Annotated in this window: 40 protein-coding genes (2 of these 40 only partly in view); 37 read left to right on the plus strand and 3 right to left on the minus strand. The window is 72.8% G+C overall.

What is annotated here, in order from left to right; genetic code table 11:
* The 20 genes from ABT354_RS04240 to ABT354_RS04335 all read left to right on the plus strand — a co-directional run.
* On the plus strand, positions 1-1,491 hold the 3' portion of the coding sequence (locus tag ABT354_RS04240) for a valine--tRNA ligase (protein ID WP_351488745.1). The gene continues 1,131 nt to the left of window position 1, outside the view; the window shows 1,491 of its 2,622 coding nt (coding positions 1,132-2,622); its start codon lies beyond the left edge, outside the window; it ends in the stop codon at positions 1,489-1,491.
* Positions 1,492-1,637: 146 nt separating this feature from the next.
* Positions 1,638-2,849, plus strand: a complete 1,212-nt coding sequence (locus tag ABT354_RS04245; protein ID WP_351488747.1) for a sensor histidine kinase — start codon at positions 1,638-1,640, stop codon at positions 2,847-2,849.
* A gap of 59 nt (positions 2,850-2,908) precedes the next feature.
* Positions 2,909-4,417, plus strand: coding sequence for a bifunctional tetrahydrofolate synthase/dihydrofolate synthase (gene folC, locus ABT354_RS04250; RefSeq protein ID WP_351488749.1), 1,509 nt, complete (start codon positions 2,909-2,911; stop codon positions 4,415-4,417).
* Between the two features lie 8 nt (positions 4,418-4,425).
* A complete protein-coding gene (locus tag ABT354_RS04255; RefSeq protein ID WP_351488752.1) occupies positions 4,426-4,782 on the plus strand; it encodes a DUF4233 domain-containing protein in 357 nt (118 codons plus the stop codon).
* 179 nt (positions 4,783-4,961) lie between these two features.
* Entirely contained in the window at positions 4,962-5,375 is a 414-nt protein-coding gene (gene ndk / locus ABT354_RS04260; protein ID WP_351488755.1) for a nucleoside-diphosphate kinase, read from the plus strand.
* Positions 5,376-5,627: 252 nt separating this feature from the next.
* Positions 5,628-6,647 carry a rod shape-determining protein gene (locus ABT354_RS04265; RefSeq protein ID WP_351489184.1) on the plus strand — a complete coding sequence of 340 codons (1,020 nt, stop codon included), beginning with the start codon at positions 5,628-5,630 and terminating at the stop codon, positions 6,645-6,647.
* A gap of 220 nt (positions 6,648-6,867) precedes the next feature.
* Entirely contained in the window at positions 6,868-7,989 is a 1,122-nt protein-coding gene (mreC, locus tag ABT354_RS04270) for a rod shape-determining protein MreC (RefSeq protein ID WP_351488757.1), read from the plus strand.
* 13 nt (positions 7,990-8,002) lie between these two features.
* Positions 8,003-8,662 carry a rod shape-determining protein MreD gene (gene mreD, locus ABT354_RS04275; protein ID WP_351488760.1) on the plus strand — a complete coding sequence of 220 codons (660 nt, stop codon included), beginning with the start codon at positions 8,003-8,005 and terminating at the stop codon, positions 8,660-8,662.
* Positions 8,659-10,902: a penicillin-binding protein 2 gene (gene mrdA / locus ABT354_RS04280; protein WP_351488763.1), complete on the plus strand. Its 2,244-nt coding sequence runs from the start codon at positions 8,659-8,661 to the stop codon at positions 10,900-10,902. Before mreD ends, mrdA begins: the two co-directional genes overlap by 4 nt.
* A 3-nt stretch (positions 10,903-10,905) precedes the next feature.
* Positions 10,906-12,108: a rod shape-determining protein RodA gene (rodA, locus tag ABT354_RS04285; protein WP_351488765.1), complete on the plus strand. Its 1,203-nt coding sequence runs from the start codon at positions 10,906-10,908 to the stop codon at positions 12,106-12,108.
* Between the two features lie 393 nt (positions 12,109-12,501).
* On the plus strand, positions 12,502-15,936 hold the full coding sequence (locus tag ABT354_RS04290; RefSeq protein WP_351488767.1) for a S8 family peptidase: 3,435 nt from the start codon (positions 12,502-12,504) through the stop codon (positions 15,934-15,936).
* A gap of 168 nt (positions 15,937-16,104) precedes the next feature.
* Positions 16,105-17,724 (plus strand): CYTH and CHAD domain-containing protein, encoded by a 1,620-nt coding sequence (locus ABT354_RS04295; RefSeq protein WP_351488770.1) that lies wholly within the window; start codon positions 16,105-16,107, stop codon positions 17,722-17,724.
* A gap of 159 nt (positions 17,725-17,883) precedes the next feature.
* The gene (locus ABT354_RS04300) at positions 17,884-19,836 is read left to right on the plus strand and encodes a TIGR03960 family B12-binding radical SAM protein (RefSeq protein ID WP_351488772.1); all 1,953 of its coding nucleotides are present in this window, start codon (positions 17,884-17,886) and stop codon (positions 19,834-19,836) included.
* A gap of 293 nt (positions 19,837-20,129) precedes the next feature.
* Positions 20,130-20,885 (plus strand): TIGR03936 family radical SAM-associated protein, encoded by a 756-nt coding sequence (locus tag ABT354_RS04305; protein ID WP_351488774.1) that lies wholly within the window; start codon positions 20,130-20,132, stop codon positions 20,883-20,885.
* A gap of 280 nt (positions 20,886-21,165) precedes the next feature.
* Entirely contained in the window at positions 21,166-25,320 is a 4,155-nt protein-coding gene (locus tag ABT354_RS04310) for an Rne/Rng family ribonuclease (protein WP_351488777.1), read from the plus strand.
* Between the two features lie 600 nt (positions 25,321-25,920).
* Positions 25,921-27,042 (plus strand): DegT/DnrJ/EryC1/StrS family aminotransferase, encoded by a 1,122-nt coding sequence (locus ABT354_RS04315; protein WP_351488780.1) that lies wholly within the window; start codon positions 25,921-25,923, stop codon positions 27,040-27,042.
* A gap of 35 nt (positions 27,043-27,077) precedes the next feature.
* Positions 27,078-28,103: a Gfo/Idh/MocA family protein gene (locus tag ABT354_RS04320; RefSeq protein WP_351488782.1), complete on the plus strand. Its 1,026-nt coding sequence runs from the start codon at positions 27,078-27,080 to the stop codon at positions 28,101-28,103.
* A 20-nt stretch (positions 28,104-28,123) separates the two neighbouring features.
* Entirely contained in the window at positions 28,124-29,953 is a 1,830-nt protein-coding gene (locus tag ABT354_RS04325) for a glycosyltransferase family 2 protein (protein ID WP_351488785.1), read from the plus strand.
* A gap of 3 nt (positions 29,954-29,956) precedes the next feature.
* A complete protein-coding gene (locus ABT354_RS04330; RefSeq protein ID WP_351488787.1) occupies positions 29,957-31,246 on the plus strand; it encodes a nucleotide sugar dehydrogenase in 1,290 nt (429 codons plus the stop codon).
* Between the two features lie 69 nt (positions 31,247-31,315).
* Positions 31,316-33,967, plus strand: coding sequence for a glycosyltransferase (locus ABT354_RS04335; RefSeq protein WP_351488790.1), 2,652 nt, complete (start codon positions 31,316-31,318; stop codon positions 33,965-33,967).
* 19 nt (positions 33,968-33,986) lie between these two features.
* Here ABT354_RS04335 and wecB read toward each other — a convergent pair whose 3' ends face one another.
* Entirely contained in the window at positions 33,987-35,075 is a 1,089-nt protein-coding gene (gene wecB, locus ABT354_RS04340) for a non-hydrolyzing UDP-N-acetylglucosamine 2-epimerase (protein ID WP_351488792.1), read from the minus strand.
* Positions 35,076-35,398: 323 nt separating this feature from the next.
* On the opposite strand from wecB, the gene ABT354_RS04345 reads away from it, so the two are divergent.
* Positions 35,399-36,925, plus strand: a complete 1,527-nt coding sequence (locus ABT354_RS04345) for a glycosyltransferase family 4 protein (protein ID WP_351488795.1) — start codon at positions 35,399-35,401, stop codon at positions 36,923-36,925.
* 85 nt (positions 36,926-37,010) lie between these two features.
* On the opposite strand, the gene ABT354_RS04350 is transcribed toward ABT354_RS04345, so the two are convergent.
* Positions 37,011-37,610: an acyltransferase gene (locus ABT354_RS04350; protein ID WP_351488797.1), complete on the minus strand. Its 600-nt coding sequence runs from the start codon at positions 37,608-37,610 to the stop codon at positions 37,011-37,013.
* A gap of 301 nt (positions 37,611-37,911) precedes the next feature.
* Here ABT354_RS04350 and rplU point away from each other — a divergent pair, with 301 nt between their 5' ends.
* The 11 genes from rplU (at position 37,912) to ABT354_RS04405 (ending at position 52,479) form a co-directional block, all read left to right on the plus strand.
* Entirely contained in the window at positions 37,912-38,232 is a 321-nt protein-coding gene (gene rplU / locus ABT354_RS04355; RefSeq protein WP_003957558.1) for a 50S ribosomal protein L21, read from the plus strand.
* A 14-nt stretch (positions 38,233-38,246) separates the two neighbouring features.
* Positions 38,247-38,504, plus strand: coding sequence for a 50S ribosomal protein L27 (rpmA, locus tag ABT354_RS04360; RefSeq protein ID WP_351488800.1), 258 nt, complete (start codon positions 38,247-38,249; stop codon positions 38,502-38,504).
* 250 nt (positions 38,505-38,754) lie between these two features.
* Positions 38,755-40,194 (plus strand): GTPase ObgE, encoded by a 1,440-nt coding sequence (obgE, locus tag ABT354_RS04365; RefSeq protein WP_351488803.1) that lies wholly within the window; start codon positions 38,755-38,757, stop codon positions 40,192-40,194.
* A gap of 169 nt (positions 40,195-40,363) precedes the next feature.
* The gene (locus tag ABT354_RS04370) at positions 40,364-42,511 is read left to right on the plus strand and encodes a glycosyltransferase family 4 protein (protein ID WP_351488805.1); all 2,148 of its coding nucleotides are present in this window, start codon (positions 40,364-40,366) and stop codon (positions 42,509-42,511) included.
* A 267-nt stretch (positions 42,512-42,778) separates the two neighbouring features.
* Positions 42,779-44,281 carry an SDR family NAD(P)-dependent oxidoreductase gene (locus ABT354_RS04375; protein ID WP_351488808.1) on the plus strand — a complete coding sequence of 501 codons (1,503 nt, stop codon included), beginning with the start codon at positions 42,779-42,781 and terminating at the stop codon, positions 44,279-44,281.
* Positions 44,282-44,485: 204 nt separating this feature from the next.
* Positions 44,486-46,618, plus strand: a complete 2,133-nt coding sequence (locus ABT354_RS04380) for a CDP-glycerol glycerophosphotransferase family protein (protein ID WP_351488811.1) — start codon at positions 44,486-44,488, stop codon at positions 46,616-46,618.
* Positions 46,619-46,870: 252 nt separating this feature from the next.
* On the plus strand, positions 46,871-47,998 hold the full coding sequence (proB, locus tag ABT354_RS04385; RefSeq protein ID WP_351488814.1) for a glutamate 5-kinase: 1,128 nt from the start codon (positions 46,871-46,873) through the stop codon (positions 47,996-47,998).
* A gap of 451 nt (positions 47,999-48,449) precedes the next feature.
* Positions 48,450-48,947 (plus strand): DUF8830 family protein, encoded by a 498-nt coding sequence (locus tag ABT354_RS04390; RefSeq protein ID WP_502983329.1) that lies wholly within the window; start codon positions 48,450-48,452, stop codon positions 48,945-48,947.
* 192 nt (positions 48,948-49,139) lie between these two features.
* On the plus strand, positions 49,140-50,432 hold the full coding sequence (locus tag ABT354_RS04395; protein WP_351488817.1) for a glutamate-5-semialdehyde dehydrogenase: 1,293 nt from the start codon (positions 49,140-49,142) through the stop codon (positions 50,430-50,432).
* 66 nt (positions 50,433-50,498) lie between these two features.
* Positions 50,499-51,071, plus strand: a complete 573-nt coding sequence (locus tag ABT354_RS04400) for an SCO2584 family spore wall biosynthesis protein (RefSeq protein ID WP_351488820.1) — start codon at positions 50,499-50,501, stop codon at positions 51,069-51,071.
* A gap of 70 nt (positions 51,072-51,141) precedes the next feature.
* Positions 51,142-52,479: an SCO2583 family membrane protein gene (locus tag ABT354_RS04405; protein WP_351488822.1), complete on the plus strand. Its 1,338-nt coding sequence runs from the start codon at positions 51,142-51,144 to the stop codon at positions 52,477-52,479.
* Here ABT354_RS04405 and ABT354_RS04410 read toward each other — a convergent pair.
* Entirely contained in the window at positions 52,476-53,588 is a 1,113-nt protein-coding gene (locus tag ABT354_RS04410) for a M48 family metallopeptidase (RefSeq protein WP_351488825.1), read from the minus strand. The two genes, ABT354_RS04405 and ABT354_RS04410, sit on opposite strands and share 4 nt — an antisense overlap.
* A 451-nt stretch (positions 53,589-54,039) precedes the next feature.
* Here ABT354_RS04410 and ABT354_RS04415 point away from each other — a divergent pair, with 451 nt between their 5' ends.
* The 5 genes from ABT354_RS04415 to ABT354_RS04435 all read left to right on the plus strand — a co-directional run.
* Entirely contained in the window at positions 54,040-54,198 is a 159-nt protein-coding gene (locus ABT354_RS04415; protein ID WP_351488828.1) for a hypothetical protein, read from the plus strand.
* Between the two features lie 41 nt (positions 54,199-54,239).
* The gene (nadD, locus tag ABT354_RS04420) at positions 54,240-54,863 is read left to right on the plus strand and encodes a nicotinate-nucleotide adenylyltransferase (protein WP_351488830.1); all 624 of its coding nucleotides are present in this window, start codon (positions 54,240-54,242) and stop codon (positions 54,861-54,863) included.
* 19 nt (positions 54,864-54,882) lie between these two features.
* Positions 54,883-56,610 carry an LCP family protein gene (locus tag ABT354_RS04425; protein WP_351488833.1) on the plus strand — a complete coding sequence of 576 codons (1,728 nt, stop codon included), beginning with the start codon at positions 54,883-54,885 and terminating at the stop codon, positions 56,608-56,610.
* A 231-nt stretch (positions 56,611-56,841) separates the two neighbouring features.
* Positions 56,842-57,276: a ribosome silencing factor gene (rsfS, locus tag ABT354_RS04430; RefSeq protein WP_351488836.1), complete on the plus strand. Its 435-nt coding sequence runs from the start codon at positions 56,842-56,844 to the stop codon at positions 57,274-57,276.
* Positions 57,273-57,671, plus strand: partial view of a histidine phosphatase family protein gene (locus tag ABT354_RS04435; protein WP_351489189.1) — the 5' portion only. Its footprint extends 258 nt past the window's final position; the window shows 399 of its 657 coding nt (coding positions 1-399); the start codon lies at positions 57,273-57,275; the stop codon falls past the right edge of the window. The genes rsfS and ABT354_RS04435 overlap by 4 nt, the downstream gene beginning before the upstream one ends.

A 57,671-nucleotide genomic window follows, 5' to 3' on the forward strand; every position in this document is an offset into this window, starting at 1 on the left:
AAGGCCGCCGGTGACGCCGTCCGCGACGGCGATGTCGCCATCCACCCCGCCGACCTGTCGAAGCGCTACTTCGACTGGGTCGACAACATGCACGACTGGTGCATCTCGCGCCAGCTGTGGTGGGGCCACCGCATCCCCGTCTGGTACGGGCCGAACGGCGAGGTCGTCTGTGTCGGCCCCGACGAGCAGCCCCCCGCCGGCGAGGGCTGGACCCAGGACGAGGACGTCCTCGACACCTGGTTCTCCTCCGGGCTGTGGCCGTTCTCCACCCTCGGCTGGCCCGAGCAGACCCCGGACCTCAAGAAGTTCTACGCCACCGACGTCCTCGTCACCGGCCACGACATCATCTTCTTCTGGGTCGCCCGGATGATGATGTTCGGCCTCTACGCGATGGACGGCGAGGCGCCCTTCCACACCGTCGCCCTCACCGGTCTCGTCCGCGACGAGAACGGCAAGAAGATGTCCAAGTCCAACCCGAACTCGGTGGACCCCCTGGACTGGATGGACGCCTACGGCTCCGACGCCGTCCGCTTCACCCTGGCGCGCGGCGCCAACCCGGGCGCGGACGTGCCGATCGGCGAGGACTGGGTCCAGGCCTCCCGTAACTTCGCCAACAAGATCTGGAACGCCACCCGCTTCGCGCTGATGAACGGCGCCACCGTCGAGGGCGAGCTGCCCCCGGCCGAGGAGATGTCGGCGGCCGACCGCTGGATCCTCTCCCGGCTGAACAAGACCGTGGCCGAGGTCGACGCGTACTACGACGACTACCAGTTCGCCAAGGTCTCCGACGCCCTCTACCACTTCGCCTGGGACGAGGTCTTCGACTGGTACGTCGAGCTGTCGAAGACCACCTACTTCGAGGGCGGCGAGCGGGCCAAGGTCTCCGCCCGGGTCCTCGGCGAGGTCCTGGACGTGACCCTGCGGCTGCTCCACCCGGTGGTCCCCTTCGTCACCGAGACCCTGTGGACCACCCTCACCGGGCGCGAGACGCTGGTCATCGCCGAGTGGCCGGCCGACAGCGGCTTCCGCGACGAGGCCGCCGAGCGCGAGATCGAGCTGGTCCAGCGGGTCGTCACCGAGGTCCGCCGGTTCCGCAGCGACCAGGGCCTCCAGCCGGGCCAGAAGGTCCCCGCCCGGCTCGGCCTGGACGGCACCGCGCTCGCCCCGCACGAGCCCGCCATCCGCCAGCTGCTCCGCCTCCAGCCCGAGGGCGAGGGCTTCAGCGCCACCGCGACCCTGCCGGTCGCCGGGGCCACCGTCGCCCTCGACCTCTCCGGCACCATCGATGTCGACGCCGAGCGCAAGCGCCTGGCGAAGGACCTCGCGGCGGCGGAGAAGGAGCGCCAGCAGGCCGAGGCCAAGCTGGGCAACGAGGCCTTCCTCGCCAAGGCCCCCGAGCCGGTGGTCGTCAAGATCCGTACCCGGCTGGACCGGGCGCGGGAGGACATCGACCGGATCACCGCGCAGCTCTCCCGCCTCCCCGGGGCGTGACCGCTGCCCGCAGCACCCCTCCGAGGCCCCGGCGCACCCGCCGGGGCCTCGGCCCTTTCCCCTGCCCCCGCCCCCGCGCCGCGCGGCCCCCCGGCGAAGGCGCACCCCCGGCACAGCGGTGGCGCACCGCCCTGGATGATGGGGGCATGCAGGTCACGACCGCGTCGTACGGGTGGCGCCGCCTCGTCGCGGTGAGCCGCAGATACGCGCACCGCCGGACCACCTCGCCCCGCGCGGTCGATCTGATCACCGCGATCGGCGCGCTCTCCCTGATGGTGCTCGACGTACCGGGCCTCGCCGCCGGTGACAACCGTCTGACCGGCGTCACCGCCACCCTGGTACTCACCGCGGGCGCCGCCTCGCTGCTGATCCGGCGGCGCGCCCCCTGGGTGCCGTACGCCGTCGCCCTGCTGCTCCTGGCCTGGCTGCACGAACTGACCCTGATCCAGTTCGCCCTCTACTCGCTCGGCCGGTTCCGGGGCCGGTGGGCCGGGGTGCTCTCCACCGCCGGCTATGTCGTCGTCGCGGTCGTCCTCTTCAGCCTCCCGGGCTGGCCCGAGCAGCACGCCGACTCCTTCAGCGGCTTCCTCAGCCTGGTCGTCCCGATCGGGGTGCTCGCCTCCGGGGTCGGGGTCGCCGCCAACCGGCAGGACCTCGTCCGGGAGCTGGAGGCGCGCCGGGCCGAGACCGCCGCCCTCCAGGCCGTCCGGGACGAGCGCATCTCGGTCGCCCGCGATGTCCACGACCTGGTGGGCCGGGAGCTGACCGTGCTCGCCGTCCGGGCCGAGGTGCTGTCGGTACGGGCCCGGGGCACCCCGCAGGAGAAGGACTTCGAGGAGCTGGCGGACACCGCCCGGCGGGCCCATCTGATGCTCAACGACACCATCGTGCACCGCGCCGACGAGCGCACCGCGACCCCCGGCCTGGAGGGCCTGCCCGCCCTCGCCGAGGAGAGCGGCCGGATGGGCAGCCCGGTCACCCTGCGGGTCGGCGCGGACGCCACCCGGCTCTCCCCGCTCCGTCAGACGGCGGTCTACCGGGTGGTCCAGGAGTGTCTGACCAACGCCGCCAAGCACGCCCCCGGTGAGCCGGTGACCGTCGCCATCGGTCTGGAGGGCTCCCGGCTGCGGATCGTCGCCCGTAACGCCCTGCCCCGGTCCGCGCCGCCGACCGAGCCGGTCTCCAGCGGCACCGGCACCTTCTCCATGCGGGAGCGGGTCCGTTCGCTGGGCGGCACCCTGACCGCCCGCGCCGAGGGCGGGGTGTACGAGGTGGTGGCACTGCTCCCGGCGGGGTGGCTGCGCCCGGAACCCGGCCGCTGGTGGATGGGGGAGGGCACCGCATCGCGGGCCCCGTGACCCCTCCCCGGGTGAGCCCTGGCGCGGCGGGCGGGTGCCCGGACCCTAGACTGGACCCCGTGAGTGAGCATCCCGCGGAGCCCGACCCGTTCGACCCGTTCGACGACATCGTCGAGACGGAGACCGACCGTGACCCCGACCTGGCGGTGATCGAGGCCGGGAGCCGCACCCTGCGGGCCCGTACCGGCGCGGCCGGCGCCGACACGATCCCCGCCCGACCCGCCGACCCCGAGGTCGACCGGGAGCTGCGCGAGGTCGAGACCGAGCTGGCCGACCGCTGGGGCGAGACCAAGCTGGACCCCTCGATCGCCCGGATCGCCGCCCTGGTGGATGTGCTCGGCGAGCCCCAGCGCGCCTATCCCTCCATCCACATCACCGGCACCAACGGCAAGACCTCCACCGCCCGGATGATCGAGGCACTGCTCTCCGCCTTCGATCTGCGCACCGGCCGCTACACCTCGCCGCATGTCCAGTCGATCACCGAGCGGATCAGCCTGGACGGCGCCCCGATCGACCCCGAGCGGTTCATCGCCGCCTACCGGGACATCAAGCCGTATGTGGAGATGGTGGACGCCTCCCACGACTACCGGCTCTCCTTCTTCGAGGTGCTGACCGGCATGGCGTACGCGGCCTTCGCCGACGCGCCGGTGGATGTCGCGGTGGTCGAGGTCGGCATGGGCGGCACCTGGGACGCCACCAATGTCATCGACGCCTCGGTGGCGGTGATCACCCCCATCGATCTGGACCACACCGACCGGCTCGGCACCACCCCCGCCGAGATCGCGACGGAGAAGTCCGGCGTCATCAAGGAGGGCGCGACCGTCATCCTGGCGCAGCAGCCGGTGGACGCCGCCCAGGTGATGCTGAAGAAGGCCGTCGAGACCGATGCCACCGTCGCCCGGGAGGGCATGGAGTTCGGCATCGTCTCGCGGGAGGTCGCCGTCGGCGGCCAGCTGCTGACCCTGCGCGGGCTCGGCGGCGAGTACGGGAATGTCTTCCTTCCGCTGTACGGGGCGCACCAGGCGCACAACGCGGCCGTGGCGCTCGCGGCGGTCGAGGCGTTCTTCGGGGTCGGCGCGCAGCACGCCCGGACGCTGGATGTGGACACGGTCCGTACCGCCTTCGCCTCGGTGTCGTCGCCGGGCCGGCTGGAGATCGTGCGGCGCAGCCCCACCGTGCTGCTGGACGCCGCGCACAATCCGGCGGGCGCGCGGGCCACGGCCGACGCGGTCTCCGAGGCGTTCGACTTCTCCCGGCTGATCGGGGTCGTCGGCGCCAGTGACGACAAGGATGTACGGGGGCTGCTGGAGGCCTTCGAGCCGATCTTCGCGGAGATCGTGGTGACCCGGAACTCCACCCCCCGGGCGATGGACCCGGACGCGCTGGCCGCCGTCGCCGTGGAGGTCTTCGGCGAGGACCGGGTGGTGGTCGAGCCCCGCCTGGACGAGGCGCTGGAGGCGGCCATCACCCTCGCGGAGGAGGAGGCCGAGTACGCGGGCGCCGGGGTGCTGGTGACCGGTTCGGTGATCACGGTCGGCGAGGCCCGGCTGCTGCTGGGGAAGGGCTGAGGGACGGTATGCGTACGCTCTGCGCGTCCACGCTGATCGGTGAGTTCTTTGTGATCGGCTTCGCGGGTCTGGTCGCGATGAAGGACCCGGATCTCTCCATGGCCACGGTCTGGACGGTCTGCGGGGTCGCGATGGTCCTGTCGGTGCTGCTCTGCGGGATGATCTCCCGGCCGGGCGGGATCCAGCTGGGCTGGGTGCTCCAGATCGGTCTGGTGCTGAGCGGGTTCGTGGTGCCGGTGATGTTCTTCCTGGGGGCCTGCTTCGCCGGGCTCTGGTGGGCGTCGGTGCACTTCGGCGGCACGATGGACCGGAACAAGGCGCGCTGGGCCGAGGAGCGGGCGGCGCAGGAGCAGTCCCCGGCGTGACCTCCGGGGTCGCGGGAGCGGTCCCCGGCGTGACCTCCGGCCCACGCGCCCCGGCCCGGCACCCGTTCGGCCGGGGGCCGGACCGGCGGTCACGGCCCGTCAGGCCCGGGTGTCCGGGCCCCGGACCGCCCCTGTAACCTCGGCTCACCGCATCCATGTGTCTGCAAGGAGCCGCCACCATGCCCCAGCGCACCCTCGTCCTGCTCAAGCCCGACGCCGTACGCCGCGGGCTGATCGGCGAGATCATCGGCCGGATCGAGGCCAAGGCGGGCTGGCGCCTCGCCGCGCTGGAGCTGCGGACCCTGGACCAGGAGACCCTGGAGCAGCACTACGGTGAGCACAAGGGCCGGGACTTCTACGAGCCGCTGGTCGCCTTCATGTCCTCCGGCCCGGTGGTCGCGCTGGTCGTCGAGGGGGAGCGGGTCATCGAGGGCGTACGGCAGCTGGCCGGTCCCACCGACCCCATCAAGGCGGTCCCCGGGTCCATCCGTGGCGATTTCGGCACCATCGTCCGGGAGAACCTGATCCACGCGTCGGACTCCGAGGAGTCCGCCATTCGGGAACTGAAGATTTTCTTTCCGGGACTCTCCTGACCGGTCATCAGCCAAACAGCGCTCATGACCTGGGGCGACCGAAGGAATTCGGTCGCCCTTCGGTATATGCGAACGCAATGAGGGAACGGTTCGGGGCAACACTTCGTCACCTATACAGAGGCGGACCACCGCGCCGTGTCCCAAGAACCGGCATTACGATGGAAGCCTCACGCCACAGCACCCACCGCGCCATCCTGAAAAGCTGTCAACGCTCGATTCGGGAAGGCCAGACGCATCCTCATGGGGAACAACATGTCGTTCATCGGCCGTGATATGGCTGTCGACCTCGGGACCGCCAACACGCTGGTGTACGTCAGGGGCAAGGGAATCGTTCTCAACGAGCCGTCCGTCGTCGCCATCAACACCAACACCGGCGGGATTCTCGCCGTCGGTGCCGAGGCGAAGAAGATGATCGGCCGGACCCCCGGCAACATCGTGGCCGTACGCCCGCTGAAGGACGGCGTCATCGCCGACTTCGAGATCACCGAGCGCATGCTGCGCTACTTCATCCTCAAGATCCACAAGCGGCGGTATCTCGCCCGCCCGCGTGTGGTCGTCTGCGTGCCCTCGGGCATCACGGGAGTGGAGCGCCGCGCCGTGATCGAGGCCTCGACCCAGGCCGGCGCCCGCCAGGTGCACATCATCGAGGAGCCCATGGCCGCGGCCATCGGCTCGGGTCTGCCGGTCCACGAGGCCACCGGCAATATGGTGGTCGACATCGGTGGCGGCACCACCGAGGTGGCCGTCATCTCGCTCGGCGGAATCGTCACCGCGCAGTCCATCCGGGTCGCCGGCGACGAGCTGGACAACGCCATCATCCAGCACATCAAGAAGGAGTACTCGCTGCTCCTCGGCGAGCGCACCGCCGAACAAATCAAGATCACTATCGGTTCCGCCTATGACCTCGACCAGGACGAGCACACCGAGATCCGCGGCCGTGACCTGGTCTCCGGGCTGCCCAAGACCGTGGTCATCTCCGCCGCCGAGGTCCGCAAGGCGATCGAGGAGCCGGTCAACTCGATCGTCGACGCCGTCAAGACCACCCTCGACAAGTGCCCGCCGGAGCTGTCCGGCGATGTGATGGACCGGGGCATCGTCCTCACCGGCGGCGGCGCCCTGCTGCGCGGTCTGGACGAGCGGCTGCGGCGCGAGACCGGGATGCCCATCCATATCGCCGAGGACCCGCTGGACTCGGTGGCGCTGGGCTCCGGCAAGTGCGTGGAGGAGTTCGAGGCGCTCCAGCAGGTGCTGGACGCCCAGCCGCGCCGCTGACCCGACCCGGCCGTCCGGCGGCGCCGGCCTTCCCGGCGCCGCCGCACCCCGGCCGCGACAACTGCATCAGGACACGAACGCCAGGAAGGGCGGGGGCGCGACCGCCCCCCGGGCTCCCCGGCCCCAGGGGCACCCCCTGTACGGATGCCTGCCGACCCCTGCGGAAGATCGTTGATATACAGACTTCTCCATTCCTACGAGGAAGGCACGGCCGCCGCACGTGAGGGACACACGAGAGAGCCGTCTGCTCCTGGTGCTGCTGATCGCCATCGCGTTCGCGCTGATCACGGTGGACATCCGCGGGGGTGAGGACTCACCGCTCGACGGCGCCCGGCAGGCCGCCGCCACCGTCTTCGGCCCCGTACAGAACGGTGTCGCCACCGCGGTCGACCCCGTCGGCAACGCCATCTCCGCCGTACGCGACTCCGACGAGCGCCATGACCGCATCAGCGTGCTGGAGCGGGAGAACGCCGAACTCAAGGCGAGGCTCGGCAGCGACGACCGCAACCGCAGCCGCGCCCGCGAGCTGGACTCCATCCTCCGTACCGCCGGATCCGGCCAGTACGGCATCAAGGGCGCCCAGGTCATCGCCATAGGAGCGGCCCAGGGCTTCTCCTGGACCGTCACCATCGACATCGGATCGCGCGACGGCATCCGGCGGGACATGACCGTACTCAACGGCGACGGTCTGGTCGGCCGGGTCACCACCGTCGGCCCCCACACCTCGACCGTCCTGCTGGCGATCGACCCCGACTTCGCCGTCGGCACCCGGCTGGAGAAATCCGATGAGCTGGGCTTCGCCAACGGCCAGGGCGACCGGCCCCTCTCGGTCCAGCTGCTCAACGGCAAGCACAAGGTGAAGAAGGGCGACCGGGTGGTCACCTTCGGCTCCCACGGGGACAAGCCCTTCGTCCCCGGGGTCCCGATCGGCGAGGTCGTCCGCGTCGACCCCTCCGGCGGCGATCTGACCCGCACCATCTATGTCGAGCCGTACGCCGGCTTCAGCAAGCTGGACATCGTCGGTGTGGTGGTCCAGGCGCCGCGCACCGACCCCCGGGACACCGTGCTGCCGCCCAAGCCGCGCAAGCCCGCGCCCATCCCGACGGTCACCGTCACGGTCGACCCCGGCGCCACCGCCCAGGACGGCGCCACCGACGGGACCGGGACCGACCCGCAGGGCGGCAGGAGCCCGCTGGCCCCCGCCGCGACCGGCGGCCCGGCCGACCCGGACGCCGACCCGGACACCGCCCGGGACCCCGCGGGCTCCCCGGCGCCCGCGCTCACCCCCGAGCCCGCCGGCAGCGCGCCTCCCACCGCCCCCGGCGACGACCCGAACACCTAGGGACTGATCCGCCATGCGCCTCAACCGGATGCTCCTCACCGCGACCCTGGTCGTGGTCGCACTCGTCGTCCAGGTCTCCGTCCTCGCCCGCCTCCAGCTCCCCGGCGCCGTCCCCGATCTGGTGCTCCTCACCGTCGTCGCGCTCGCCCTGGTCTACGGCCATGTCTCCGGCGCCGTCACCGGCTTCGCGGCGGGACTCCTCAGCGACCTCGCGCCCCCCGCCGACCACGCGGTGGGCCGCTACGCCCTGGTCCTCTGTGTCATCGGCTATCTCGTCGGACTCGCCCGCCCCCAGGACGGCCGGATGAAGTCCGCCACCGTGCCGATGCTGGTGGTGGTCGCCGCCGCCATCGGCTCCACGCTGCTCTACGCGGGCGTCGGCGCGCTCGTCGGGGACACCGCCCCCGGCGGCATCGGCGGGCTGCTCTTCACCGCCGCCGTCTACGATCTGCTGCTCGCGCCGTTCACCGTGCCCTTCCTCATGGCACTGGCCCGGCGCGCCGACCACGACCCGCTCGCCGAGGACCGCAGCGCGAGCGGTGATGTCTCCTCCGGCTGGCTGGCCTCCGGCACGGGCCTGCGCATCGGCAGCCAGCGCGGGGGCATGCGGATGAAGGCCGCCCGCAGCCGGGTGGCCCGCGCCGGACGGCTCAGGGGGGCCAAGCGACTGTGAGCAATATCCCGGAGACCGGGCGGACCCCACGGGTCCAGATCCGGCTCGTCGTCATCCAGGTGCTGGTCTTCTCCCTGCTGCTCACCCTGGGCGGCCGGCTCTGGTACCTCCAGATCCGCAATGGCCAGGACTACTCCGACCAGGCGAAGAACAACGGCGTCCAGCGGGTCGTCCAGCCCGCCGTGCGCGGCGCCATCCTCGACTCCCGGGGGGTGGCCCTCGCCGACAACGAGACCCGGCTGGTGGTCTCCGCCTCCCGGACCGAGCTGATGAAGATGCCCGACGACGGCAAGGCGGTCCTCGGCCGCCTCGCCGAGGTCCTCGGCCTCACCGCCAAGGAGGTCCAGGACAAGGTCCGGCTCTGTGACTCCAAGACCCCCAAGCCCTGCTGGAACGGTTCGCCGTACCAGCCGATCCCGGTCACCGACGACGCCACCACCCAGCAGGCGCTCCAGATCCGGGAGCGGGCCGAGGACTTCCCCGGCATCACCGCCGAACCCACCGCCGTACGCCGCTACAACGCCCCCGGCAAGGCCAGGACCGCCCAGGTCCTCGGCTATCTCTCGCCCGTCACCGACGAGGAGATCGAGAAGGCCAAGGACTCCGACTCGCCCTTCCTCCGCTCCGACCAGGTCGGCCGCTCCGGCCTGGAGCGCACCTACGACAAGGCGCTGCGCGGCAAGGCCGGGGTGACCCGGTACGAGGTGGACAACCTCGGCCGGGTGATCGGCGAGGCCGACCGCGACCGGGCCCGGCCCGGGGCCAATCTGGTCACCTCCATCGACGCCCGGGTGCAGGCCGTCGCCGAGTACGAGCTGAACGGCGCGATGAAGGCCGCCCGCAAGGAGCTGGACAAGAACAACACCGGCGTCAACTACAAGGCCGACGCCGGGGCCGTGGTCGTGATGGAGAACAACACCGGCCGGATCATCTCCATGGCCTCCCTGCCCACCTATGACCCCAATGCCTGGGTCGGCGGGATCTCCGCCAAGGACTACGAGCGCCTCACCGACAAGAAGTCCAACTATCCGCTGATCAACCGGGCCATCCAGAGCGGCGCCGCCCCCGGCTCCATCTTCAAGGTGGTCTCCTCCACCGCCGCCGTCAACGCGGGCTACCCCTTCAACGGCACCTACCCCTGCCCCTCCTCGCTCTCCTTCGGCGGCCGGGAGTTCAAGAACTTCGAGTCGCGCGGCTACGGCAGCATCAGCCTCGGCCGCGCCCTGGAGGTCTCCTGCGACACCGTCTACTACGGACTCGCCCACCGGGAGTGGATCAAGGACGGCGGCATCACGCCCAAGAAGAAGCCCAAGGACTGGTTCTACCGGACCGCCCACCAGTTCGGCCTCGGCGACACCACCGGGATCGACCTGCCCAATGAGATCCCCGGCCGCATCCCCGACCGCGAGTGGAAGCAGAGCTACTGGGAGCAGCTGAAGGACACCTGGTGCAAGGAGGGCAAGAAGGGCGGCACCTATGTGGAGCAGATCTCGTACGAGAACTGTCTGGAGGGCAACCGCATAAGGGCAGGTGACGCCGTCAACTACTCGATCGGCCAGGGCGACATCCTCGTCACCCCGATCCAGATGGCGACCGTCTACGCCGCCATCGCCAACGGCGGCACCCTCTACGACCCCACCGTCGGCAAGGCGATCGTCAGCGCCGACGGCAAGCGGATCGAGCGGATCAAGCCCACCTCCCACGGCAAGCTGCCCATGGACGCCCGTACCGCGAAGCAGATGAACGCCGCCCTCGCCGGGGTGGCCACCGTGGGCTCCGCCGCCTGGCGGTTCGGCGGCTGGCCGCACGACCGCATCCCGATACACGCCAAGACCGGCACCGCCGAGGTCTACGGCAAGCAGACGACCTCGTGGTTCGCCTCGTACACCCGGGACTACACGATCGTGATGACGATCTCCCAGGGCGGCACCGGCTCCGGCGCCTCCGGACCGGCCGTGCGCAATATCTACGAGGCGATGTACGGGCTGGACGAGCAGGGCGGCCAGGACCTCAAGCGGGCGCTGCTGCCCGCGCCCCAGAAGGCCCTGCCGAAGATCCAGGCCGATGGCTCCATCGACGCGCCCGAGGTCAGGCCGTACCAGCCGCCCAAGCCGCTGGACCCCAACGCGCCGCCGCCCGCGGCGACCACCCGGCCCCCGGCCGCCACGACCACGCCCGGCACCGGTCAGCGGCCCGGCACCAACCAGCTGGCGGGACCGCCGCCCGCGGAGAGGGACTGAGCCATGGCCTCCACCAGTGGTTTCTCCGTCTCCGGCTATGGCCCCCAGCGCGGCGGCGTCTGGTCCCGGCTCTCCGCCCGGGACTCCGTCGTCCGCCGTCTCGACTGGCCGCTGCTGCTCAGCTGCCTCGCCCTCTCCGGCATCGGCGCCCTGCTGGTCTGGTCGGCGACCCGGGGCCGTACCGACCTGACCCAGGGCGACCCGTACTACTTCCTCTTCCGCCATCTGCTCAACACCGGGATCGGTGTCGCGCTGATGGTCGCCACCGTCTGGCTCGGCCACCGCACCCTGCGCGGCGCGGTCCCGGTGCTCTACGGCATCTCGATCCTGCTGATCCTGCTGGTGCTCACCCCGCTCGGGGCGACCATCAACGGCGCCCACGCCTGGATCGTGATCGGCGGCGGCTTCTCCATCCAGCCCTCCGAGTTCGTCAAGATCACCATCATTCTGGTGATGGCGATGCTGCTGGCGGCCCGGGTGGACGCGGGCGATCTGGCGCACCCGGGGCATCTGACGGTCGCCAAGTCCCTGGTCCTCGCCGCGCTGCCGATGGCGATCGTGATGATGATGCCGGACCTCGGCTCCGTCATGGTCATGGTCGTCATCGTGCTCGGGGTGCTGATGGCCTCCGGGGCGCCCAACCGCTGGATCCTCGGTCTGATCGGCGGCGGTGTCGTGGGCGCGGTCCTGGTCGCCGTGCTGGGACTGCTGGACGAGTACCAGATCAACCGCTTCGCCGCCTTCGCCAACCCGGCGCTCGACCCCACCGGCGCGGGGTACAACACCAACCAGGCCAGGATCGCCATCGGCTCCGGCGGGCTGCTGGGCACCGGACTCTTCAAGGGCTCCCAGACCACCGGACAGTTCGTGCCCGAGCAGCAGACGGACTTCGTCTTCACCGTCGCCGGCGAGGAGCTGGGCTTTGTCGGCGGGGCGGTCATCCTGGTGCTGCTCGGGGTGGTCCTGTGGCGCGCCTGCCGGATCGCCCGGGAGACCACCGAGCTGTACGGGACGATCGTGGCCGCCGGGATCATCGCCTGGTTCGCCTTCCAGTCCTTCGAGAACATCGGGATGACGCTGGGCATCATGCCGGTGGCGGGGCTGCCGCTGCCCTTCGTCTCCTACGGGGGGTCGTCGATGTTCGCCGTCTGGGTGGCGATCGGGCTGCTCCAGTCGATCAGGGTGCAGCGGCCGATCAGCGCCTGAGCGCGGGGCGGTCCGCGCGCGGCCGGGCCGTCCGGGCCCGCGCGGGGCCGTGCGGGTCCGCTTCCGTGCCGTGCGGGTCCGTGCGGGTCCCGCTTCCGGGCCGCGACGGCGGGGGCGGTTTCCGGCCGGGACCGGAGGGGCCGGGCCGGGGGAGTCCCCGGCCCGGCCCCCTGCCGTTTTCCCGGCCCGCGCCCTGACACACGGTCATCGCCGCAGCTCCCGGCGGTGCGCGCGGGACCCTTCGCCGACGCTCGCTTCGGGCCATTCGGCGGGCCGATCCCCGTACCGGTCAACCACACCCCCCGCCCCGCGCCGTCCACTCGACAGGGGCGGTACGCGGGGGCCGCCCCGGAACGCCTCCCAGCCCCCCGCCGAGCAGGGAGCAGGGGAAAGGTGTTCGTCAGAAGACGTCAGAACCTCGGCGCGGCCACGCTCACCGCGACCGTCGCGGCGGCGGCGCTCGTCGCCGGGCTCACCACGGCACCGTCCGCCACCGCCGCACCACCCGCCGGCGCGGGATCCCCGAGTGCGGCCTCCTCCGCCGGGGCCGGCCGAGGGGCGGTGCTCCACTGGACCACCCTGATCACCGGCGACCGCGTCGGGGTCGACCGGCGCGGCCGGATCACCGCCGTCGACCCCGCACCGGGCCGCGAGCGGATCCCCATCGAGATCTCCACCGAACGCGGCCGGTCCCACGCCGTGCCGTTCGACGCCGGACCGCTGATCGCCCGGGGCGTCCTCGACCGGCGCCTCTTCGATGTCACCGGTCTCACCACCCCGGCCGCCCGCCGCTCCGCCCGCCCGGGCCTCAAACTGATCGTCGCCTACGAGGGCGCCCCCGGGCACGCCGCCGACCGGGTCCGCTCGGCGGTACGCGGCACCGGCGCGGTGACCGTACGGCGCACCCTGCCCCGGCTCGGCGCCGACGCCGTCACCGTGCCCCGGCGGGACGCCACCGCCGTCTGGGACGCGCTCACCCGTACCGGCGGCGCCCGGGGCACCACCGCCACCCCCGGGGTGCGCCACATCTGGCTGGACGCCGTGCGCACCGCCCGCCTCGACCGGAGCGGCGCCCGGATCGGCGCGCCCGCCGCCTGGAGTGCCGGGCTCGACGGCACCGGGGTCACCATCGCCGTCCTGGACACCGGTGTCGACGCCCGGCACCCGGACCTCGCCGGACGGGTCGCCGCGGCACGGAACTTCACCGACGCCCCCGGCACCGAGGACCGCTACGGCCATGGCACCCATGTCGCCTCCATCGCGGCGGGTACGGGGGTCAGGTCCGGCCGCCACCGGGGCATCGCCCCCGGCGCCCGGCTGCTCAACGCCAAGGTGCTGGACGACAGCGGCGGCGGCGAGGACTCCGGGATCATCGCGGGCATGGAATGGGCCGTCGCCCAGGGCGCCGATGTCATCAATATGAGCCTCGGCGGCCAGGACACCCCCGAGGTCGATCCGCTGGAGGCGTCGGTCAACGCGCTGACCGAGCGCACGGGTGTGCTGTTCGCCGTCTCGGCGGGGAACGGGGGACCGGACGCCGGCACGGTCGGATCGCCCGGCAGCGCCGACGCCGCCCTCACCGTGGGCGCCGTGGACGACGACGACCGGCTCGCCGACTTCTCCAGTACCGGCCCCCGGATCGGCGACGAGGCCGTCAAACCGGATGTCACCGCCCCCGGTGTCGACACCACCGCCGCCTCGGCCCCCGGCAGCCTGCTCGCCCGGGAGGTCGGTGAGGGCCCCGCCGGATATCTCTCCCTCTCCGGGACCTCGATGGCCGCCCCGCACGCGGCGGGCGCCGCCGCCCTGCTCAAGCAGAAACACCCCGGCTGGCGCGCCGACCGGCTCAAGGCCGTCCTCACCGGCTCCGCGCGGGACGGCGGCCACACCGCCTTCCAGCAGGGCACCGGCCGGATCGCCGTGGACCGGGCCATCGGGCAGCGGGTGGTCGCCGACCGGACCGCGGTCGACTTCGGCCGCCAGCTCTGGCCGCACACCGACGACCGGCCGCTCACCCGGGAGATCACCTACCGCAACCTGGGCGACCGGGACCTCGTCCTGGACCTCACGGTCACCGCCACCGGACCCGGGGGCGCACCCGCCCCGGCGGGCTTCTTCACCCTCGGCGCCGACCGGGTCACCGTCCCCGCGGGCGGTACCGCCGCCGTCGCCCTGACCGTCGACACCCGGCTCGGCGGCACCGACGACGGCCACTACACCGCCGCCGTCACCGCCTCGGGCGGCGGCCAGAGCGTACGGACCGCGGCGGCGGTCCACCGCGAGGTCGAGTCGTACGACCTCACCCTCGCCTACACCGGCCGCGACGGACGGCCCGGCCATGCCGCCCGTACCGTCCTCACCCCGCTCGACGGCGACGCGGAGTCGCTGCGGCTGTACGAGCAGAGCGGCACCACCCGGGTCCGCCTGCCCAAGGGCGGGTATGTGCTGCACAGCCTGCTCACCGCCGACCCCACCGCGCCCGGACGGGGCATCGACCGGCTGGTACGGCCCACCCTGGCGCTCGACCGGGACACCACCGTGGCGATGGACGCCCGTACCGCACGCCCCGTCGTCGTGACCGTCCCGGACCCGGCGGCGGAGTCGGCCATGGCGTTCGGCGAGTTCATCGTCGAGCGGAACGGCGTGGGCTTCGGCTTCGGCATGGTCCTCCCGTCCTTCGAGGGCTTCGGCACCGCGCACCTCGGGCCCGCCTTCACCGACGGCACCCTCAGCGAGAGCTGGGGGACGCGATGGCTCACCGGCCGCTCCGGCGAGTGGCACACCGCCCACGCCGCCCGGGTCCGCACACTCTCCACCGGCTGGCGCAAGGCGTACCGCCCGGCGGACTTCGCCACCGTCACCCTCGGCGCCGGGTCCTCCGCGCCGCGCCGGGCGGGCGACGCCGGAGCCATCAGCGACATCCTGGGCATCGGGATGTTGGCCGAGCTGCCCGCGCTGCCGGCCACCCGGGTGCTGCGGCTCGGTACCAGCGGTACGAGCGCTACCGGCGGCACCGGCGGCACCGGCGGCACCGGTCGCTCGGGGGAGGGCCCGGGGCGTCCCAATCCCTGGCAGTTGATCATGATGCAGTACGACCGCGCCGACGAGGAACTCACCACCGAGGCCGGCTATCACACCCAGGACCGTGACTACCGCCCCGGCCGGAGCTACCGCGAGACCCTCAACACCGGGGTCCACGCCCCCCTGCTCGACCAGGACAGCGGCGTCTACCGCCAGGGCGACCAGCTGTACGGCTCCCTGTGGCTCTTCGCCGACGGCCGGGGCAACCCGGGTGACTCCCTCTACGCCCTGGTCCGTACCACCCTGCACCGGGGCGCCACCAAGGTCGGGGAGAACCGCGAGCCGCTCAGCGGCGGGGAGAGCTTCACCCTGCCCGCCCAGGACGCCCGCTACACCCTCGCCACCACCGTGAAACGCCACCCCACCGTCGCCAGGACCGCCAGCCGGATGGATGCCTCCTGGACCTTCCGCTCCCGCCGCCCGGCCGACGGCGAAGAGGCCCGGCTGCCCGTCTCCACCGTCCGTTTCCACCCGGCTCTCGCCCTCGACAGCACCGCCCCGGCCGGCCGCCGGCAGACCGTCCCGTTCACCGTGCACGGCCCGGCGAAGGGCGCCGGGCTGAAGTCGCTGACCGTCTCCGTCTCCTACGACAACGGGCGCACCTGGCGGCGGACCCCCGTCGTCCGGGACGCGATCACCGTACGGAACCCCGCCCGGGGCCAGGGGATCGCGCTGCGCGCACTGGTCACCGACCGCCAGGGCAACACGGGCTCGCTCACCGTCCACCACGCCTGGCGCGGCCGCTAGTGCCATGAGCGTGCGGGTACGGGGCCCCTTGCACCCGGCCCCGTACCCTCCCCGACGACCATGGCGAGACCCCGGCCCGGCGGTATCCGGCCCCGGGACCGGGCGTTATCCGGTCCCGGGGCCCGCCCGGGGCTGCCCCGATCGCTCCGCGCGGTCTAGATTCGCCTCATGGCGGAGACGAAGCGCGAGATCGAGCGGAAATACGAAGCCACCCCCGATGTCCAGCTGCCGGACCTCACCCGGGTGACCGGGGTCGCGGCCGTCGAGGAGCGCGGCACCGACGAGCTGGACGCGGTCTACTACGACACCCCGGATCTGCGGCTCGCCGCCGCCTCCATCACCCTCCGGCGCAGAACCGGCGGCGACGACGCCGGCTGGCACCTCAAACTCCCGGTCGCCCCCGGGGTGCGCGACGAGATCCGCGCCCCGCTCTCCGAGAGCCTGCCGCGCCCGCTGACCGCGCTGGTCCGGGCGCGCACCCGGGGCGCCGAGCTGACCCCGATCGTCCGGCTGCTCTCCACCCGGGAGGTCCGGCATCTGCGGGACGCCGACGGCACCCTCCTCGCCGAGCTGAGCCGGGACGCGGTCCGCGCCGAACGCCTGCTCGCCGCCGGAAGCCCCGGGAGCTCCGACGGCTCCGAGCACCCCGGGAGCTCCGACGGCTCCGAGCACCCCGGGAGCCCCGGAAGCCCCGGAAGCCCCGAGGACAGCGTGGCCCGTACCGCCGCCTGGGACGAGATCGAGGCCGAACTCGGCGACGACGCCGACCCCCGGATCCTCGACCGCGTCGGGAAGAAGCTGCTCAAGGCCGGAGCCGTCGAGGCCGACTTCCCCTCCAAACTGGCCCGCGCCCTCGCGGAGACCGGACTCACCGTCCCGTACCCCGCCGCCCCCGCCCCACCGCGGACCGCGGGCGACTATGTCCTGGCCTATCTGCGGGAACAGGCCGACGCCCTGCTCGCCCTCGACCCCGGCGTCCGCCGCGACCTCCCCGACGCCGTCCACCAGACCCGGGTCGCCACCCGCCGGCTGCGCAGCGCCTTCCGCACCTACCGCCGCCTCCTCGACCGCTCCGTCACCGACCCCGTCGGCGAGGAGCTGAAGTGGCTCGCCGCCGAGCTGGGGGTCGCCCGCGACCAGGAGGTGCTGTACGAGCGGCTGCGCGGGCGGATCGACGCGGTCCCCCGCACCCTGCTGCTCGGCCCGGTCCGCGGCCGGCTGCGCATCTGGGCCGGCTCCCGGCGCGCCGGTGCCCGCCGCCGGGCCCTGAACACCCTGGACAGCACCCGCTACCGGGCCCTCCTCGACCGCCTCGACGCCCTCCTCGCCGACCCGCCGCTGCTCAAGGCGGCCTCCCGGGAGCCCGCCGACGAGCTGCCCCGGGCGCTGCTCAAGGAGTACGACCGGCTCGCCGCCCGGGTCGGCCAGGCCCTGGAGATGACCCCCGGACCGGAGCGCGATCTGGTGCTGCACGACGCCCGCAAGGCCGCCAAGCGGGCCCGGTACGCGGGCGAGGCGGCCACCCCGGCCCTCGGCGGCGTCGCCAAGCGCTTCGGCAAGCGCATGAAGAGCGTCCAGACCCTCCTCGGCGACCACCAGGACAGCGTGGTCGCCCGGGACGCCCTGCGGAATCTGGCGATCCAGGCCCATGCGGCGGGCGAGTCCGCCTTCACCTGGGGGCTGCTCTTCGGCCAGGAACAGCGCTCGGCGGCCGACCGCGAGCGGGAGCTTCCGGAGGTCTGGGCCGCCGCCTCCCCGGACGAGGTACGGGCGCTGCGCTCCGGCTGACCCTCCCCGGGCCCGCCGGCCGGTGACGGTACGGGGCCCTCGCGGGCCCGGTGAAGGGATCGGTACGGGCCGTCGCGGGCCCGGTGATCGGTGCGGGGGCGGCTCCCCAGGGCATTACGCTAGAGAGTCGCCCCCCTGCCCGCCCACGAAAGTCCAGAGATGTCTGCTGCTGAGTCTGCCGCTGAGACTGCCGCTTCGGTGTTTCCCCAGCTCGAAGCATTGCTCCCGCATGTCCAGAAGCCCATCCAGTATGTCGGCGGTGAGCTGAACTCCACCGTCAAGCCCTGGGCGGAGTGCGATGTCCGGTGGGCGCTGATGTACCCGGACGCCTATGAGGTCGGACTGCCCAACCAGGGCGTCATGATCCTTTACGAGGTGCTGAACGAGCAGGAGGGCGTCCTCGCCGAGCGCACCTACAGCGTGTGGCCGGACCTTGAGGAGCTGATGCGCACCCAGGGTGTCCCGCAGTTCACGGTCGACTCCCACCGGCCCGTCGGCGCCTTCGATGTGTTCGGGCTGAGCTTCTCCACCGAGCTGGGCTACACCAATATGCTCACCGCGCTCGATCTGGCGGGGATCCCGCTGGAGGCGCGGGACCGCACGGTGGACCACCCGATCGTGCTCGCGGGCGGCCACGCGGCCTTCAACCCGGAGCCGATCGCGGAGTTCATCGACTGCGCCGTCATCGGCGACGGCGAGCAGGCCGTCCTCGACATCACCCGGATCGTCCGGGAGTGGAAGGCCGAGGGCCGCCCCGGCGGTCGCGAGGAGGTCCTCTTCCGGCTGGCGCGGACCGGCGGGGTCTATGTCCCCCGCTTCTACGACGTGGAGTATCTGCCGGACGGCCGGATCGGCCGGGTCGTGCCCAACCGCTCCGGTGTCCCGTGGCGGATCTCCAAGCACACCGTCATGGACCTGGACGAGTGGCCCTACCCCAAGCAGCCGCTGGTCCCGCTCGCGGAGACCGTCCATGAGCGGATGTCCGTCGAGATCTTCCGCGGCTGCACCCGCGGCTGCCGTTTCTGCCAGGCCGGCATGATCACGCGCCCCGTGCGGGAGCGAAGCATCACCGGCATCGGCGAGATGGTCGAGAAGGGTCTCAAGGCCACCGGCTTCGAGGAGGTCGGTCTGCTCTCGCTCTCCAGCGCCGACCACTCCGAGATCGGCGACATCGCCAAGGGCCTCGCGGACCGCTACACCGAGGACAAGATCGGCCTCTCCCTCCCCTCCACCCGGGTGGACGCCTTCAATGTCGACCTCGCCAACGAGCTGACCCGTAACGGCCGCCGCTCCGGTCTCACCTTCGCCCCCGAGGGCGGCTCCGAGCGGCTGCGCAAGGTCATCAACAAGATGGTGTCGGAGGAGGACCTGATCCGCACCGTCGCCACCGCCTACGGCAACGGCTGGCGGCAGGTGAAGCTCTACTTCATGTGCGGTCTGCCGACCGAGACCGACGAGGACGTGCTCCAGATCGGCGACATGGCGGTCAATGTGATCGCCAAGGGCCGCGAGGTCTCCGGCTCCCAGGACATCCGCTGCACCGTCTCCATCGGCGGCTTCGTCCCCAAGCCGCACACCCCCTTCCAGTGGGCCCCCCAGCTGAGCGCCGAGGAGACCGACGCCCGTCTGACCAAGCTCCGGGACAAGATCCGCGGCGACAAGAAGTACGGCCGCTCCATCGGCTTCCGCTACCACGACGGCAAGCCGGGCATCGTGGAGGGCCTGCTCTCCCGCGGCGACCGCCGCATCGGCTCCGTCATCCGCGCCGTCTACGAGGACGGCGGCCGGTTCGACGGCTGGCGCGAGCACTTCTCGTACGACCGCTGGATGGCCTGCGCCGAGAAGACCCTCCCCGAGTACGGTGTGGACGTCGCCTGGTACACCACCCGGGAGCGCACCTACGAGGAGGTCCTGCCCTGGGACCACCTGGACTCCGGTCTCGACAAGGACTGGCTCTGGGAGGACTGGCAGGACGCCCTCGACGAGACCGAGGTCGAGGACTGCCGCTGGACGCCGTGCTTCGACTGCGGGGTCTGCCCGCAGCTCGGCCTGGACATCCAGATCGGTCCGACCGGCAAGAAGCTGCTGCCGCTGTCGGTCGTCAAGAAGTAGCCTCCGGAGCGCCTCACCGGGCCCGGCACATGGGATCTTCCCCCTGTGCCGGGCCCTTTCCGTTGATCCCGGGGAACCGGACGGGGCCGCTGCGCGTACTCTGGGTGGTACACAACGACTGTCCCCGGCGCGACGGCCGGGCCCGAGAATCCCTCCCGAACCAGGGGGTGAGAGCCGGGCAGGCCCGCGCGGGGCACCCGCATTCCGAGGGCGGCGCTCCCCGCGCCGTCCCGCACCGAGGAGAAGAACCACTGGGCAAGCGACAGCCCGAAGGCCCGCCGCCCGCACCCGCGGTGCAGCGCATCCGCCTGCGCTACACCAAGCGTGGCCGCCTCCGGTTCACCAGCCACCGTGACTTCCAGCGCGCTTTCGAGCGGGCGCTGAGGCGTGCCGAGGTGCCCATGGCGTACTCGGCGGGCTTCACCCCGCATCCGAAGGTGTCGTACGCCAATGCCGCACCCACCGGCACGGGCAGCGAGGCCGAGTATCTGGAGATCGCTCTGGTCGAGCACCGTGACCCCGCGGTGCTGCGGAGTCTGCTCGACGAGTCGCTGCCGACCGGTCTCGACATCACCGACGCCGTCGAGGCCCGGACCTCCGGGCTCGCCGACCGGCTCACCGCCTCCGAGTGGGAGCTTCGGCTCGACGGAGTGGCCGAGGAGACGGCGGCGGACGCCGTGGCGGCGTTCCTCGCGGCGGACTCGGTCGAGGTCCAGCGGAGGACCAAGAACGGAATGCGGAGCTTCGACGCACGCGGTGCGGTGGAGAGCCTGGAGCTGGTCGGTCAGCGGCCTGATAGGTCCGCGGACGGCCCCTGTGCGATACTGCGGCTGGTTGTTCGGCACGTGACACCTGCCGTGCGACCCGACGACGTCCTGTCCGGTCTCCGCGCTGTGGCCGACCTGGCGCCGCCGGTCCCCGCAGCGGTGACCAGGCTGGCGCAGGGGCTCTTCGACGAGGAGACCGGCACGGTGACCGATCCGCTCGCGCTCGACCGCGAGGCAGTTCCGGCCGCATCATCCATGGCCGCCGGTACCGCCTCCCCCTAGCCACGGCAGGGGGCCCGCGCGGGCGGGAATGATCCGGTCCCGCCGCGCCTCAGGCAGTCGTTGCCGCGCGGCCCTGGTACTCGGGAGCCACCTGGGTCGGGTCGCGCACAACCACAGGAGACTTTCGCCAGGCCGTACGCACTTCGTGTACGGAACCGGCGAGCCAGACACAGCAGCTCCCGTGCGGCGCCCGCGCCCCGGGCGGCGCGCCGCGCTTTGACGCGGCCCGCCGACCGGAACGAGGCACGGCGCCCGGGAGCGTGACGGGAGAACCGCCCGCATGCACGAGCAGAACGAACCCGGTACCACCGGGGACGACAACAACAACACGGTCGCCGACAGCAGCCCGAGCGACACCCTGCCGCCGCGCCGCCGCCGGCGGGCCGCCTCGCGTCCCGCCGGGCCGCCCGGTGGATCCGCCGAGGCGGCTCAGGCCGCCGCGCCGGCCGAGGTCGCGGAGGCTCCGGCGGAGGCCGCTCCGGCGCGTCCGCGTCGCCGGGCGACCCGCAAGGTGAGCGCCCCCACGGCGGCTGCCGAGGTCGAGGTGGTCGAGGAGACTCCCGAGGCCGCTGAGGCTCCGGTGGAGGCGCCCGCGCCGCGTGCCCGTCGTCGGGCGACGCGTGCGTCGACGGCGGCTCCCGTGGCCGAGGTCGCGGAGGCCGCTGAGGTCGCCGATGCCCCGGTGGAGGCCGCTCCGGCGCGTCCCCGTCGCCGGGCCACCCGCAAGGTGAGCGCCCCCACGGCGGCTGCCGAGGTCGAGGTGGTCGAGGAGACCCCCGAGGCCGCTGAGGTCCCGGTGGAGGCGCCCGCGCCGCGTGCCCGTCGTCGGGCGACGCGTGCGTCGACGGCGGCTCCCGTGGCAGAGCCCGAGGTGGCCGCTGAGGTCGCCGAGGTCGTTGAGGCCCCGGTGGAGGCCGCTCCCGCCCGTACCCGCCGCCGGGCCACCCGCCCCGCCACCGCCCCGGCCGCACCGGCCGAGGTCACGGAGGCCGAGGTCGAGGTGGTCGAGGAGACTCCCGAGGTCGCCGATGCTCCGGTGGAGGCCGCTCCGGCGCGTCCGCGTCGCCGGGCCACCCGCAAGGTGAGCGCGCCCGCCGCCGCTGAGGCCGCCGAGGTCACCGAGGCCCCCGCCCCCGTGGTGGAGAAGGCCGCTTCCGTCGAGGCCGCTCCGGTCGCCGACGAGGCTCCCGCGCCCCGCAAGCGCCGCCGGGCCACCCGCTCGGTCACCACCCCCGCCGCTGAGGCCGCTCCGGTCGTCGCCGAGGCCCCCGCCCCCGTGGTGGAGAAGGCCGCTTCGGTCGAGGCCGCTCCGGCCGCCGATGAGGCTTCCGGGCCCCGCCGCCGCCGTCGTGCCACGCGTTCCGTGAGCACCCCCGCCGCCGGCCCCGCCGCCCCGGCCGAGGCCGTGGAGGCTCCCGAGGCCCCCGTGGAGACCGCTGAGGTCGCCGAGGCCCCGGTGGAGGCGCCCGCGCCGCGCGGCCGCCGCCGGGCCACCCGTGCGACGAGCACCCCGGCCCCCGAGGCCGCGCCCGCCGCGACCCCCGAGGCCGCCCCGGCCGCCGAGCCCGCCCCCCGGGGCCGTGCCCGCCGCCGTGTGGCGTCGCCCGAGTTCACCGCCCGTGGCGCCGACGCCTCCAAGGCCGCCCCCCGGGCCGCCCGCCCGGCCGTGGCCGTCTTCCAGGCCCCGGTCTTCACCGAGCCCATGTTCCAGACCCCGGAGACGGCCGCCGCGGCAGCCGCCGCCGCGGCCGCCGCGGATGTCGAGGAAGAGGAGCTCGATCTGGAGCCGGAGCCGGAGCGCGAGCTGCCGGCCGAGCCCACCGAGCGCCGCCGCCGTCGCCGCCGGGGCGAGAGCGCCGAGGCCGCCCCCGCCCCCGTGGTGGAGGAGCCCGCCGAGCCCGAGGAGGAGCCGGAGGCCCCGGCCGACGGCACGGACGCCGACGACCACGAGCAGGACGAGTTCGAGGACCGTCCCTCCCGTCGCCGTCGCCGGGGCGGCCGTCGCCGCCGCCGGGGCGATTCCGCCGACGCCGGTGAGGACACCGAGGTCTCCGACGAGGCCCTGGAGACGGCCGACCGGGCCGCCGACGAGCGCGCCCTCGACGAGGCGGACGAGGCCGACGACGCGGACGAGTCCGCCGACGACACCGCGGCGGGCAGCTCCAGCAGCCGTCGCCGCCGTCGTCGTCGCCGTCGCAGCGGTGAGCCGCTGGTCGAGGAGACCACCGCCACCGGCGACCCCGAGCGCACGGTCGTCAAGGTCCGTGAGCCGCGCCCCGCCCGCGCCCCCCGGGGCGAGGAGTCCGAGGACGGTGTGCAGTCCATCAAGGGCTCCACCCGTCTGGAGGCGAAGAAGCAGCGCCGGCGCGAGGGCCGTGAGCAGGGCCGCCGCCGGGTGCCGATCATCACCGAGGCCGAGTTCCTCGCCCGCCGGGAGGCCGTCGAGCGGGTCATGGTCGTCCGCCAGAGCGGCGAGCGCACCCAGATCGGTGTCCTGGAAGACGATGTGCTGGTCGAGCACTACGTCAACAAGGAGCAGGCCACCTCGTACGTCGGCAATGTCTACCTGGGCAAGGTGCAGAACGTCCTGCCGTCCATGGAGGCGGCGTTCGTCGACATCGGCAAGGGCCGCAACGCCGTGCTCTACGCCGGTGAGGTCAACTTCGAGGCGCTGGGCATGTCCGGCGGCCCCCGCCGGATCGAGGTCGCGCTCAAGTCCGGCCAGTCCGTGCTCGTCCAGGTCACCAAGGACCCGATCGGTCACAAGGGCGCCCGGCTGACCAGCCAGGTCTCCCTGCCCGGCCGCTATCTGGTCTATGTGCCCGAGGGCTCGATGACCGGGATCAGCCGCAAGCTGCCCGACACCGAGCGGGCCCGGCTGAAGACCATCCTCAAGAAGATCGTTCCCGAGGACGCGGGCGTCATCGTCCGGACCGCGGCGGAGGGCGCCAGCGAGGACGAGCTGCGCCGCGACGTCGAGCGGCTCCAGGCGCAGTGGGCCGACATCCAGAAGAAGGCGAAGAGCGGCAACGCGCCGACCCTTCTCTACGGTGAGCCGGACATGACCGTCCGGGTCGTCCGGGACATCTTCAACGAGGACTTCTCCAAGGTCATCGTCAGCGGTGACGAGGCCTGGGAGACCATCCACGGCTATGTCTCGCATGTCGCGCCGGACCTGGCGGACCGCCTCCAGCGGTGGACCAGCGAGGTCGACGTCTTCGCGACGTACCGCATCGACGAGCAGCTGATGAAGGCGCTCGACCGCAAGGTCTGGCTGCCCTCCGGCGGTTCGCTGGTCATCGACAAGACCGAGGCCATGATCGTGGTCGACGTCAACACCGGGAAGTTCACCGGGCAGGGCGGCAATCTGGAGGAGACCGTCACCAGGAACAACCTGGAGGCGGCCGAGGAGATCGTGCGTCAGCTGCGGCTGCGCGACCTCGGCGGGATCGTCGTCGTCGACTTCATCGACATGGTCCTGGAGTCCAACCGCGATCTGGTCATGCGGCGGCTCCTGGAGTGCCTGGGCCGGGACCGGACCAAGCACCAGGTCGCCGAGGTCACCTCGCTGGGCCTGGTCCAGATGACCCGTAAGCGGGTGGGCCAGGGTCTGCTGGAGTCCTTCTCCGAGACCTGTGTCCACTGCAACGGGCGCGGTGTGATCGTGCACATGGAGCAGCCGACGTCCGTCGGCGGCGGTGGCGGCGGTGGTGGCGGCAAGCGCGCCCGCAAGCGTGGCCGGGGCGGTGCCGAGCAGGCGCACGACCACGACCACGAGCAGCAGGCGGAGTCCGCCGAGACGGTGGCCGAGGTCGCCGCCGAGGTGTCCGAGCCGGTCGCGCTGCCCGAGCCCGTGTTCGTCCCGGACGAGGAGCTGTACAGCAGCGCCGCCGAGGCGGAGGCCGCCGCGATGCGGGGCCGTGGGCGTCGCCGGGCGACCCGGAGGGCCTCGGCCCCGGCGGGTGCGCCCAGGACGGCCGCGCCCGAGGTCGTGGTCGAGGCCCCCAAGGCACCTGAGCCCGCGCCTGAGCCCGAGCCCGCGCCCGTGGCTCCGCAGCCGGAGCCGGTGGCGGAGACCACGCCGGAGGCCGCGCCTCCGCGTGCCCGTCGCCGGGCGACCCGCAAGGTCAGCGCCCCGGCCGGGGCTCCGGCCGGCGCGGCGGAGGCCACGGTCGTCGTGGTCGCCGCCGAGCCCGCGGCGCCGGCGCCGCAGGACGGTGCCGGGGCTGAGGAGGCCCCGGTGAAGAAGGCGGTCCGCAAGACCGCCAAGAAGGCGACGGCGAAGAAGGCCGCCACCAAGAAGACGGTGGCCAAGAAGACGGCGGCGAAGAAGACCACCGCGAAGAAGGCGACGGCCAAGAAGGCTCCGGCGAAGAAGACCGCCGCGGCCGAGCAGCAGTCGCCCGCGTCGGTCACCGCCTCCGCCGAAGGCTGACCCGGCCCGCACCACCCCGAGTGCCCCCGCCCCCACCAGGGAGCGGGGGCACCCGTGTTTTCCCCTCCGGTACGAGCCCCTGCCCCGCGGCCCCCCGTGCCGGACGGCTCCCTGGGGTACGGGGCCGGGGCCCATGTCGGATGGCCGCGCCGGTGTCCCGCCCGGCCGGGCACCGGATCCGCACCCCTGCGGGCGGCTCCTCCGCATCGCGGCCCGGCCGGGCGAGCCGGGCGCAGGGGTTCACCATCCTGTGGGCGGTTGTTCCGTGGGGCGGAACGGGCGGGCACAGGTACCCGAGCCCGACGGCCCCCTCGGGCACAAGGGCCGGCTCCGGCACCAGGCACCCGTGCCGGACGGCCCCGGGGCGCAGGGAGCCGCAGGGGCCTCGGGCGCCCGGCCCGAGGAGGACCGGGTGGTCGAGGCACCCCGTACCGCCGACCCCGCCGGAGGCGACTGGGCTGAATGGCCGGGGTGACACCGCCCCATGGGGTTGACGCACCGCCCCACGGCCCCGCGCACCACCCCCCACCCGCACCCCTCCCGCACCATGGGCCCTGCCCGCCCCACCGCACCCGTGGCGCATGCGCGAGGAGGCGTCCCATGACGACCAGCAGCCGGCGGCAGCCCATCCCCGCTGCCCGCCCGGTCATCGACGAGGAGGAGATCGAGGCCGCCGTCCGCGTGCTCCGCAGCGGCCAGGTCGTCCAGGGCCCCGAGGTGGCCGCCTTCGAGGAGGGCTTCTCCGCCCTGGTCGACGGCCGCCACTGCGTGGCCGTCAGCTCCGGCACCGCCGCACTCCATCTGCTGCTGCTCGCCCTCGGCATCGGCCCCGGCGACGAGGTCGTCGTCCCCTCCTTCTCCTTCGCCGCGACCGCGAACGTCGTCCGCCTGGTCGGCGCCACCCCCGCCTTCGCCGATATCGACCCGGCCACCTACTGTCTGGACCCCGCCGCCGTCGAGGCCGCGCTCACCCCCCGTACCGCCGCACTGATCCCGGTCCATCTCTACGGCCACCCCGCCGCGATGGACCGGCTCATGCCCATCGCCCGCCGCCATGGCCTCGCCGTGGTCGAGGACGCCTGCCAGGCACACGCCGCCGTACTGCACACCACCCCCGTCGGCGCCTTCGGGGACGGCGGCACCTTCAGCTTCTACCCCACCAAGAACATGCACTCCCTGGAGGGCGGCATGGTCACCACGGGCGACCCCGCGCTCGCCCGGACCCTGCGGCTGCTGCGCAACCAGGGCATGGAGCGCCGGTACGCCAACGAGATCATCGGGGTCAACACCCGGCTGACCGATGTCGCCGCCGCCATCGGCCGGGTCCAGCTCGCCAAGCTCCCCGCCTGGACGGAGCGGCGCCGCGCCCAGGCCGCCTATCTCGGCGCGCACATCACCACGGACGCCGTGGTCCTGCCGTCCCCCGCGCCGGGCGCCCGCCCCAGCTGGCACCAGTACACGGTCCGGATCCCGGGTGGCCGGGGCGACACGGTGGAACGGCTGGCCGCCGCCGGGGTGGGCAGCGCCGTCTACTACCCGACCCCGATCCACCGGCTGAAGCCCTTCCGGGAGCCCGACCGCCGGGCCGGGCGCCACTGGGAGCTGCCCGAGACCGAGCGGGCCGCCGCCGAGGTGGTCTCACTGCCGGTGCACCCCTCGCTGAGCGAGGGCGACCTGGCCAGGATCGCCGCCGCCGTCAACGCCCTGGGCCACCGCCGGTGACCGCGCCGAACAGCGGTCGCCCCGGGCCATCGCCGGTGACCGCGTCGAACGGCGGACGGCGGCTGCGCGCCGGGCTCACCGGGCTCGGTTCGATGGGCCGTCATCACGCCCGGGTGCTCGCCGCGCTGGACGGGGTCGACCTGGTCGGCGTCGTGGACCCGCTGGGCGACCGCGAGGGCCACGCACCCGGGGTGCCGGTCCTGCCCGATCTGGACGGGCTGATCGCCCTCGGTCTCGACTACGCGGTCGTGGCCTGCCCCACCGCCCTCCATGTCGAGGTCGGTCTGGAGCTGGCCCGCGCGGGCGTCTGCGCCCTGATCGAGAAGCCGGTCGCGGACACCGTCGAGGGCGCCCGGCTGCTCGCCGAGGCGTTCGAGTCCCGGGGCCTGGTCGCCGGGGTCGGCCACATCGAACGGTGCAACCCCGCCCTGCGCTCCCTGCGCGACCGGCTCCGCCAGGGCGAACTCGGCGATGTCTACCAGGTCGTCACCCGCCGCCAGGGCCCCTTCCCGCACCGCATCGCCGATGTGGGCGTGGTCAAGGACCTCGCCACCCATGACATCGACCTGACCGGCTGGGTGACCGGCCGCCCGTACACCTCGATCTCCGCCCGGACGGTCTCCAAGTCGGGCCGCCCCCACGAGGACATGGTCGCGGCGGTCGGCCAGCTCAGCGACGGGACCATGGTGAACCACCTGGTGAACTGGTTGAGCCCGCTGAAGGAGCGCTTCACCTCGGTGACCGGCGAACGCGGCTGCTTTGTCGCCGACACCCTCACCGCCGACCTCACCTTCCACTCCAACGCCGCGCAGACCACCGAGTGGGAGGCGCTGCGGAACTTCCGGGGGGTCTCCGAGGGGGACATGATCCGGTACGCGATCCCCAAGCGGGAGCCGCTGCTGGTGGAGCATGAACTCTTCCGGGACGCGGTCCTCGGCCTGGACACCGATATCTGCACCGTGCGCCAGGGGCTGCGGACCGTGGAGGTGGCCGTCGCCCTGCTGGAGTCGGCCGCCCGGGGGGCCACGGTCGATCTCGCCGCACCGGTCGTGGCCGGGTAGGGGCGGGGGAGCACCGCGCCATGACCGACGACCGCCCCCGTACCGACAACGGTCCCCGTACCGCCGCCGTCGAAGCCGCCACCCCCGGCGGACCCGCTCCCGGCGGCCCCGTCCCCGATGTCACCGTCGTCCTCGCCGTCTACAACACCCTCCCCTACCTCCTCCCCTGCCTGGAGTCGCTCGCCGCGCAGACCATCGGCCTGCGCCCCGACACCCTCCGGATCGTCGCCGTGGACGACGGCTCCACCGATGGCAGCGGTGTCGAGCTGGACCGTTTCGCCGCCCGCCACCCCGATGCCGTCACCGTTGTCCACCAGCCCAACTCCGGTGGTCCCGGCGCCCCCAGCAATCGCGGGCTCGCCCTCGCCACCGGGCGCTATGTCCACTTCGTCGGCGCCGACGACCGGCTCGCCCCCGACGCCCTGGCCCGGCTCGTCGCCCATGCCGACGAACACGGCTCCGATATCGTCATCGGCCGGATGACCGGCGTCGGCGGACGCTATGTCCACCAGGCGCTGTTCCGCCGCAGCGCCCTCGATGTCCGCTTCGCCGACTCCGCGCTCCCCTTCACCCTCTCCAACGCCAAGCTCTTCCGCCGGGAGCTGCTGGAACGGCACCGGCTGCGCTTCCCCGAGGACCTCCCCGTCGGCAGCGACCAGCCCTTCACCATCGCCGCCTGTGTCCACGCCCGCCGGATCTCCGTGCTCGCGGACTCCCCGTACTACTACGCCGTCCGCCGCGCCGACGCGGGCAACATCACCTACACCTCCGGCCACCCCGACCGGCTGCGCTGCACCGCCCGGATCATGCATGAGGCCGCCGGGCTGATCGGCCCCGGCCCCGAGCGGGACAGTCTGCTGCGCCGCCACTTCACCTGGGAGCTGGCGAAACTCCTCAAGGCCGACTTCCCCGCACTCCCCGCGCCGGTGCGGCGGGAGGTCTGCGCCGGGATCGCCGCCCTCGCCGACTCCTATCTCACCCCGCCGCTGCGGGACTCCCTCCCGGTGGCCCACCGGGCCAGGATCACCCTCGCCCAGTACGGCGCCGTGGACACCCTGGTCCGCGCGATCGAGGACGAGGAGCGCCGGGGTGCCGTCTTCGCCGCCGAGGGCGGGCGCGCCTTTCTGCGCTGCCCCGGCTTCCGCGACCCGGCCCTCGCCCTGCCCGACCGGGCGTTCGAGCTGCTGGACGAGTACCCGGCCACCCGGCTCGCCGCCGGCACCCGGCTGCTCGCCGCCGGCTGGCGGCAGGACGGCGACGACCTCGCCCTCACCGTCGCCGTCCGCCTCCCCGTCACCGGCTCCGTCACCGCCGTGGTCCTGCTCCTGGCCGACCCCTTCCCGGCCGCCGCCGACGGTGCCGGAGGCCGCAGACTCCCCGCCCGGGAGCCGGTCCCGCCCGCCCCCGGCACCTTCCGGTACGAGGACGCGCCCGGCACCTTCCGGTACGAGGACGTCCCCGGCGGCCACGGCACCGTCCTCCATGCCACGGTCCCCGTCCCCGTCCCCGCCGGGGCGGTCTCCCTGGCGGTCCGGGTCCGGCTGCGTCTCGCCGGTGCGGAGTACGAGATCCCGGTACGGGTACGGGGCACCCCGCTGCCCCTCGCCCGCCGCTGGCGGCTCACCGAATCCCGCCGCGCCGCCGTCCGGGTGGGCGGCAAGGACCGCATGGTCCTCGTCACCGGCCCGATGTTCCCGCCCGAGCCACCGCCGCCGCTCACCCGGCTTCGCCGCCGGGCCGCCCGTGTCCTGCGCCGCCCCCGTGCCCGCGCCCGCGCTGGCACCCGGCCCCGTACCGACACCTGGACAGACGCCCGTACCGACGCCCGTACCGACGACCGGGGAGAGTGACCGATGGACATCTGTGTGGTGGCACTCGGCAAGATCGGTCTGCCGCTCGCCGCGTCGTTCGCCGCCCGGGGCCACCGGGTCATCGGCGCGGACACCGACGAACGCGTCGTCGAGCTGGTCAACGCGGGCTCCGAACCCTTCCCCGGCGAACACGGGCTCGACCGGCTGCTGAAGGACACCGTCGGCGCGGGGCTGCTCACCGCCACCACCGACACCGCCGCCGCCGTCGCCCGCTCCGAGGCGGTCGTCGCCGTCGTCCCGCTGGTCACCGACGCCGCCGGAACCCCCGACTTCCGGGCCCTGGACGCCGCCACCGAGGCCATCGGCCGGGGGCTGACCCCCGGCACCCTGGTCTCGTACGAGACGACCCTGCCCGTCGGCACCACCCGCGACCGCCTCGGACCGCTGCTCCACCGCAGCTCCGGACTGGCCCCCGGCACCGGCTTCCCGCTGGTCTTCTCGCCCGAACGGGTCTTCACCGGCCGGGTCCTCGCCGATCTGCGCCGCTACCCCAAACTCATCGGCGGGGTCTGCGCCGAGTCCGCCCGGCGCGGGGTCCACTTCTACACCCAGGTACTGGAGTTCGACCCCCGCCCCGATCTGCCCCGCCCCAACGGTGTCTGGGACCTCGGCAGCGCGGAGGCGGCGGAGCTGGCCAAGCTCGCCGAGACCACCTACCGCGATGTCAATATCGCCCTCGCCAACCAGTTCGCCCGCTTCGCCGACCGGCACGGCATCGACATCGAGCAGGTCATCGACGCCTGCAACTCCCAGCCGTACAGCCGGATCCACCGGCCCGGGATCGCCGTCGGGGGCCACTGCATCCCGGTCTACCCCCGGATGTATCTGTGGAACGACCCCGGGGCGAGCGTCGTCCGCGCCGCCCGGGAGACCAATGCCGCCATGCCCGGGTACGCGGTCGAGCTGCTCGCCGGCGCCTACGGCGATCTGGCCGGGGCCCGGGTCCTGGTCCTCGGCGCCGCCTACCGGGGCGGGGTCAAGGAGACCGCCTTCTCCGGGGTCTTCCCCACCGTCGCCGCGCTGACCGCGCACGGGGCCGTGCCCTATGTCTCCGACCCCCTCTACACCGACGGCGAGCTGGCCGAGCGGGGACTCACCCCCCACCGGGGCGAACCGGTCACCGCCGCGATCCTCCAGGCCGACCACGCCGAGTACCGCGCGCTGACCGCCGCCGATCTGCCGGGGGTACGGGTCCTGGTCGACGGCCGCCGGACCACCGACCCCGACCCCGCCCACTGGCCCGGTGTGCACCGGGTCGTCATCGGCGGCTGACCTCCAGCCAACACAGCAGCCGCGCGGCGCCCCGTACCGCCACGGACAAGGAAGGACCGTCACCACCCCATGGCCCCCGCACCCCGACCCACCCTGGCCGTCGTCGTCGCCAACGGCATCACCGGCGACTCCCGGGTCCAGAAGACCGCCCTCGCCGCCGCCCACGCCGGCTGGGAGGTCACCCTGGTCGGCCGGGCCGGCGGGAAGAAGCCCGAGCACTCCTGGCTCGGCCCCGTCCGCGTGGTCCGCCTCCCTGTGGGCAACCGGATGGAACGCCTGGTCAACGCCCGTCGCAGCCGGGGCGGACCGCGCGCCCGGCTCACCCAGTGGGGCATCCGCGACCGCGCCGCCCTGGACCAGATCCGCGACGCCCACCGGGTCTGGGTACGGGAACAGACCACCCGGATCGGCTATCTCGGGGCGTCCCCGCTCACCGCCCCCCTGCGGATCTGGGTCCGCGCCCGCCGCGCCGCCCACCGGCTGCGGGTCCGCGCCTACCGTTGGGAACAGCGCCGCAAGGCCCCCCGTACCAGCGGCGACTGGCGCCGGGACCACCCCACCCTCCTCGATCTCGACCTCGCCTTCGGCCCCTTCATCGAGGAACTCGCCCCCGATGTCATCCACGCCAACGACATCACCACCATCCATACCGCCGCCCGCGCCGCCGCCCGGCTCCGCGCCCGGGGGAGCCGCTGCGCCTGGCTCTACGACGCCCATGAGTACATCGCCGGGATCGCCTGGGACCGGCCCGCGCTGCGCAGCGCCCTGCCGGCGGTGGAGCGCGAGTACATCCACCGCGCCGATGCCGTGGTCACCGTCTCCGCCGACCTCGCCCGCCTCCTCCACCGGGACCACCGGCTCCCCGAGGTGCCCGCCGTCGTCCGCAACACCCCCGTCCGCGCCGCCGTCGGGGGGTTCGCCGGGCGGGTCTGTGTCCGTGCCGCCTGCGGACTCGCCCCGGATGTCCCGCTGATGGTGTACGCCGGATGGATCGCCCCCGACCGGGGGCTGGCCACCGTGGTCGAGGCCCTGACCGAGCTGCCCGGCCACCATCTGGCACTGGTCGCCGGGCGCCGCTCGGCCGGACTCACCGCCCTACGGGTCCGCGCCGAGGAGCTGGGGGTACGCCACCGGGTGCATGTGCTGCCCTATGTGCCGCCGCATCAGGTCCCCGACTATCTCTCCGGCGCCGACCTGGGGCTGATCCCCTTCCACCGGCTCCCCAACACGGAGAACTCGCTGCCCACCAAGGCGGGCGAGTATCTGCACGCCCGGCTGCCCATCGTCACCAGCGACACCCGGGCCACCGCCGCGTTCGTCCTGGACCGGGGCGTCGGCGAGGTCTTCACCGCCGAGGACCCCGCCTCCTTCGCGGCCGCCGTCCGCCGCGCGGACGCCCACCGGGAGGCGCTGCGGGCCCGGATCAGCGACGCCCTGCTCACCGAGTTGTCCTGGGAGCACGAGACGGGGACCCTGCTCACCCTCTACACGCGGATCTCCGGGCGTACCCCGGGCGCTCCGCTGCCGCGCCCCAGCTGGGACACGGAGGAGCGCCGCGCCGCCGTACCGCACCGGCCCACCGCTCTTTCCGCGCCCGGAACCGATGCCGGTGCCGGGGTCCCGGCGGAGGCGCCGCCCGGGGCTCCCGACGCCCCGGAGCGCGACTGGCGCCCCCTCGGCCCCACCCGGGTACGGCTGGGCCTCGCCCCGGCCAACTACGCCGGACAGCTCGCCGCCTTCGCCGCCGCCGTCACCCGCCGCCATACCGATGTCTCCGCCGAGGTGGTCAAGCACCGCACGGCGCCGGAGAAACACGACTACCCGGCCGATGTGTACATCGACGGCGCCGCCCTGCGGAACCTCGACGTCCAGCTGGAGCTGGTCCACCGGACCGTACGCCGCTACACCCATCTCCTCGCCGACGCCTTCCGGCCCGTCTTCGGCCCCCTCAACGGGGTGAGCGTCGAGGGCGACCTCGCCGCCCTCGCCCATGCCGGGATCAAGGTGGCGCTGCTCGCCCATGGCAGCGAGGTCCGCGACCCGGCCCGGCACCGGGCCCGGATCCCGCACTCCCTCTTCCGGGACGCCCCCGACGGCTATGAGAACTCGCTGACCGCCCAGTCCGTACGGAACCGCCGGATCGCCGCCGAGGCGGGGCTGCCGGTCTTCGTCACCACCCCCGATCTGCTGCTCGATCTGCCGATGGCCGTCTGGGCGCCGCTCGTCGTGGACACCGCCGCCTGGGCCTGTGACCGGCCGGTCATGGAACGCCCCCGGCCGCTGGTGGTGCACGCCCCCTCGGCCCGCTGGTCCAAGGGGACCGACCGGGTGCTGCCCCTCCTCGACTCCCTCCACGAGCGCCGGATCATCGACTTCCGGCTGCTGGAGGGGGTGCCCCGGGCCCGGGTCGCGGAGCTGGTGCGGTCGGCGGATCTGGTGATCGACCAGTTCGCGATCGGGACCTACGGGACCTTCGCCTGCGAGGGGATGGCGGCGGGACGGCCGGTGATCGCGCATATGGACGAGGAGACGGTCGCCGTCTGCGGGGTGCGGCCACCGATCGTGGACGCCACCCCCGACACCCTGGGCACGGTGCTGGAGCGGCTGCTCGACGACCGCGCGGCGGCGGCCCGTATCGGCACGGAGTGCGCCGCCTTCGCCCGCGCCCACCACGACGGCACGGCGACGGCGGCGGCGCTCGCCCCGTTCCTCGCCCCCTGAGCGCGCCCGGGGGTTTCCCTCAGGGGCTGGCCTCCTCCAGCAGCCGGACCACCCGGTGCGCCGCCCGCCCGCCACCGCTGGGGGACGGCCGGGGACCCCCGGGTACGGGACGGGCCGCGAGCCGCCCCCACCGCCCCACGGGCATCCGCTGGGGATCGGGGACCAGCAGATTCCAGCCCCCCTCCAGCGTCTCCACCCACTCCGTCTCCGGCCGGATCGTGGTGCAGGTCCGCCCCAGCCAGTACGCCTCCTTCTGGAGCCCGCCCGAGTCCGTCACCACCCCCGCCGACGCCAGCACCGCCCCGACCAGATCCGCGTACGGCAGCGGCGGACCCACCCGGATCGCCCCCCGCGCCAGCTCGATCCCGTACGCCCCGGCCCGCGCGGTCAGCCGGGGATGGGCGGGCAGGGCCACCGGGAGCGGCAGCGCCGCCAGCGCCCCGATCAGCGCCTCCAGCCGCTCGGGGTCATCGGTGTTGTCCGGCCGGTGCAGCGTGGCCAGCAGGAACGGCCCCTGCGGCGGCACCCCCTCGGGCAGCGCGGGCGCCGGATGCTCCCCGGCCAGTACCGCGTCCCGGATCCGCAGACAGACATCGCCCATCACATCCCCCGCCAGCCGGGTCCGGGCCCCCAGCCCCTCCGTCTCCAGCAGCCGTACCGCCTCCCGGGTGGGTGCCAGCAGCAGATCGGCGCAGTGGTCGGTGAGGACCCGGTTGTGCTCCTCGGGCATGCCCCGGTTGAACGAGCGCAGCCCCGCCTCCAGATGGGCGACGGGCAGCCGCAGCTTCACCGCCGCCAGCGCGCCCGCCAGGGTGGAGTTGGTGTCCCCGTACACCAGCACCCAGTCGGGGCGCTCCCGCTGGAGGACGGTGTCCAGCGCGGCGAGCGCCGCCCCCGTCTGGGCGCCGTGGCTGCCCGAGCCCACCCCCAGATGGACATCGGGGGAGGGGATCGAGAGCCCGGAGAAGAAGACATCGGAGAGGGCGGCGTCGTAGTGCTGACCGGTGTGGACGATCACATGCCGGTGCGGTCCCCCGGCGAGCGCCGCCGCGACCGGGGCCAGCTTGACCAGCTGGGGACGGGCACCGACGACACTGAGGACCTTCATCCGGCGGCTCTCCCTGTACGGGGATACGGCAACGGGGCCATGGGGGCGTGGCGAATGTATCGGAAACCGGTAGGGAACGGGACGATGGGACCGACGACCCGACCGGAGGAGAGGCGGCGCGGATGAGGCCCGGAACACCAGGGACGGAGTCACCGGCACCGGGCACGGCACCCGATACGGGACCGGCACCCGATACCGGACCGGGCGCCGATGCGGTCGATACGAGGCCGGGCGCCGATGCGGGCGGTACGGGGCCGGGCGCCGACGCGGGTGATACGGGAGGTGGCGCGGGCCCCGGACGGGGTACCCGGGGACGGGTGGTGATGCTCGTCGACAACGGCGTCAAGGCCGACTCCCGGGTCCAGAAGGCCGCCCGCTCCGCCGCCCGCGCGGGCTGGGACGTCATCCTCTTCGGGGTGTCGCCCTCCCCCCGGATCCAGACCTTCCGCCTCGGTGGCGCCCAGGTCCGGCTGATCCCCAAACCCGCCCATCTCGAACCGCGCCGCCACGATCTGCGCCACCCCCTGCTGCGCCGCCCGCTCGCGTACCGCTCCCAGCAGATCGCCCGCTACCGGGTGCAGTCGGTCAAGGCCTTCCGCGCCGACCTGGCCTTCCGCCGGGCGGCGACCCGGGCCGCCCGGGCCGGTCACCCCGGCCCCGGCGCGGGCGGCTCCGCCCCGAGGCTGCTGCTGCCGCGCCTGTTCGCCCGGGGGCTGAGCGCCTGGGTGCGGCTGCGCGCCCGGGAGACCGCCCGGCTCCAGAAGGTACGGGGGCCCCTCACCGCGCCCGTGGACCGCGCCACCACCGCCCTCTGGTCGCTGCTGCTGGGCAAGCGGGCCTGGCGCCGGCTGATGCCCAACCTCTGGGACTACGAACTCGCCTTCGCCGCCCATATCGACGCCTTCGAACCCGATCTGATCCATGCCCATGACTTCCGGATGCTCGGGGTGGGCGCCCGCGCCGCCGTCCGGGGCCGGGCCCGGGGCCGTACGGTACGGCTGGTCTGGGACGCCCATGAGTTCGTCCCCGGGCTGCCCCCGGTCCACGGCCGCTGGCTCCCCGGCCATATCGCCTGGGAGCGGGAGCACGCGGGCTTCGCCGACGCGGTGATCACCGTCTCGCCGCCGCTGGCCGAGCTGCTCCGGCGGGACCACGGGCTGCGGGAGACCCCCGCCGTGGTGCTGAACGCCCCCGTGATGGAGCCCGGCGCCGACGAGATCGCCGAGGCGCCGCCCGCGCCGGAGCTGCGGACCCTCTGCGGGATCGGGCCGGACACCCCGCTGCTGGTGTACGCGGGCGGGATCAGCGCGGTCCGTGGTGTCGACACGGTGATCGAGGCCCTGCCCGCGCTCCCGGGGGTCCATCTGGCGCTGGTCTCGGTCACCCCCCGCAAGATGAAGGCGGTGAACGGGACCCGCAAGGCGGCGGCCGCCGCCGGGGTCGCCGACCGGGTGCACTTCCTCCCCTATGTACCCCACTGGCAGGTGCCCGGCTTTCTGGCGACGGCGGACGCGGCGGTCAGCCCGCTGCGCCACCTCGCCAATCACGAGCTGGCGCTGAGCAACAAGTTCTTCGAGTACGCGCAGGCCAGGCTGCCGCTGCTGGTCAGCGACATCCGCACGATGGCGGAGCTGGTCCGGGAGACCGGCCAGGGCGAGGTGTTCCGGGCGGGTGACCCGGCGGACTTCGCCCGGGCGGCGAAGGAGGTCCTGGCCGACCCGGGGCGCTACCGGAAGGCGTACGGGCGTCCGGGGCTGCTCGACGGCTGGACCTGGGAGGCGCAGGCCGAGGTGATCGACGCGCTCTACAGCAGGCTGCTGCCGGACCGGCCGGGCCCGCCGCCCCGCTGAGCCGCCCGTATCCCCGTATCCCCGTATCGCCGTACCCCTGGGCCGCCGGGTCCTCTCAGCCTGTCCCCGCCGGCCCCCGCCTCCGTCAGCCCGCCTCCGTCAGCCCGTCCCCGGCGGGCCGGTACCGAGTCCCGGTGCGCGGGCACTCCCATGCCTCCGGTGCCCCCGGGCACGGCTCCAGCGGTACGCCGGCCCGGCCCACCCAGCCGACCCGCCGGGCGGGCACCCCGGCGACCAGCGCGAAGTCGGGGACGTCCCGGGTGACCACCGCCCCCGCCGCGACCATGGCCCAGCGCCCGATCCGCAGCGGCGCCACACAGACCGCGCGGGCGCCCACTGAGGCGCCCTCGGCGATCCGTACCCCCACCGGCTCCCAGTCCCCGCCGCCCTTGAGCCGCCCGTCGGGGTCGATCGCCCGGGGGTGGCGGTCATTGGTCAGCACCACGGCGGGGCCGATGAAGACCCCGTCCGCCAGCTCGGCCGGCTCGTACACCAGGGCATGGTTCTGGATCTTGCAGTGGGCACCCAGCCGCACCCCGGCCCCGATATAGGCGCCCCGGCCGATCACACAGCCGTCGCCGAGCCGCGCACCCTCCCTGATCTGCGCCAGCTCCCAGACGGTGGTCCCGGCGCCGACCCGGGCGGTCGGGTCCACCTGGGCGCCGGTCCGTACGCTGTACTCCACCGGGGTGTCCTCCCGTGCCGGTACCCCCCGCCACCCGCCGGCCCGGTACCCCCCGCCGGCCTGTGGGGCGAGCATAGGCCCGGTTTGACCCTCCGGAGCGGCGCCCGTAACCTTGACCCTCGGTGTGTCTCCTGCACACCCACCCCTGAGCACCTTCCTCCCGCCGGAAGCGCCGACAGCGGTTCTCCGCCGTCGGACACCGGACCGGGAGAGGCCGTTCGTCCTTCCGGATCGTCGTGGGCCCCGGCCCGCGCGGACGGCTGGCATCAGGGGACCCGTTCCGAGCGAGAGTGAGTTCCGCGTGTACGCCATCGTGCGCAGCGGTGGTCGCCAGCACAAGGTTGCTGTCGGCGACATCGTTGAGGTTGACAAGATTTCCACCGCCCAGGTCGGCGACACGGTAGAGCTCTCTACCCTGCTCCTGGTCGACGGCGACGCTGTGACCAGCGACCCGTGGGTGCTGGCCGGGATCAAGGTTACGGCCGAGGTCGTGGACCACCACAAGGGCGCGAAGATCGACATCCTGCGCTACAAGAACAAGACCGGCTACCGCCGGCGCCAGGGTCACCGCCAGCAGTACACGGCGATCAAGGTCACCGGCATCCCCGCCGCCGCGAAGTAAGGGACTGAGGAGACATGGCACACAAGAAGGGCGCATCGTCCACCCGGAACGGTCGCGATTCCAATGCTCAGCGGCTCGGCGTGAAGCGCTTCGGCGGTCAGGTCGTCAACGCCGGTGAGATCCTGGTCCGCCAGCGTGGCACCCACTTCCACCCGGGCACGGGCGTCGGTCGCGGTGGCGACGACACCCTGTTCGCGCTGAACGCCGGTGCGGTCGAGTTCGGCCGTTACCGTGGCCGCAAGGTCGTGAACATCGTTCCGGTCGCCGAGTAATCACGTCGTCCGGCGCCGTTCCCACGGCGCCGACCTCGTGGACCCGGTCACCGTGGAGCGTTTCACGCCCAGCGGTTTCCCCACGACGTGGTGGTAGTACGGGAGTCGCTCTCCGGAGCGGTTCCCGTGCCAATCCACGGTTTTTCTGCGGAGGCGGACCAGACTTCCCCCAGGGTTTTCCCCAGGGGAAGCAGGTCCGCCTTCGTTGTGTTACAGCTAGACAGATTCCCTCAAGCCTGGAGGCACCACCATGACCACCTTCGTGGACCGCGTCGAGCTGCATGTCGCCGCGGGTAACGGGGGCCACGGCTGTGCCTCCGTCCACCGGGAGAAGTTCAAGCCTCTCGGTGGGCCCGACGGGGGCAACGGAGGACGCGGCGGCGATGTGATCCTCACCGTCGACCAGTCCGTGACCACCCTGCTCGAATACCACCACAGCCCCCACCGCAAGGCCACCAACGGTCTCCCCGGTGAGGGCGGCAACCGCTCCGGCAAGGACGGCCGGGACCTGGTCCTGACGGTCCCGGACGGCACCGTCGTCCTCGACGGCCAGGGCAATGTCCTCGCCGACCTGGTCGGCCACGGCACCACCTTTGTCGCCGGCCAGGGCGGCCGGGGCGGCCTGGGCAACGCGGCGCTCTCCTCCGCCCGCCGCAAGGCCCCCGGCTTCGCCCTGCTCGGTGTGCCGGGCGAGGCCCGTGATGTGGTGCTGGAGCTGAAGACCGTCGCCGATGTGGCGCTGGTCGGCTACCCCAGCGCGGGCAAGTCCTCGCTGATCTCGGTGCTGAGCGCCGCCAAGCCGAAGATCGCGGACTACCCCTTCACCACCCTGGTGCCCAACCTCGGTGTGGTCACCGCGGGCTCCACCGTCTACACCATCGCCGATGTCCCCGGTCTGATCCCCGGCGCCAGCCAGGGCAAGGGTCTGGGCCTGGAGTTCCTGCGCCATGTCGAGCGCTGCTCGGTGCTGGTGCACGTCCTGGACACGGCGACGCTGGAGTCGGAGCGTGACCCGGTCTCCGACCTCGATGTCATCGAGGCGGAGCTGAAGCAGTACGGCGGCCTGGACGACCGGCCCCGGGTCGTCGTCCTCAACAAGGTCGACATCCCCGACGGGCAGGATCTCGCCGAGATGATCCGCCCCGAGCTGGAGGCGCGCGGCTACCGGATCTTCGAGGTCTCCGCCGTGGCCCGGACCGGGCTGAAGGAGCTGTCCTTCGCCCTGGCCGGGATCGTCGCCGAGGCGCGTGCCGCCCGGCCCGTGCAGGAGGCCACCCGGATCGTCATCCGGCCCAAGGCGGTGGACGACACCGGCTTCTCCGTGGTGCGCGAGGAGGACGGGCTGTTCCGGGTCCGCGGTGAGAAGCCGGAGCGCTGGGTGCGCCAGACCGACTTCAGCAACGACGAGGCCGTCGGCTATCTCGCCGACCGGCTCAGCCGCCTCGGGGTGGAGGACCAGCTGGTCAAGGCGGGTGCGCGGGCCGGAGACGGCGTCGCCATCGGCCCCGAGGACAATGCGGTGGTCTTCGACTGGGAGCCGTCGATGACCGCGGGTGCGGAGATGCTGGGCCGCCGGGGTGAGGACCACCGGATGGAGGCCCCGCGGCCCGCGACCCAGCGCCGCCGCGAACGCGAAGCGGAACGCGACGACGTCCAGCGCGCCTACGACGACTTCGATCCCTTCAAGTGACCGAACGCATCGGCGCCGGGAACGCCCCACCGGATGATGGGCGTTCCCGGCGCCGATGCGTTTTTACTCTCAGCATTCCAGTCGTATCGTCGTACAACCCGCAGCGCCCGTCATCCGTCCTCCTGGACGGGTATCCCTGGACAGGTACCGGCAGACGAGCGGAGTACCGGTGAAGATTTCCTTCCTCATCCATACGATCTATGGCATCGGTGGCACGATCCGCACCACGCTGAATTTGGCGGAGGAGTTGGCCGACCGGCATGAGATCGAGATCGTGTCCGTCTTCCGGCACCGGAACATCCCCCTCTTCGACATGGACCCGCGGATCACCGTCGTCCCCCTGGTCGACATCCGGACCAAGGCGCGGAGCTGCGAGCTGGAACACCCGCGCCACCGCGAGCCCTCCGAGGCGTTCCCCCGGCACGAGGCCCGTTACCAGGAGTACAGCCGGCTCACGGACGAGCGGGTGCGGGAGCACTACGCCACCTCCGACGCCGACGTCGTCATCGGGACCAGGCCGGGGCTCGTCACCTACGCCGCCCGGTTCGCCCCTGGTGGGGCGGTGCTCATCGGCCAGGAGCACATGACGCACAACCACCACAAGGAGGCGCTCCGCGAGGAGCTGCGGCCCCATCTCGCGGACCTGGACGCCTTCGTTACCGTCTCCGAGGGCGACGCCGCCGTCTGGCGGGAGCGGATGCCGCTGCCGGACACCCGGATCCTCGCCATTCCCAACAGCGTTCCCGCGCCCACGGTCGCCCCCGCGGAACTCACCGGCAATGTGGTGGTCGCCGCCGGACGGCTCTCCCGGGAGAAGCAGTACGAAGTACTCATCAAGGCATTCGCCAAAGTCGTCGCCGAACGGCCGGACTGGACCCTGCGGGTGTGCGGCTGGGGCGCCGAGAAGGCAAAGCTGCGGCGCCAGATCCTGAAATACAGACTGGCGAATCATGTCCATTTGATGGGACCCCGTTCACCGATCGACCCGGAATGGGTCAAAGGCTCCATCGCGGTCTCCACTTCCCGTCATGAATCCTTCGGTATGACCCTGGTGGAGGCGATGCGGAATGGCCTGCCGGTCGTCAGCACCGACTGCGACTACGGGCCCCGGGAGATCATCGCGCCGGGGGAGGACGGGCTGCTGGTCCCGGTCGGCGACGCCGACGCCGTCGCCCGCGCGCTGCTCCGGCTGATCGGGGACGAGGAACTGCGGCGGCGGATGGGCAAGTCGGCGATGGAGAACGGCCGCCGCTTCGACCCCGCCGCCGTCGCCCGGCGGTACGAGCAGCTCTTCGCCGAGCTGGGCGCGGCCGGCGCCCCGGCTCCAGCCGTCCCGGGTCCCGCCGGGGCCGGCTCCCGTACCGCCGTCGCGGTGGCGGGCTCCCGTACCCCCGCCGCGGGCTCCCGTACCCCCGGGACAGCGGACAGGGCCCCGGGGGGCGGCGCGACGGCCTTCGCCCCCGTCGCCGACTGTGTCGCCGAGGCCGACGGCTCCCTCACGGTCTCGCTGCTCCATGCCGAGGAGATGTTCCTGAGCCACCCCGGCACCCGGCTGATCTGCTCCCGCACCCGCTCCGACGGCACCGTCGACGAGCGGGTCCATCTTTTCGGCCGGGCGGGCCGGGCCGTGATCCCCGCCGGGGACGAGTTCGCCGAGGGCATCTGGAGCTGCCGCGCCGAGCACCCCCCGAGCGGCGCGACCGCCCCGCTCCTCAGCCGCTCCGTCGACCAGCGCGGCTCCCTGCGGATCACCGAGCGGATGGCCTTCGACAGCGGTGTGCGCCAGCTGGTGCCCTACCGGCAGGACCCCGACCACCGGCTCGCCCTGCGCTCCTGGGTACGGCCCGTGCACATCGAGGCGGGCGCCGTCCGCCGCTCCGGGCGGAACCTCATCCTGGAGGGCCGGGTGGTCGGCCCCGTGGAGCCCTCCGGCGAGCCCTCGCTGATCCTCCGCCGCCGGGGCGACACCCCGGGCGAGGTGGTCCTCCCCGGCACCCGTGAGGGCACCCGGGGCTTCCAGGTCACCATCACCGGGGACACCCTCGCCCGCCGCCGCGCGGACCCCACCGACCTGTGGGACCTCTGGCTCCGCTTCACCCCCGGCCATGAGCCGGTACGGGTGGGCCGACTCCTTGACGACGTGATCCAGAAGGGTGATGTCTTCGTCTACCCCGACGCGCTCGCCCACCGCCCGCGCCCGCTGCTCCTCGCCCGCCGGGTGGTCCGCCGGCTCCGCCGCCTCGATCAGCTCCTCGTGAAGATCTCGCTGATCTATGGAGAAGCCAATGAACTGATGGTGCGGGTGACCGACCGGTGATCCGCACACGGGTCCGGCCCCGGTGCGCCGCCCGGCGGCCCCGGCCCTCCGTCCCGTCCACCCCCGGCCCGTGACAGGGCCACCCAAACCCGGCCACACTGTGGCTTCCGTCACCCCGCCCTCCCGCGCCGCCGGAGGCAACCGCCCTGCTCCCACCGTGAACAACCGGTGGCCACCGGAGGAGGGGCGGTCGTTGTCCACCTTGCGAGACGGTCACACAGAGTGCGACCATCGCACGGTCTCACTCGTCTGAAGGTAGGTCGTTCTGTGTCTGTGCCGCACGAAGCCAAGCCCCGTACCACGGCTGTCGTCCTGGCCGGAGGTACCGGTCAGCGCGTGGGTCTGTCGATCCCGAAGCAGCTGCTGAAGATCGCCGGCAAGGCTGTCATCGAGCACACGCTGACCATCTTCGAGCAGGCCGAGTGCATCGACGACGTGATCGTCCTGATGGCCCCGGGGTATGTCCCCGATGTGGAGAAGATCGTCGCCAAGGCCGGTCTCACCAAGGTCGTCAAGGTCATCGAGGGCGGCAGCACCCGGAACGAGACCACCGAGCGCGCCATCGCCGCTCTCGGCGAGGGACTGGCCGAGGGCGAGGACCGCAATGTCCTCTTCCATGACGCCGTCCGCCCGCTGCTGTCACAGCGAGTGATCCAGGACTGTGCCGACGCCCTGGACCGCTACCAGGCCGTCGATGTCGCCATCCCGTCCGCGGACACCATCATCGTGACCCGCACCCACGGCGAGGACGGCGAGTTCATCACCGACGTCCCGGACCGCTCCCGGCTGCGCCGCGGCCAGACCCCGCAGGCGTTCAAGCTCTCCACCATCCGCCGGGCGTACGAGGTCGCCGCGGGCGACCCGAACTTCCAGGCCACCGACGACTGCTCGGTCGTCCTGAAGTACCTGCCCGATGTGCCGATCCACGTGGTCGCGGGCGACGAGTACAACATGAAGGTCACCCAGCCGGTCGATGTCTTCATCGCCGACAAGCTCTTCCAGCTGGCCTCCACCGCCGCCCCCGTCCAGGCCGACGAGGCCGCCTACCGGGAGCTGCTCCAGGGCCGCACCCTCGTCGTCTTCGGCGGCTCGTACGGCATCGGCGCGGACATCGCCACCCTCGCCGAGCAGTACGGCGCCAAGGTCTACGCGCTGGGCCGCTCCACCACCGGCACCCATGTCGAGAACCCGGAGCACGTGGACGACGCCCTCTCCAAGGCCTACTCGGAGACCGGCCGGATCGACTACGTCATCAACACCGCGGGTGTGCTGCGCATCGGCAAGCTGGCCGAGACGGACAACAACACCATCCAGGAAGCGCTGAACGTCAACTACCTGGCGCCCGTCCACATCGCCCGCGCCTCCTACAAGTACCTGGCCGAGACCAAGGGCCAGCTGCTGCTGTACACCTCCTCCAGCTACACCCGGGGCCGTGCCGAGTACAGCCTGTACTCCTCCACCAAGGCGGCCATGGTCAATCTGACCCAGGCGCTCTCCGACGAGTGGGCGGGCGAGGGCATCCGCGTCAACTGCGTCAACCCGGAGCGCACCGCGACCCCGATGCGCACCAAGGCCTTCGGCGCGGAGCCGGCGGGCAGCCTGCTCTCCTCCGAGGCGGTCGCCCGTACCTCGCTCGACGTTCTGCTCTCGGAGCTGACCGGGCATGTGATCGACGTACGCCAGCAGGACCCGACCCGCGGTGCCAGCGAGGCGTCCGGATTTGAGCAGGCACTCGCCGCCGTTCTGGCGCGTGACGAAGATATGCAATAATTCGCAGTTAAAGCGATGAATGCTGTCACAGCAGTTTCGGGCCTCCGTGATCCGCCCCGACGTGCACCTTTCCGGGACGTCGGAGGATTCGGAGGCCCGGTTCTGTCCTGTGCGAGATCCTGACTCCGCCATAGGGTTGCGAAGTTCCGGATTCGCAATTCTCGCAAAAAGGACCACATCGGCACCCTTTGGAGCAGGTTCTCCGTGATTTCCACCGCCATTCGTCTGGCACGCGTCGGCAGTCTGTCCGAGCTGGCCGCCGCGGCGCTCATCGGACTCGGTTATCCATGCGTCATGATCGCCGCGTTGCTGCCGAACGTCTGGCTCTTCGCGGCCTTCGCGGCCCTGACCTACACGGCCGACTGGTATCTGCACCGCAAGGGCAGCTACCTCGTCAACCGGCTGGCGAAGGTCCGCGTCGGACTCACCATCCGCTTCCTGCTCCGTCAGGTGCTGCTGGTCCTGCTGCTGGCGCGGGAGGGCCTCGCCGAGGATCCCCTCTTCTACACCGCCGTCGCGGGCTTCCTGGTCTTCTACGGTCTCCAGGCCCCGCACGGCGCGCTGACGACGCTGATCCGGCTCCGCCGCGCCATGCCGGTGGTCACCCGTAACGTCGACCTCCAGCTCACCATCCCGGACGCCGCCCCGCTGGCGCTGCGCCGCCGGGCCGCCGAGAAGATGCTCCACCTGGACATCCCGGCCGTCGCCGGAGTGGTGCTCGCCGTCGCGCTGGGCACCGACGCCCTCGGTTACGCGGGTGTCGGCCTCAGCGTCGCCCTCGGCCTCGGCTACATCGGCCTGCTCGCCCCGTATCTCCGCCGCAGCAAGCGCGTCCCGGCCGCCCCGGTCGTCCTGGAGGCGGTCAGCGAGTGGCTGCGCGAGTACCAGCCCACCACGGTCCTCTACTTCTCCGGCTCCAGTGAGTCCGCCTACCAGGGCAACATGTGGCTGGAGACGATGGAGAACATCGAGGGCCGGCCGCTGATCATCATGCGGGAGCGCGGCCTGGTCGGAAAGCTCCACCCGACCACCGTCCCGGTGATCTGCGTCCCCGGCGCCACCCATCTGATGAACATGGACCTCTCCTCGGTCCGGGTCGCGCTCTACCCGGCGAACGTCGGCAAGAACATCCACCTGCTGCGCGTCCCCACCATCCAGCATGTCTTCATCGGGCACGGCGACAGCGACAAGCTCGCCAGCGTCAACCCGTACAGCAAGGTGTACGACGAGGTGTGGACCGCCGGGCGGGCCGGGCGTGACCGCTACGCGCTGGCCGATGTCGGTGTCCGCGACGACGACATCGTGGAGGTCGGGCGGCCCCAGCTGGCCCCGATCCGGTCCTGGACCGGTACGCCGAAGAACCCGATCCCGACCGTCCTGTACGCCCCCACCTGGGAGGGCTGGGACACCAACCCGGGCAACACCTCGATACTGCTCGCGGGCGAGAACATCATCCGCCGGCTGCTGACCGCGGAGAACCCGGTCCGGGTCATCTTCAAGCCGCACCCGTTCACCGGTATCCGGGACAAGCAGGCCAAGATCGTCTCGGCGACCATCACCAAGATGATCGCCGACGCCAACGCGGCCCGTGCCGCCGACCCGAGCTGGGCCGCCCAGGCCGTCGCGGCCAAGCAGGACCAGGAGGACGCCAAGGCCGAGATGGTCCGGATCGAGGCCGAGCTGGCGGAGCTGGCGATCACCGGCAAGTCGGGCCGGGACGGCGCCGAGCTGTCCCGCGACTCCCTCGCCGACCCCCAGCGGCTGGCCCGGATCAAGGCCCTGCGCGCCGAGTGGAACGCGGCCTACTGGCGCTCCGTCGGCTGGTGGGAGCACCTGGTCGTGAAGGGCGCCGAGCCCAAGCTGTACGACTGCTTCAACGAGTCCGACGCGATGGTCTCGGACATCTCCAGCGTGGTCTCGGACTTCATGGCGAGCGGTAAGCCGTACGCCCTGACCGACTCCGCCGAGCTGGGCGCGGACGAGTTCCGGCGGCAGAACACGGCGGCCCGCGCCGCGGTGATCCTCACCAACAGCGCGGCCGAGCTGGACGATCTGCTCGCGGCGGTCGCCTCCGCCGACCGTGACCCGCTGGCGCGGGCCCGCAAGGACCTGAAGGAGTACCTCCTCGGTCCCGACCACCCCACCTCCATGGACCGCTTCAACGACGCCGTCCGCGCGCTCACGGCCGAGGCCGAGTCCCGCAACCTCGGGGTCGAGCAGCGGCTCATGGACCAGGCGCGCGCCGAGGCGGGCACCGATCCGCTGGAGGACGAGCTGAGCGCCGGGCCGCTCGGGTCGACCGGGGCGGGCGACGCCCAGGCGCCGCTGCCGCGCTGATCCACCGGTGCTTCGTCGGGGCCCGTACGGAACTCTCCGTACGGGCCCCGCGGCGTTGTCCGGGCCGGTCAGCGCTGTCGGGGCCGCCTGGGCTGCCTGGGCCGTCTGTGCTGGACCGCCGCTGGTCCGGCACCTGGTCCGGCACTGTGTCAGGCACCTGGTCCGGCACCTGGTCCAACCGCTTGTCCAGATGCCTGTCCAGCGGCTGAAATGCCCCGGCGCCCCGACCGCCGCCTGGCGTAGATTCGGTCCGTGACTGAGGCAAGACAGCAGGTGACCCAGGCCCGCAGAATCGTCGTCAAGGTCGGTTCGTCCTCCCTGACCACCGCGTCGGGCGGGCTCGACGCCGACCGGGTGGACGCTCTGGTCGATGTGCTCGCCACCGTGCGCAGCGGCGGTGAGAAGGAGATCGTCCTGGTCTCCTCCGGTGCCATCGCCGCCGGGCTCTCCCCACTCGGCCTCGCCCGCCGGCCCAAGGACCTCGCCCGGCAGCAGGCCGCCGCCAGCGTCGGCCAGGGTCTGCTGGTCGCCCGCTACACCGCTTCGTTCGCCCGCTACGGCGTACGCGTCGGACAGGTGCTGCTCACCACCGACGACACCAGCCGCCGGGTCCACTACCGCAACGCCTATCGCACCCTGGACCAGCTCCTGGCCATGGGCGCGCTGCCGGTCGTCAACGAGAACGACACCGTCGCCACGGACGAGATCCGCTTCGGCGACAACGACCGGCTCGCCGCCCTCGTCGCCCATCTGGTCCGGGCCGATCTGCTGGTGCTCCTGTCGGATGTGGACGGGCTCTACGACGGCGATCCGGCCCGGCCGGGCAGCTCCCGTGTCGAGGAGGTGCGCGGGCCGCAGGACATCGCCCATGTGGAGATCGGCAGCCCCGGCCGGGCGGGGGTCGGCACCGGCGGGATGGTCACCAAGGTGGAGGCGGCGCGGATCGCGGCGGCGGCCGGGGTCCCGGTCGTCCTCACCTCCGCCGTGCACGCGGCGGACGCGCTGGCGGGCCGGGCCACCGGGACCTTCTTCCACCGCACCGGCCGGCGCTCCGCCGACCGGCTGCTCTGGCTCGCGCACGCCTCCACTCCCCGGGGCGCGCTGATCCTGGACGACGGGGCGGTCGACGCGGTGGTCCGGGGGCGCAAGTCGCTGCTGCCCGCGGGGATCGCCGCGGTCGAGGGAGAGTTCAGCGCCGGGGACCCGGTGGAGCTGAGGGACGGGCGGGGCGACGCGGTCGCCCGGGGGCTGGTGAACTTCGACGCCAAGGAGATCCCCCAGCTCCTCGGCCGGTCCACCCGGGACCTCGCCCGGGAACTCGGTCCCGCGTACGAGCGGGAAGTCGTACACAGGGACGATCTGGTCGTCCTCCACGCCTGAAACGGCTGAAAGTCCCGCCAACCAACAGGGACCTTTACCAAAAGCACCCCATGTTCGGTCCAGGGCTGGTCAACTTTGTTGCGGGGGACCCGTTCCATCGGGATACAGCACGACCGACCATGCAAACAGGAGGCCGCCGGTGAGACGAGCGCGCCCAGGGGATGTGCCCCGAGGGAACGGGGTCGTTCCGCACATCCGCAGGACAGCGGGGGAGACCACCACCCGCGGGGCGGCGGGGGAGACACGGGGGGCGGCCCGCAGGACAGGCGGTGAGCAGCCCCGGAGAACGGCCCAGGACGCCGCCGTCCGCCGGGCCGCGGGGGAGGAGAGAGCGCTGACGGCCGTCGAGGCGGGCACCCCCGACGGCGGTTCCGCCGATCCGGGGAGGTCCGCCGATCCGGTGCGGCGGGAGGGGCCCGCGGGATCGGCGGTGGTGCTCGGTCTGGGCACCGTGGGGTTCGGCCGGGGCGGTTTCCCGGCCCCGGGCCGGCCGAACGGCAGCGGTGGACAGCAGTCCAGGGGCGCCCGGGGGGAGGGCACCGGCCGGGTGCCCGGAAGCCGGGCCGGCACCGATACCGACACCGATTTCGAGACGGACGACAGGACACCGTCGAAGCTGTGGCACATCACCCTCAGCGTCTCCGGTGAGGAAGCACCCCTCAAGGAGGTGCGGCGTGGTCTGGAACAGCTCGCACATGACCATCCCTTCCTTCTGACCAGCCGCTATGCCAACGATCACGCCGAGATCAGGTACTGGGAGGAGGCGCGGGACCTCCATGACGCGGCGGCCGTCGCCCTCCGGCTCTGGGGCGAGCACCGCGCGACCGCCCAGCTGCCGCCGTGGACGATCGTCGGCCTTGAGGTGATCGACCGGCAGACCTATCACCAGCGGATCGCGGAGGGCTACGGCCCGCCACCCGCATCCCCCGTGGGTGTCCATCCCTTCTAGCCCTTCCCTTCCGTTCCCTTCCGTTCCTTCCGGCCCTTTCAGTCCTTCCGGCCCCGGCGGGCGGGTACCCGGTGTCCGGGCGCCCGCCGGCCGGGGCTCCGGGTTCCCCGGCCCTTCGGGAGCCGTCTCGGAGTACGGGACGGACCGCGACCGGGGGCGGCCGTCCCGGGCGGGCGCACTACCCTGCGGGGTATGACCACGAGCACGCCGTCCTCGCCGCACGACACCCTCTCCCCGGTCACCCTGGCCGCCCGGCGGGCGCGGGACGCCGCCGCCGGGATCGCGCCCCTGCCGCGCTCGGCGAAGGACGCGGCGCTGCTGGCCGTGGCGGACGCCCTGGAGGCCCGCGCGGCCGAGATCGTGACCGCCAACGCCGACGACATCGACCGCGCCCGGCAGGCCGGTACCAGCGAGACCGTCATCGACCGGCTCACCCTCACCCCCGAGCGGGTCCGGGCCATCGCCGCCGATGTCCGCCATGTCGCCGCCCTGCCCGACCCGGTGGGAGAGGTCGTCCGCGGCTCCACCCTGCCCAACGGCATCGACCTCCGCCAGATCCGGGTCCCTCTCGGCGTGGTCGGCATCATCTACGAGGCCCGCCCCAATGTGACCGTCGACGCCGCCGCCCTCTGCCTCAAGTCCGGCAACGCGGTGCTGCTCCGCGGCTCCTCCTCCGCGTACTCCTCCAACACCGCGCTGGTGGCCGTGGTGCGCGAGGCCGTCGCCGGTGCCGGGCTGCCCGCCGACGCGGTCCAGCTCGTCCCCGGTGAGTCCCGTGACGCGGTGCAGGAGCTGATGCGCGCCCGAGGCCTGGTGGACGTCCTGATCCCGCGCGGCGGCGCCGGACTGATCCGCACCGTGGTCGAGCAGTCCACCGTCCCCGTCATCGAGACCGGGACCGGCAACTGCCATGTCTATGTGGACGCCGACGCCGACCTCGACATGGCCGTCGACATCCTGATCAACTCCAAGGCCCAGCGCCCCAGCGTCTGCAACGCCGCCGAGACCCTGCTCGTCCACCGGGACATCGCCGACGCCTTCCTGCCCCGCGCGCTCGACGCCCTCGCGGACGCCGGGGTCACCGTCCACGCCGACGACCGGGTCCGTGCCCGCGCCGAGGGCACCAAGGCGACCGTGGTCGAGGCGGGCCCCGAGGACTGGGAGACCGAGTACCTCTCGTACGACATCGCCGCCGCCGTGGTCGACTCCCTGGACGACGCCGTCGCCCATATCCGCCGCTGGTCCTCCGGCCACACCGAGGCCATCGTCACCACCTCGCAGGCCGCCGCCCGCCGATTCACCCAACTGGTCGACTCCACCACGGTCGCCGTCAACGCCTCCACCCGCTTCACCGACGGCGGCCAGTTCGGCTTCGGCGCGGAGATCGGCATCTCCACCCAGAAGCTGCACGCCCGCGGGCCGATGGGACTGCCGGAGCTGACCTCCACCAAGTACATCGTCACCGGGGACGGCCACACCCGATAGCCCCCGCCGGGCACCGGAAAGCTTCCCGCTCTGCCCAAACCCACCGGGCGGGTCTACTCTGAAAACGTGCCGGACGACGTGGGGGGCAGGCCGTTCCCGGACGGCTGGGAGCCCGACGACGACCGCGGAGGCGCGGACGAGGACTTCGCCTCCGTGGTCTTCGACGAGGACTTCGTCCGGTCCGCCGAAGTCCATGAGCCGACCGCGGTGGAGCGGCTGGTGGCCGCCGCCCAGGCCCGCGCGGAGGCCGAGGCGGCCCGCGCCGGAGCGGCCATGGGCGTCCACGACGACGCCTACGACGGCCGTGACCGCTCCCGCGACGACGGCTCCCCGGACGACCCCTGGGACGCCGACCCCTACGGCCCCCACGGCGGCGCCCTGCGCCCCTACCGGGGCAGCGCCCGCTGGCACCGGCCGGTCGCCTGGGTACTGGCCGTGCTGATGGGCGTCGGCATGATCGCCCTGGCCTTCACCGCCGTCTACCGGGGAGCCTCCGGCAACCGCGAGGACCCGGTGCCCTCACCCGCCACCACCGGCGTCGACGCCACCGCCCCCAGTGGTGCCGCCCGGCTGGTCGCCCCTTCGGCACCGCCCGTCCGCCCGGAGCCCCCGGTCACCGCGGACCCGAGCGCCCCCTGACACACCCCGTGGTCCCCCGCGCCCCGCACCACCACGTTTACGGAAGCCCCCGAGGACCAACCCTCAGAGTATGGCTGGACGCAGAGGCCCACCCGACGGGACACCCGAGGGTCTCCCCGACGGCGGCGAGGACGAATACCGGTCCGTCGTCTTCGACGAATCGTTTGTACAGGCGGCACGGCTCCAGGAGTACTCCGCCCGGGAACGGCTGGACGGCCACACCCGTGCCGTCCGCAGCCTCCCCGCGCACCGCCCGCCCGCGGGCTCCCTGCCGACCTTCTTCATCATCGGACTGCTCTCCCTGCTCATCGCCCTGGTCTTCGGCACCGCGATCTACCTCGGTATCCGGCCCTCCTTCCAGGACAGATCCACCGGCCGTCCCGCCCCGCTGCGCATCACCGTGATCCCCCTCGCCCCGCAGGGCCCCGTCCCCGGGGGCACCCCCGCCGATCTCTACACCCGCAGTCCCGCCGCGCACTTCCGGGCCGGGGCCGCCGGTGTCGCCCTGCCCGCCGTCCGCCGTACGGAGCATTTCTCCACCGGTCAGGTGCTGGCCGCGCTCACTCTCGCCAAGGACTTCCTGGTCGCGTCCTCCCTCGATCCCAAGGTCCTCACCGGCGGCGCGGTCCGGCCCGTGCGCCTGCTGCTCGATCCCGCCCAGCACCGGCAGTTCGACCGGAGCATGACCGACCCCGCCTCCGACGGGCGGCACGCGGCGACCGGCTGGCTCGTCCGCTTCGACCCCGCCCGGGTGGCCCTGGCCGACTCCGCCGTCCGGGTGCGCGGCACCCTGACCGTCGCCGAGGCCGGCTCCCGTGCCCTGGAGGTCACCGCCGACCACACCTTCGTCTACGCCCTCCGCCCGGCTCCCCGCCCCGGCGCGGGCCCGGCGGAGCGGGGAACGAGGGACCCGGCGACCGCCACCGGCCCCGGCACCGTCACCCGCCCCGGCGCCGGAACCGGGCCGGGTATCGGATCCGGGCCGGGTGTCGGTACCGGCCCGCCGGGAGCGGTGAGCGGAGCGAGTGGAGCCGGAGGGGCTCCGGGTGCCTCGCTCTTCACCGTCCGGCGGGAACTGCACTTCCGTTTCGACCGGGAGGACCTCGAACGGCGCCGGGCCGAGCTGGTGGCCGCGCGGGTCCAGGCCGGCCCGCACAGCTGTGCCGAGGATGTCTCGGGCGCCCTGCGCCCCCTGCTGGCCGGTGAGCGGCCCGCCACGGGCTTCCCGGCCGTCACCGACCCCTACGCCCCGGACGGCCTCCCCGCGGCGCTCTGCGGGGCCCTGGCCCCCGCTGCCCAGCCGAGCGCGGCCCCCGGACCCGCCGCCCGTACCCGGAGCCGCGCGGGGGCCGCGCTCTCCCCGCCGGTCCTCTCCCCGCCGGTCCTCATCTGGACCGTGCTCTCCTAGACCGTGCCGCCGCTGTCCGCACCACCCTTCGGCCCGTCGCCGGCGGTGCTCCCGCCGCCGTTCCCGCTTCCGGCGCTGTTGCCATTGCCGTTGCCGGTGAACCTGTCGCGCAGCCGCCCGCCGAGGTCGCCCGCGCCGCCGGCTATGTCGCCGACCAGCTTCATCAGCGGATCCTTGCTGGTGCGCACGGTGTCCGCGTAATGGGCGGCGGACTCCCGGAGGGAGTCGGTCACCGAGGTGTCCTTGTCCTCCGAGCGCCGGGGGTAGTGACCGTCCAGGATCCGCTGGTGGTCACGGCTCTCCGCCCACTTCTTCAGCTCCGCGGCCCGCACCGTGGTGAACGGGTGGGAGCGCGGCAGCACATTGAGGATCTTCAGCACGGAGTCCCGGAGGTCGCCGCCCTTCTCGTACTCCTCGGCCTGGCGCAGGAACGCGTCGACATTCATCTCATGGAGGTGATTGCCACCGGCTATCTTCATCAGCCCGCGCATCGACGCCTGAAGATCCTGGCCCACCAGCAGCCCGGCGCGGTCGGCCGACAGCTCCGACTTGCGGAACCACTCCCGCAGCGCGGTGACGATGGCCATGATCGCCACATTGCCCAGCGGGATCCAGGCGACCTTGAGCGCCAGATTGGTCAGGAAGAGCAGGATGGTGCGGTAGACCGCGTGGCCCGAGAGCGCGTGGCCCACCTCATGGCCGACGACCGCCCGCATCTCCTCCTCGTCGAGCAGCTCCACCAGCCCGGTGGTGACCACGATGATCGGCTCGTCCAGTCCGATGCACATCGCGTTGGGCCGGGGGTCCTGGGTGACATACATCGCCGGGACCTTCTCCAGGTCCAGGACGTAACAGGCATCCCTCAGCAGGGAATGGAGATGGGCGAACTGCTCATCGCTCACCCGTACCGAGTCGGAGAGGAAGAGCAGACGCAGGCTCCGCTCGGGGAGCAGCCCGCTCAGCGACTTGAAGACGGTGTCGAAGCCGGTCAGCTTGCGCAGCGCCACCAGCGCCGAGCGGTCCGCCGGGTGCTCATAGGCCCGCGAGGAGATGCCCGGGAAGCGCTTGCGCTGCCTGCTCGGCATGTTCGTGTGGCTGCTTTCGGACATTCAGGCCCCCTGTGAACCGGTTGGTACGTGTACTTCTGTGCTTATGGGTGCGTATGGGTTTCGGTAGGTCATGCGATAGGCCGGGCGACGGCTCGCGCGGTATCGGATCGGTGATCGGTGACTGGGTGCGGACAGGCATCCCGTGCCGAGCGGCGGGCCCGCCGTGCGGACACGGTCGGGTGGTGCCGATGTGCGCGGTGGACCCCTCTCGCCCCCTGACAGACCCCAGCGTAGGTGGTGGACTCGCCGGGCGTCGGAGCCTGTGGATAACCTGAAAACCAGCTCCTCAGGCGCCCGCACGCCCCTCTGGCACCGGGTGGATCGGTGCCCCGACCTCCACAACGCCTGAGTCGGCGTGAGCGTGCCCGAGGGTCCCGCATACCATGTGGGCGAAGTCTCTCCGCTTTGTTTCTCCGCTTTGTTCCTCCGACTCGATAAGGGCCCGCCGAAGATGAGCCTCTCCAGCACCTCCGCCAACCTGGTCACTCTCGCCGAGGGCGACAAGACGCTCAACCACCCCAGCCTTGAGCCGATCCTCACCGGTGGCGGCGCCCTGATCGCGCTGCTCCTGCTGCTGTGGATCACCGTGAGCTTCAACCGCGACCGCTGAGCCGGCCGTACCGAGCGACCGTGCCAGTAGGGTCTGCACGCATGGGAGAGCAGGAAGTGCCGACGGGTGACGGCTCCGGCCGACGGCGGTTGGGTGTGATGGGCGGGACGTTCGACCCCATCCACCATGGGCATCTGGTGGCCGCCAGTGAGGTGGCCGCCCTCTTCCACCTGGACGAGGTGGTGTTCGTCCCGACGGGTCAGCCGTGGCAGAAGACCCACAAGGCCGTGTCCCCTCCCGAGGACCGCTATTTGATGACGGTCATCGCCACGGCCTCCAACCCGCAGTTCTCGGTCAGCCGGATCGACATCGACCGGCCGGGGCCGACCTACACGATCGACACCCTCCGGGATCTGCACTCCCTCAACGAGGACGCGGACCTCTTCTTCATCACCGGGGCCGACGCCCTGTCACAGATCCTCGGCTGGCGTGACGCGACGGAGCTGTTCTCCCTGGCCCATTTCATCGGGGTGACCCGTCCGGGCCATGATCTGACCGACGACGGGCTGCCCGAGGGCAAGACCTCCCTGGTGGAGGTGCCGGCGCTGGCCATCTCCTCCACCGACTGCCGCGCGAGGGTCGCCAAGCACGATCCCGTCTGGTATCTCGTGCCTGATGGTGTGGTGCGCTACATCGACAAGCGCCAGTTGTACCGCGGCGAGTGAGCCGCGGAGAGGGGCACCGGTGAACGACCAGCACAGCCCGTACGACCCGTACGGCCCGCAGCCGAGGCTCATCGGCTACGACGAGTACGGGCAGCCGGTCTACGAACAGCTCCAGCAGTACGACCCCTACGCGCATCAGACGTACCAGCAGCCCTATCCGGCGCAGCAGCAGCACCAGCAGCAGCAGTATCAGGAATACCAGCAGTACCAGGAGCAGTCGGCGGCCCCGCAGGGTGTCCAGGGGTACGCGCCCTCCCACCCGGCACCGGCCCAGCCCGCGCCCCCCTACGACCCGTCGGCACCAGGGGCCGCGCCGTACGACCCGTACACCCCGCACCCCTCGTACGAGACGCCCGCGCCGGGCCGGCAGATCCCCGTACCGGAGCGGCCCGCCGCCCTGCCGGACCACCCCGCCCCCGTAACGGAGCAGCCCGTTCCCGTACCGGAGCAGCGGGCGTTCGCTTCCGAGCGGCGCCTGGCCGGGGCGGAGGACGCGTACCGCACCGAGCAGTTCTCGTTCATCGAGGAGCCGGATGACGCCTCCGAGGACGTCATCGACTGGCTGAAGTTCACCGAGAGCCGTTCCGAGCGGCGCGAGGAGGCCCGTCGCCGCGGCCGGAACCGGATCGTCGCGCTGGTCGTCACCGTGGCGCTGGTCCTGGTGGGCGGGGCCGGCTATCTCTGGCTCTCCGGCGGGTTCTCCGGCGACTCCGGTGAGGACCCGGGCGGTACGGCGGCCGGAGGTGCGCAGAAGCGGGCCGCGATCGTCGTCCATCTGCACAACACCAAGAAGAAGGGCACCTCGACGGCGCTGCTCGTGGACAACTCCACCAGCCGTCAGGGCACCACGGTGCTGCTGCCCAACACCCTGGCGGTCACCAACGACGACGGCACCGGCACCACGCTGGCCGAATCGGTCGACGAGGACGGATCCGAGGGGACGCGGGAGGCGATCGGCGCCCTCTTCGGCGCGAAGATCACCAGCACCTGGCGGCTGGACACCCCCTTCCTGGAGAATCTGGTCGAACTCGTCGGCACCGTGGACCTGACCACCGACACGGAGGTCCCGGCGCCCAAGGGCGGCGATCCCCTCGTCCGGAAGGGCGAGGACCAGACCCTCAACGGCCGTGCCGCCGTCGCGTACGCCACCCATCGCGGCTCCGGTGAGCCCGAGACCCGGCAGCTCCAGCGCTTCGGCCAGGTCATGCAGGCGGTGCTGCGCAAGATGCCGAGCGACGCCCGGTCGGCCACCGTCACCGTGGAGACCCTGGGCCAGATCCTGGAGCCCCCGCTCACCGAGAGCGCCCTGGGAGCCTCCCTGGCCACCCTCTCCGAGTACGCCAAGGGCGGCGACTACCGGACCGAGCTGCTGCCCGTCCAGGAGGACGGCGGCCTCACCGCGCGCGCCGCCGACGACGTGGTCAAGAAGATCCTCGGCGGATCCGTCACCGCACCGGAGAAGGGAGCGGCGGTCCGGGTGGCCGTCCGTGACGCCGGAGGGGCGGGCGACGCCCCCGAGAAGGCCCGGGTCCTGCTGGTCAACGGCGGATACGCGGTCGTCGACAGCGGGCGGACCGACCCTGCGGCCACCTCCGAGGTCACTTACGGTGACGAGGCCCATCGCGCGGAGGCCGCCGAGGTCGCCAAGACCCTGGGTCTGCCCGGCAGCGCCGTACGGAAGGCCGCCCCGGCACCCAACGCGGAGATCACCGTGCTGCTCGGCCAGGACTTCCGGGCCGACGGCTGAGCGGGGACCGGCAGGGCTTTCGTGCGGGCGCCGACACTGGCCCGTCCTCGACCTCAGGCGCCCCTGACCAGGCAGAACGTCCCGATGATCAGTGGGTGGCGGGTCGGGGCCGCCCGCCCCGGGGAGCTGCCGGACGGTGCCGATCCGGGGGCTCCCCGGAAACGCGAGGAGCGTTGTCGGCGGTACATGAGACCCTGGTGGGGACATCGGACCGCCGACGAAAGCCTGCTTGTGACCGCTACGGACCGCTCCATCGAGCTCGTGAACGCCGCCGCCCAGGCCGCGGCCGACCTGCTCGCGCACGACATCATCGCGTACGACGTCAGTGATGTGCTGTCGATCACCGACGCCTTCCTGCTCGCCTCCGCGCCCAACGACCGCCAGGTCAAGTCGATCGTCGACGAGATCGAGGAGCGGCTGAACAAGGAGCTGGGCGCCAAGCCGGTCCGCCGTGAGGGTGACCGCGACGCCCGCTGGATCCTGCTCGACTACGTCGACATCGTGGTCCATGTGCAGCACAGCGAGGAGCGGGTCTTCTACGCTCTGGAGCGGCTGTGGAAGGACTGCCCCGAGCTGCCGCTGCCCGAGGACGCCCAGAAGACCCGGGGCAAGGCCAAGGAGCACGCCGAGCTGACCGGTAACACCCCGGACGGTGAGTTGAGCTGAACGAGGACGCCTACAAGCGCACCGGCCGCCGCATCGTCCTGTGGCGGCACGGGCAGACCTCCTGGAATCTGGAGCGCCGCTTCCAGGGCACCACGGACATCCCGCTGACCGAGACCGGCGTGGCCCAGGCCCGCCGGGCCGCCCGGCTGCTGGCGTTCCTCAAGCCGGACGCGATCGTCGCCTCCGACCTCAAGCGCGCCGCCGCCACGGCCACCGAGCTGTCGGAGCTGTCCGGCGTCCCCGTCACCTATGACGAGGGGCTGCGCGAGACCTACGCGGGTGTCTGGCAGGGCATGACCCACCAGGAGATCATCGAGAAGTACGGGGACCAGTACACCGCCTGGAAGCGCGGCGAGCCCGTGCGCCGGGGCGGCGGCGAGCTGGAGACCGAGGTC

This window comes from Streptomyces sp. NPDC000594 (assembly GCF_040299965.1).
Classification (GTDB): Bacteria; Actinomycetota; Actinomycetes; order Streptomycetales; family Streptomycetaceae; genus Streptomyces.

Coding starts and splice junctions, on each gene's coding strand:
- ABT354_RS04245 (WP_351488747.1), top strand. CDS start 1,638: ATGCAGGTCACGACCGCGTCGTACGGGTGGCGCCGCCTCGTCGCGGTG.
- ABT354_RS04255 (WP_351488752.1), top strand. CDS start 4,426: ATGCGTACGCTCTGCGCGTCCACGCTGATCGGTGAGTTCTTTGTGATC.
- ndk (WP_351488755.1), top strand. CDS start 4,962: ATGCCCCAGCGCACCCTCGTCCTGCTCAAGCCCGACGCCGTACGCCGC.
- ABT354_RS04265 (WP_351489184.1), top strand. CDS start 5,628: ATGTCGTTCATCGGCCGTGATATGGCTGTCGACCTCGGGACCGCCAAC.
- mreD (WP_351488760.1), top strand. CDS start 8,003: ATGCGCCTCAACCGGATGCTCCTCACCGCGACCCTGGTCGTGGTCGCA.
- rodA (WP_351488765.1), top strand. CDS start 10,906: ATGGCCTCCACCAGTGGTTTCTCCGTCTCCGGCTATGGCCCCCAGCGC.
- ABT354_RS04295 (WP_351488770.1), top strand. CDS start 16,105: ATGGCGGAGACGAAGCGCGAGATCGAGCGGAAATACGAAGCCACCCCC.
- ABT354_RS04300 (WP_351488772.1), top strand. CDS start 17,884: ATGTCTGCTGCTGAGTCTGCCGCTGAGACTGCCGCTTCGGTGTTTCCC.
- ABT354_RS04310 (WP_351488777.1), top strand. CDS start 21,166: ATGCACGAGCAGAACGAACCCGGTACCACCGGGGACGACAACAACAAC.
- ABT354_RS04315 (WP_351488780.1), top strand. CDS start 25,921: ATGACGACCAGCAGCCGGCGGCAGCCCATCCCCGCTGCCCGCCCGGTC.
- ABT354_RS04325 (WP_351488785.1), top strand. CDS start 28,124: ATGACCGACGACCGCCCCCGTACCGACAACGGTCCCCGTACCGCCGCC.
- ABT354_RS04330 (WP_351488787.1), top strand. CDS start 29,957: ATGGACATCTGTGTGGTGGCACTCGGCAAGATCGGTCTGCCGCTCGCC.
- ABT354_RS04335 (WP_351488790.1), top strand. CDS start 31,316: ATGGCCCCCGCACCCCGACCCACCCTGGCCGTCGTCGTCGCCAACGGC.
- wecB (WP_351488792.1), bottom strand. CDS start 35,075: ATGAAGGTCCTCAGTGTCGTCGGTGCCCGTCCCCAGCTGGTCAAGCTG.
- ABT354_RS04345 (WP_351488795.1), top strand. CDS start 35,399: ATGCTCGTCGACAACGGCGTCAAGGCCGACTCCCGGGTCCAGAAGGCC.
- rpmA (WP_351488800.1), top strand. CDS start 38,247: ATGGCACACAAGAAGGGCGCATCGTCCACCCGGAACGGTCGCGATTCC.
- obgE (WP_351488803.1), top strand. CDS start 38,755: ATGACCACCTTCGTGGACCGCGTCGAGCTGCATGTCGCCGCGGGTAAC.
- ABT354_RS04395 (WP_351488817.1), top strand. CDS start 49,140: ATGACCACGAGCACGCCGTCCTCGCCGCACGACACCCTCTCCCCGGTC.
- ABT354_RS04405 (WP_351488822.1), top strand. CDS start 51,142: ATGGCTGGACGCAGAGGCCCACCCGACGGGACACCCGAGGGTCTCCCC.
- ABT354_RS04410 (WP_351488825.1), bottom strand. CDS start 53,588: ATGTCCGAAAGCAGCCACACGAACATGCCGAGCAGGCAGCGCAAGCGC.
- ABT354_RS04415 (WP_351488828.1), top strand. CDS start 54,040: ATGAGCCTCTCCAGCACCTCCGCCAACCTGGTCACTCTCGCCGAGGGC.
- nadD (WP_351488830.1), top strand. CDS start 54,240: ATGGGAGAGCAGGAAGTGCCGACGGGTGACGGCTCCGGCCGACGGCGG.